This is a genomic window from Paenibacillus sp. Soil766, from assembly GCF_001428105.1.
In the GTDB taxonomy this organism is placed as follows: Bacteria; Bacillota; Bacilli; order Paenibacillales; family NBRC-103111; genus Paenibacillus_E.
This window is the reverse complement of sequence record NZ_LMSJ01000003.1, coordinates 57,672-115,342: the sequence shown is the minus strand read 5'-3', so window position 1 is coordinate 115,342 and position 57,671 is coordinate 57,672. Positions and strand designations below refer to the sequence as shown.

Here is a 57,671-nt window from a genome sequence, read left to right as displayed (position 1 = left end):
ACTAACGACAAGGCTGACCGCCAGATCCAATCTGCGGCGCATACCGCCGGAGTAAGATTTCACGCGCTTACCAGCCGCGGCTTCCAGCTCGAACTGCTTCAGCAGCTCCGCTGCTCGTAGGCGGGACTCGTCTGCAGTTAAACCAGCAAGCCGGCACATCATGATAATATTCTCGTGTCCCGTCAGCACTTCATCCACCGCTGCAAATTGTCCTGTGAGCGTAATCAAGCCACGGACCACTTTACGGTCAACGATCACGTCATACCCTTCGATTCGCGCAATCCCGCCGTCTGGCTCGGATAAGGTGGACAAAATGTTAATCAGTGTCGTTTTCCCAGCGCCGTTGGGCCCAAGCAGTGCAAATATCGTGCCTTTCCCCACCCTTAAATCAATGCCATCCAATACGGTTTGTTGGCCAAAGCTTTTGCGCAAGCCGCTTACTTCAATAGAATTCGTCATCATTCGTTATCTCCCCGTTCTTTGAATTGTGTTTCCTATAAACAGTGTATTGCATACTCAGTTATTTATGATCGTTCTCAAGACCGATATTGCACTCCGTCGCGCGTATTATTCATTGCGCCTCTACGCCGTAACACGCTGCTATTACATGGATTGTCTACCGTAGTGGGGATGTCCTGCGCTTTAGTCATTGGATTAATGCTGGCAGAGTTGGAGGTCCTCCAGTTAATCCGTCTAACGATTTGTTTTTGAGAGTTTAAGATAGTATGGTACTGTTGAAAAGATATACGATACTCTTCAGTACTAAGGAGATAAAAGCATGCTTCTGTCAAAAGGACAAAAGATAGATGTAACCAAGGGAAAAGGGTTATTAAACTTAAAATTGCAATTTGGATGGTCTGCAGACTCAAAATTGAGTATAGATTGTTCCTGCTTTGTATTATCAGCAAATAATCGGTGTGAGAAAGATGAAGACTTTATCTTTTACGGGAATCCAACTGCGTTAAACGGGGCAGTGACGCATGGTCAAGCTAGTGGGCAAGACAAAGAAGTCATCTCCTTATGTTTGTCGAAGATCCCAGAAAGTACAGCTAAGATTGCTTTCTCACTAACTATTCACGAAGGTGAAAAAAATGGATACAGCATGAAAGATGTCTCCAATCGGTATGTAAGACTCATGGATGCTGATCGTAATGAAGAACTATTTCGTTATGAATATGGATCGGACTTGTCGAAAGAAACAGCAATAGTCGTTGGGGAGTTATATAGGCACAATGGTGAGTGGAAGTTTACTGCGATTGGCAGCGGTTTTTTTGGCGGATTAGCGGCGTTATGTACGAACTTTGGCTTAGTGATCGAGGAGGAAGAGGTCGTGCAGGAAACTGCAGAGCCGATTAAGCAACCTGTCCTCTCATCAATTGATCTGCGGAAGAAGATTGTTCAAATCACATTAGAAAAGAAGAAAATGAACAATGTTGCTGCAAGAGTTGGTTTAGTGCTCGACATCTCAGGATCTATGCAACTCTTGTATAAGAACGGGACAGTTCAGGAGGTTGTTGAACGGATACTGGCGGTAGCATGTAAATTTGATGATAATGCGACGCTGGATATTTGGGTGTATGATAACGAATTTAGTCGATTGTCAGGGGCAACGGAGCGAGATTTTGACCAATATGTGGTGAAAAATATTTTGAATAATAAAGATATCCATAAGTTTGGTCGTAATAACGAACCTCCTGTCATGAATGATGTTATTCGTAAATATACAGTCGAAGAGGATTCACCGCTTCCAGCGTTTGTTATTTTTATAAACGATGGCGGAGTTGTAAAATCAATTAAAAAAGTAATCGTGGAATCCTCACTCAAACCACTTTTTTGGCAATTCGTCGGAATCGGAGATTCCGATTTTGAAGTGTTGAAGAAGTTGGATACGATGGAAGGCAGAATTGTAGACAATGCTAATTTCATTCACATCAAGGATATTGCTAAGATATCGGATGAAGATTTATATAATCAACTGCTGAATGAATTTCCGTTATGGCTTAAGGCAGCGAAGGATAAAAGGGTTATTCGGAGTTAAAGGAACTGGACGCTACCAAATACAATCTCAAGGGCTGCCCCAACGAGGGTAGTCCTTGTTGCATTTCCAACAAATGTATAAATAACAGAATCACTGTAATGCTAATACATTATTAATGATTTTCTATATAGATATTAAACATTTATGAGGTATGATAGGTTTTAGTTCAGTAACCGTAGAGTAGACAGGAGTTGACTTTCCTTTTGATACAACTATTTTCCAGGCTAGCTAGGCAATGGAGGCATAATGTTAACTTGTTTCGCAAGGCCCCGGGCGTACAGTCGGTGGGTCTGAAGCTGTTAGTCTGGGCAGTTGGAGGTACAGCCATTCTCTTGGTTGGATTCAGTTTTTTTTCGTACTCACATTCGCAGCAAATTGTCATAGACAAGGTGACTTCAGCTACCAAGCAAACGGTTGTGCAATCCAGAGACACGTTAAATATTATTTTTCGGAATTACGAGGATTTAACCTTTAGTATTTTGACCGATGATGAAATGTTGAATCAACTCCACGTATACGGGAGCGCGTTATCTAGTCAGAACGATAAATTCGTGGCTAGGAATAAAATAGTAGAGAGTTTCGCCATTCGTTTCTTTAGCAAAAGTGATATTACGAATATTCACGTGATCCCAGTGGATCCGAAGCTGAAAGAAATTACAACGGATACGCTTCATGCGGAATTAATCGAGTATAGTAAGGAAGAGTGGTTCCAGAGGGCGGTTATTGCAAATGGCGAAATTGGATGGCTCCCTACGAAAAGATATGGCTACTCCGATTTAGGACAACCCTCGTTCGCCATTAATCGGCTTATTAAATTGAGTTCAGGTATGAAATATGTGCTTCTTATTGAGATCAGCTCTGAGGTGTTGAAGCGTTCCATAGGTGAGATACCAAGTGGAGAAATGGTCGTTCTGAATCCGGATAATCAATTGTTAACTAGGACGAATTCAGAAATCGAAGGAGACTTCTATCGAATTCCTAACGTGCTCGCAGCGAATCCCATTCATGCGGGACATCCTTCCGATAGTAAAACGGTCAAGGTAAATGACGAGATGCAACTGGTTGTCGCGGAGAAATTAGCGGCCAGTGATTGGACCGTACAAGCGGTGATCCCAGGCTCAGAATTGTTCAAAGATGCCAACACCATTGGCAATAGTATGTTGATTAGTATGGTTGGAATTGCGATCATTACCTACTTGTTTAATTACTACTTGCAGAGACGGAGGAATGCGAAGAAAATCCGATATATGGCTTACCATGATCACTTGACGGACATAGCAAACCGGAAGTTGTTTATGGAGGTGATAGAGAAGGAAATTCAGTTAGCGCGACAACATAAGCTGGAATTTACCGTTCTATTTCTGGATTTGGACAGGTTCAAAATAATTAATGATACATTTGGCCATGAAGCTGGCGACAAATTGCTCATCGAAACGGCGCGCCGATTAGAAGATATATTGGATAAATCATGTACCATCGCTCGATTTGGCGGGGACGAATTTCTAGTGCTGATACCGAACTCAGGGGATCAAGATGCGATATTGACCATCATTCAAGAGATCACCAATCAGATTCAGAAGCCCGTGTTTTATGAAGAGAACGAGCTTTATGTCTCTGTTAGTATAGGTGTTAGCATGTACCCGCGGGATGGGAATGATATCCAGAGTCTAACCAAGCATGCGGATACTGCAATGTACAGTGCGAAGGAAAGCGGTAGAAATAATCATAAGTTTTATAACTCCACGATGGAAAAAGATACATATGAAAAGCTTTCTTTAGAAAGAGATTTACGCCATGCGATAGAGCGTGATGAATTGTTTCTCTACTATCAGCCTCAAATTGAACTGGACTCGGGATGTATCATCGGTATTGAAACGCTAGTCAGATGGAAGCATCCGAAGCATGGTTTCATTCCGCCATCTGAGTTTATTCCAATTGCTGAGTACTCAAGGTTGATCGTACCTATCGGCAAATGGATTTTATACACAGCATGTAAGCAGAACAAAGCATGGCAGGATGCAGGGCTTCCCAAGGTGCATGTAGCTGTCAATTTATCGATTCACCAGTTTCAGAATTCGGAGATCATTCAAAACGTTGCACAGATCCTGGAGGAAACAGGCTTGGAGCCGCAGTACTTGGAATTGGAAATTACAGAATCCATTGCGATGCAGGATGTGGAAAAAGTTATTTTAACCTTGCAAGGCTTGTATGCCTTAGGGGTGAAAATTTCAATAGATGATTTCGGTACAGGTTATTCTTCCTTAAATTATTTGAAAAACTTCCCGATACAACGGTTAAAAATTGATAAATCGTTTCTGGATGACATTGTAAGCAATGAGAAAGAGCGTGCCATCGTCGGAGCCATTATTATCATGGCACACAGTTTGAAACTGCGAGTGACGGCCGAAGGCGTTGAGTCAATGGAACAAGTGGCTTTATTGCAAGCCTGCAATTGCGATGAGATTCAGGGTTACATCTACAGCCGTCCCATTCCGACAAGCGAATGTGCGGAATTGCTGGCAAAGAGAAGGGTGTACGATACAACTGGGGAACTTTTACAAGATGGCTAACCATTTGAGCACGAGGGGGGAGACCATGATGAGTAGTAAACCACGAGAAAGGAAGAATTGGTTGATCGTTCTGAATTGGATTGTGCTTGCGAGCTTCGTAATGGGGTGTTCCGGTGAGGAGCATCCCTTGCCAACTTCATCGCCATCGGGCGAAACGAAAGTAACGCTGCGTATGATTGAGAGCTTGACGAATTCGAATCGCACGGTGATTTTGAAAAGTTTGCTAGCACAATTCGAAAGCCAGAACCCCAATATCCATGTCGAATTGATATCACCTCCTTTTACGCAGGCGGATATTACGATAAAGACGATGCTGAATGTGAAACAAGAGCTCGACGTGATGGAAGTCAGAGATATTAATGTCGCAGATCTGGCGAGTCAGGGCTATATTGATCCATTAAACACGTATATGTCTTCTTGGGACGAAATCAATACGCTGTCCAATGCTGCCAAATCGATCTCCGTCATCGGCCGTAAGAATTACTTTATCGCTAACGGTTTGTATCAACGCCAAATGTTTTACAGAAAGGATTGGTTGGAGGCTGCAGGTCTTAAACCACCTTCTTCTTGGGAAGAGATTTATGAAACGAGTAAAAAACTAACAGACCCTGCCAAGAATCGGTATGGCTTTTCCTTTCGTGGAGCTAAAGGTTTTATTGCTACCTCGGATACGTTGATTCGGGCTTATAATGGTGATCGCGTAAATCTGGATGATGGTCAATTTCTGAATGACGGGTCAACGATTTACACTTCACCTGAAGCGGTGAAAGCGATGGAATTATATTTGAACCTGTATAAGGATGCATCACCACCCGATTCTCTGTACTGGGGATTCCAAGAGCAGGTGGAGGCGTTCACCTCAGGTGTGACAGGAATATTGCTGCAGGATCCAGATGTCATTCAAACGATCCAGGATAAGATGCATCCAGGAACTTGGGCGACAGCGCCACTACCAACAGGGCCCAAAGGGAATGCGCTTGTAAGTGTAGGTGGGGCTGGCTGGGGGATTGCCTCTTATTCCAAACATAAAGCTGAAGCATGGAAGCTGATCGCTTTTCTTTCAGGTGCCAAGCAAAACACGGAATTATCCAAAAAATACGGCCTGATTCCGATTCATACTTCTGCCGTCAAGGATGTATTTTTCCAAACAGGTCCCTATAAAACCTTGCTCGATATGACGCTCAAGCCAGATACCTACCTGCTCTTCAAACCGCCGTTCCAATATCCGGGCAACAGCAGCTGGGACAAGGTAGCGATGGAAACAGGCCAGGTGATGCTGTCAGGGAATGCGACAATTGAGGAAACGTTAAGCAAGTGGGATGCTTTTTGGAAGGAACAGAAACGTACTACGGGGCTTGAATTGAACAAGAATTGAAACGTGATAGAATAGAAGAAAGTAGATTCGTTTTTGAAAAAGGAGAGCTCTAAGTGAATCCAGATATACGGAGCCTAGTTGCTGTAACTCGAAGCTTAGAACAAGCTGGTATTCGTTACTCGTTAGGTGGCAGTGGGTTAATGCTGAGCCTTGGTTTAACCGATACGGTTGGTGATTGGGATGTTATGGTTGAAGCCCCCCTTGAGCAGGTCAAGCATGCGTTGCAGCACGAGCAAATCGAAGAAATAACGAGTGGGGACTATCCATTTGGCACAGATTATAAGCTTGTCGTACATTGTGATGCACCACAGGTGGAAATCATCGGAGGGCTTTCCATCTATTCGAGTGGAGGTTTATGCAAACTGCCTTCTATTCCGAGCTCTTCATGGAACGGTATTCAAGTTGGCAGCCCTGAAGTCTGGTATGTGGCCTATGCGCTTATGAATAGGAGCGCGAAGGCGGCGATATTGCTGTCCTATTTGAAAGAAGTTGGTGCTAATAAAGACATTCTTATCCGATTGATGAAGGAACCACTCCCTGATACGATCATGGAGGAAATTAGATTGCAGATTGAAACATAAAAGGACGAAACAATGGCAAATCAAATCACAATTCAGGCATTCAAATATGGCAATCGTCTACATTACGAATGGAACACAACCTTGTTAGAACAGACGGATTCACATATTGTTGTTCTAGGTGAGTACGGAAGACAGCTGCATCATTACACGAAGCAAAGTGTATTTACGATCGATAATTGGTCTATTGAATTTTTCCCATTCGATTCTTGGTTTACAGTGAGTGCTGAAGTCGTTGACGGTAGGTTAGAACAGTTTTATTGTAATATCAATCAGCCGGCAGTAATGAAGGGGAACACCGTTTCTTTTGTAGATTTGGATCTAGATTATGTGAGAAGAAATGGTGTCTGGCAGGTTGTTGATGAAGATGAATTCGCAGCTCATGCGATTCAATTCGGGTATCCCGTTGATCTGATTGGGCAAGCTGAGCAAGAGCTAGTGGCTTTAAAGGAAAAGGTTGTTAAGAAGGAATTTCCGTTTGATGGTTATCTCGAAAAGTTCATGAATTGTATTCCTAGGTCATGCAGGTAATGATTACAAACCTATGGGGAGGTTTCACTTATCATGATTACGGTGCAAATGGTGCTAGATCGCCTTATTGATCCCGTTGGACAACTAGAGAAGACAGTAGATACGCTGAAAAGCGGACGGCCCGATGCAGAAGTTCGGAAAGTGGCTGTTGTCTTTATGACGACGTATGCGGCCATTAAGCAAGCTGTTGAATCAGGTGTCGATCTCATCATCACGCACGAACCGACGTATTACAACCATATGGATGAAGGCGAGTGGCTTAGCGGAAATCCTGTGTATGAAAAGAAGCGAGCACTCATCGAGGAATCGGGTATTGCGATTTTTCGCTTGCACGATTACGTACACAGCTATCAACCAGATGGTATTCTGATAGGCATGTTGAAGCAGCTAGAATGGGAATCTTATGCTAGTTCTGAGGAGATGAAGCTGCTGACGCTGCCTCCTAGTGAAGTACATACCGTACGCACCATTGTTGCTCATCTGAAAAGTAAACTGGGCATAGAAAGTATGCTTGTGGCCGGGGACTTGGATCTTTCTGTGAAGCGTATGGGCTTACTGCCTGGAGCGTCTGGTGGTCGTTCTCATATCCAATTCCTCGGAAGTCAGGATATCGACGTGCTGATTGTCGGTGAGACCAATGAATGGGAAACGAACGAATATGTGAGAGACGCCGCGGATATGGGACTAGCGAAGGCACTGATCGTAACGGGGCACCAGAAGAGTGAAGAAGCAGGGATGCAAACCGTCGTGGAGATGGTGCGCGAGGCGTTTCCTGAGGTGCAGGTGGAGTTGATCGAGTGCCCGCTTGCGGTGCAGCGGATTTAATAAGGACGAAATACAAGCAGTAATACAAGCAGTAATACAAGCAGTCTAGGGCACTTGGGTGTCTTGGGCTGCTTTTTGCTTTGTGAAGTCCTCCTTCTTCCTCGCGTCCCGCACTCCTCGCCCCGCTCACCCTCGCGTCCCCTTTGTCCTTATGCCTTCCCTCTATTCCCCTCCCTTTGGCGGCAATTTTGGTAAATAAATGGAAAATATAGAGTTAATTTTGCTGAATGCCCTGAAATTTCGTGAATAGATGGAGAATGTACAGTTATTATAAGCAGAATTAGCGGTATATGGGCTTTTGGCTGAAATTAACTGTATGAAATCCATCATTTGCTTCGAAATGAGTAGAAACATCAATAATAGCTACATAAAATCCATTTAATTTGATTCGGCCGAGGTGGAGCGAGGTAAAGGAAAGGTTGCGGTAGCTCAGTTTCTAGTTGCAGTAGGGGGGCGGTTGCGCTGGGAGGAGAAGTAGGAGAAGTAGCGGCAGTAGAAGTAGAAGTAGAAGTAGAAGTAGAAGTAGAAGTAGAAGTAGAAGTAGAAGTAGTTCTAGCAGAGTAGCAGATTCTAGTAATAGTTGTAGCTATCCAACATAAAGTAATGGCATAATTAGGAAAACAGAGAATGCTTAGTAAGGTGTATCCCATGTGAGGAAGGTGATTGGCGAATATGCAGAGGTTTAAGTTCATGTATAAGCAATTTTTGAAAGAACCACTATGGTTCAAAGTACTAGTCTTAACCACCTTGGTTATTTCAATTGTCTTTAGTGGCTCTGTTTTTTCGTCGAGTGTTCAAAGCATAGCTAAATTCGCTGCGGCGGTCTTTTTTTGCACATATGCGATAAAATTTCGAAGGATAGTGAAGGTTTCCGTTGCGTTTTATGTACTCGCAGGGTTATGTTTGTTTGTGGCCTGGGGGCGGTTATAGACTATAGAAAGATCTGAGGTATAGCTATGGGCTTGAAACGTCAACGGGTTACAATCATTACTAGCTTAATCCTTATAGCCTCATGTCTAGTTGTTTCTCTCCATGCGGTCAACGATAAGCCTTCATCTCATCCAACAACGAATTCTCAAACCAAGTACTGGCCAGGGGATGAATGGCGTACCTCGACACCAGAAGAGCAGGGCATGGATTCTGATTATTTGTATCAAACGATGAATAAGACCATGACCTATAAACAGGATGTGTTTAGTCGGTTCGATAGCATGCTTATTATCAAAAATGGCTACCTAATCTCTGAATTGTATGCGCCGAATAAGCGGAAAGATGAATACTATGATTTATATTCAGCGACGAAAAGTGTCATCTCCGCGTTGGTCGGAATTGCTATCTACGAAGGGTATATAGCAGGATTAGATGCCAAAGTTATGGATTTCTTTCCAGAGTACAGGACCCAACCGCTCGATCGTAAGAAAGAATCGATTACTGTAGGGGACTTACTCACAATGTCAGGCGGGTTCAAATGGGATGAATGGAATAATCCCGCCACAGATCTAGACCCCGCAGGCGAAATGTTCCGCAGTCTAGAACCAGTAAAGTTCTTGCTAGAAAAGCAGATAGTAAATGAACCGGGAACCGTATTTAATTACAGCACAGGAGAGTCGCTCCTGCTTTCAGAAATTATTAACAAATCAACAGGCATGGGTACAGCTAATTATGCAGCCAAGAAGCTTTTTGAACCATTGGGGATCCGCAACTATAAATGGGATACATTACGTGACGGCGTCCCTGGGAATTTGCGGCTAACAGCTAGAGATATGGCGAAATTCGGGTACCTATTTTTAAATCACGGTGTATGGAACGAGCAACAGATTGTCCCATCGGACTGGGTGGATAGATCCACCTCCAAACAAATCGATACGAATGTTGGCCAAGAGACAGACGGTTATGGGTATCAATGGTGGAGGAATACGTTTGGTGGGTACGCTGCGAAAGGGATGTTTGGGCAATATATATGCGTTCTGCCAGAGCAGGATATCGTCGTCGTGTTTCAAAGTCATTTGTCAATTAGAAATATCGACTACTTATTACCCTTGTTCATGGTGAAAAATGCAGTGATAAACGCGATCAAATCACATAACCCTTTGCCTCCGAACAATCAATTAAAAGAATTTGAAAAAGGTTTGCTAGCGGAACAAAGCTCGGAGTTTGGTACTTGTGGGAATACATTTGGATGCAAGAATTAAGTTACAGTGAGATAAGACAATTTCGGACTAATAGGTGCAGTGGATGCTAAAAATAAAGGAGCTAAGCGCTTAAATCGCTTAGCTCCTTTTAGATGCTACTTCTTCCTACGCTTGCTAGCTAGAGTGTTGGAAGCCTTCCCGTTTCCGCCGACGGCATGCTGCTGCTTCGTGCCCGGACTTTCGATGGCGGAGTTGGTCCCACTTGTGCTGTACTTGCCAGCGCCGCTTGCCACTTGGGTGGCCGAAGCATTCGCCGCATGTTTGGGGAGCTTAACGATTTGATCGTTAATGACAACGATGATTTCTTTGTCTTTACGACGAATTTCGGTGAGGCTTTTGCTGCCAGATAACTTGCCTTTGGCGCCTTTCCCTAACCGGTTCCTCGCCTTGCCGCCTGCCCCAACGCTTTGTTGCTGCTGGCTATGCGGTGATTTAATAGCAGCGTTACTGCCAGCTGCACTGCTGCGGCCTGCACCACTGGCAAGCTGCGTCGTGTTAGGAGCATTCGTAAATTGATGGTTGATAACGAAAACCAACCTATGAATACCATGAATTGGCGATTGTGCAATAATGCGTTTCTTCCCTTTTTCTATGATAATCGTGACGCGGTCTGATTTCATTGCACACAGATCCTCCCTATTGGGTTCTTCCTTAAGTATATGCCCGTAGGACAAATTGGTAAGGGATAGGGGCTGAGTGGGTGAGAAAAGAGATGCGATCTATGTGCCTATGTAACCTGCGAAGTACCGAGATCTTTACGTCGATACACACTAAGGATGAGTCCGATAGCTACAAATTGGAAAATGACAAGTAACCCGGTATAGCTAATGAATGGAAGCTGAAACGAGCTATAGGGAGCTAGGCCGATCGACATGAGCATACTCCACGTAAATTGCGTTGCAAAGACAGCCAAAAGGGCAGATACGATGGCTTTTCCATAGGGATCTTTCACTTTCCGTGAAACACTAACGGTTTGTTGAATGAATAGGGCTACCATCATTACCAGGATAATCCCAGCCCCCCAACCGAAACAATAGATGAGGAAAGGGAACATCATCTCGGATTGAAGTACAGGCAATCTACTAAGTGGAGCACCAAAGCCATATCCCCGCCAACCAGCGGATTGTATAGCCATTTTGGATTGAGTCAGTACGTAATTCATACCTAGTTGATCTTGATTTTGGTGTATAAAAGCGTAAAGGCGATCGACCGGATAGCTTAATTTGAGAACGAACATGCCAAATGCAGCTACAAGCAGACCGAAATGCACAGCGAGAATGGCTCGCCTTTTCTGCAAAACCAGCAGCAAAGCCAAGCACCCAATAAAGAGCAGTACGAAATTATTAATCGAGTGTGTAAGTAAAATGAGTAAACATGGGAGCCAGACAGATCCTACGTTGATCCAGCTACTTCGAATGAATGCTCGCAGGGAGGATGCGTTCGCAACGATTCTGTGTGGTTTGCTCCAAATTCCAGCTAAAGCGATGAGTAGCAAGTAAGGGGAGAGCGCAGTGATATTCAGCTGGATAAGTCCAATCCTCACATAACCTCTGATGCCATTCATCATATCTCCAGATAGTAGGACATAGCTAAGCAGCATAATTGTGCCGATATAGAGAACCCAAGAGTATCCAGCTAATTTACGATAGTTGCTGAAGCCGATCAACAGCATTAAGCATGAGCCTATGCCAAAAAAAACAACTTGTTTCATAGCAAGTGAACTGAGATTTTGACGATAGGAGGCAGTTTGAGCAGAAAATATGGCAACTAACCCGATCGTTATAAAAAGTACAATGACAGCCAGCAATCCCCAATTAAAACGAGGTCGATACGCCAGATGAAACTGCTGCCCGATCACATCAGGCGTTCCCATTTGAGCAATGGATTCTTTAACTGCCGCATCCAAATCACCCCCGCTACTTAGCTTCTCCTCAATTAACTCCTGCAAATGACTTTCAAGCTCCATGCGGACTTCCTTGTGGACCTCTTTTGCTTTAATTTCGCGACAAACTTGCTTTAGAAAAGTTGTAATCTCCTCATGCTGACGAAAACTGCTCATACGCCGCCCTCCCCAAGTACACGATCTACCGTATTGCGAAAAAGCGACCATTCCTGCTTCTTGACCTTGAGCTCGCCTTTACCTTGCTTCGTTAGGCGGTAATATTTGCGCTTGCGTCCGTCTTTCTCATCCCAGTAGGCTTCAACAAAGCCTTCAGATTCCAACGTGTGCAGAATGGGATAGAGCGTTCCTTCCTTTAGGGTGAACACGCCATCGGAATGTTTCTCCATCTCTTTGGTCATCTCGTAGCCGTACATGTCCTTCTGATCCAATAGAGTCAGAATCAGAATAACGGTGCTTCCTTTCATAAGTTCTTTACTGATTTTCATGGTTAGCTCCTTCTTACTATAGGATTACGATGCATCGGATATCTATGTATAGTGTAAAACAAAAGGAAGGTATTAGCAATGTTTGGCTATTAGTTGTAATCCGATACTTTATCCCCTCCGAACGTCTCGCAGAAGATAAATTCAGTACACGAATCGGATAAAATCGGATATGTACAATGGTTTTTAACCCCTTTATAATTGAGACTGAGAATTATTATCAATTAAAAAATAGGGAGTCAGCATTAGCATTCTAAATAGATGGCTTGTTCATCACCAGTGTGTGCTCTGCTGTACAAGGAGGAAGAAACCGAATGAAATCTTTAAAAATGATGATCGTGCTGTTGCTAGCACTAGCCGTGACGGCGTGTGGCAGCGGGGCAACAGGCGGAAATGCAAGTAGTACGACGGCGTCACCAGAAGCGGCTAAGGCGACTGCTGCAGCGGCGGCGGTAGAAAAAACAATCAAGCATGCGATGGGTACAGTTACTTTGAAGAAAAAACCAGAGCGGGTAGTCGTTCTGTTCAATGGTATGACGGATATCGTTACACACTTAGGCGTCAAGCCTGTCGGTTCTGTTGAGTCATGGGAAGAGAAACCTTGGTACAACTATTTGAGATCCAATATGGAAGGGGTTAAGAATCTGGGCGAAGAAACGCAGCCGAACGTTGAGGCTATCGTAGCTTTGAAACCAGACTTGATCATTGGGACGAAAGCTCGCCACGAGAAAATTTATCCGCAATTAGAGAGCATTGCACCCACGCTCATTACGGAAGAAATTTTCGATTGGAAAGCGAATTTGAAGTATGCTTCGGATGCTCTTTATAAGGAGCAAGAAGGTGCGAAAATTATAGCGGAATGGGATAAAGGGGTAGCCGAGTTTAAACAAAAAGCTGGCAACAAACTAGCCAATGCCGAAGTTTCCATTATCCGCTTTGAGAGAGACGGCAGTGCACGTTTTTATGCAACAGGCTTTGCTGGAACGATCTTCAAGGAACTCGGCTTACCGCGTCCGAAAGCTCAAATTGTAGAAGGTAAGGCTGTAGTGAATATCACCACGAAAGAGCAAATGTCGCAGTTGGATGGCGAGTATATCTTTGATATTACACGTTTGAGTTCGGAAGAACCTGCGGTAGAGAAATCGCAGAACGATTGGACAGCGCACCCGCTCTGGAAAAATCTCAAAGGTGTGAAGAACGGTAAATACTTTAAAGTAGACACGATTACATGGAACTTAGCGGGAGGCTCCATGGCAGCGAAAGCGATGTTAGCGGATCTCTACAAATATTTTGATATTAAATAGTTAAAACACTCAGGGATGAACGTCATGTTCATTCCTTTGTTGAAATATAAGCATTAATTTGTTCCAAGGAGATTGTCATCATGAACCTTATGAATACGAGCTTATGGAAAACCGCCGGTCTGTTAGCACTGGTACTTATCCTGCTTGGAAGTTTTGCTTCCAGCATTCTGTTCGGTGCGACGCAGTTTGATTGGCATACGGCATGGGCCTCCATCTTTCATTACGACGAGAATATCAACGATCAAATCATTCTTCGCACAACGCGTGTGCCTAGGGCCTGCATTGCCGCTGCCATTGGCGCAAGCTTAGCGATCGCAGGTACGTTGATGCAGACGCTAACACGTAATCCGCTGGCTTCGCCGAGTGTGCTCGGGGTCAATGCAGGAGCAACGTTATTCGTTGTTCTTGCAGCGGTTGCGTTATCGATTTCATCGATGCAAGCCTTGATGTGGATCTCTTTTATCGGAGCGGCGGTCGGTGCCTTATCCGTGTATATTTTGGGCTCTTTTGGCCGAGATGGACTGACCCCACTCAAAATTGTGCTCGCAGGCGCAGCTATGACAGCTCTGTTCTCTTCATTCACACAAGGCATCTTGGTGCTGAACCAACAGGGGCTAAGCACGGTGCTGTTCTGGTTGACAGGTACCATTGCGGGAAGATCTCCGGATATGCTAATTACAGTAATTCCTTTCATGGCCATATGCTGGGTAGCTGCTTGGTTCATCGCGCGAGATATGAATTTACTTCTCATGGGTGAGGATACGGCCAAAGGGTTGGGTCAAAAGACGATTTGGGTCAAATCAGTCGCAGGTTTGCTCATTGTCGTGCTTGCGGGCTGCTCCGTGTCGGTCGCGGGTCCAATCGGATTCATTGGCATTGTTATTCCGCATGTCTCTCGGTTTTTCATCGGTGGCGATCATCGCTGGGTCATTCCTTATTGTGCCGTTCTGGGAGCAATTCTGCTCATACTGGCGGATTTAGCTGCAAGATTTATTATGATTCCTGAGGAAATGCCAGTCGGCGTGATGACGGCCATAATTGGTGCCCCGTTCTTTATTTATATTGCACGAAGGGGGCTTATCAAATCATGAAGGGTCATGTTCCGGTTCGATGGCGGCGCGGTGAGATTTCTTTTTTAGTCGAAAAAAAAGCGTTAAAGATATCCCTGTTGTTACTTGTGGTTTGCGTAGCCATTGCGATTGTAAGCACGGGCATGGGGGAAATGTACATATCTCCGATTGATGTTGTCAAAAGCATAATAGGCATTGGTGCGGACGATCACGCAATGGTAGTACAAAAGCTGCGCCTTCCGCGAATTATCATTTCCATGTTAGTTGGCGCTGCGCTGGCTGCGGCAGGTGCGATCATGGAGGGGATCATTCGAAATCCGTTGGCTTCCCCCGATATGATGGGTGTAACCGGTGGAGCTTCGGTGGCTGCGGTGACATTTCTCACGTACTTCAATGGCATGATCAGCATTCGGTGGCTGCCGGTATCGGCTATGCTCGGTGCTGCTGTTGTTTCTGTCATTCTGTATATGTTGGCTTGGAAAAAAGGGGTCACACCCATCCGCCTCATTCTGGTCGGCATTGGGATGTCCTCGCTCATGTCCGCTGGGACGACGATGATGATTGTTTTTAGTCCGAAGAACGATCCCGGTACAGCCTACCTATGGCTGACAGGATCGGTTTATGCGGCAAATTGGGAAAATGTGATGACGGTACTGCCATGGACGGTCATCTTGATTCCACTTGCATTTCTATTAGCACGCCATGTCAATATTGGACAGCTCGGGGATGATGTGGCCGCAAGCGCGGGAAGCGCAGTGGAGATCAACCGCTTGTTATTGCTGCTCATCAGCGTGGCGTTAGCGGGTTCAGCTGTTTCCGTAGCTGGCGCGATCGGATTCATTGGCTTAATCGCACCTCATATGGCACGCAAATGGGTAGGCTCAAGCTTTGATAGCCTTTTACCCGTCTCGGCACTGCTTGGAGGCGCAGTCGTGATGTTGGCTGATCTAGCGGGAAGAACGTTCTTCCTACCGCTCGATGTGCCAGTTGGTGTATTTACGGCAGCCGTAGGGGCACCCTTTTTCATCTATTTGCTATACACCAAGCGAAATTCAAGATAGGAGTGAAGAGTGTGCCAACCTTAGAGACCAGAAATCTCAATTTGACCTATGGCAACGAAAATATCATCGAGGGGCTAAATCTATCTATTCCCAAAGGGAAGATTACGGTACTGATCGGTTCTAATGGCTGTGGGAAATCAACACTCCTGCGTGCGATGGCTCGCTTATTGAAGCCTGCCCATGGCGAAATCATTCTGGATGGTAAGCATATCGCAGAAATTCCAACCAAGGAAATCGCGAAGCGCTTATCCATCTTACCGCAAGGCCCGATTGCCCCGGAAGGGTTAACGGTCTTTCAGTTGGTGAAACAAGGCCGGTACCCATACCAGAATTGGTTGAAGTCGTGGTCAGAAGAAGATGAGCGATGTGTGAATGAGGCTTTAGCGGTTACCAAAACAACCGAATTGGCTGAAACCGCGGTGGATTCCTTATCCGGCGGACAGCGTCAGCGGGCGTGGATCGCGATGACTCTTGCGCAAGGGACCCAAACCATCTTATTAGATGAACCTACAACGTATTTGGATATGGCTCACCAAGTGGATATTTTGGATCTGTTGTTTGAACTGAATGAACGTGAACAACGCACGATTGTGATGGTTCTCCATGATCTCAATCTCGCATGTCGATATGCCCATCATCTTGTGGCGATCAAAAATAAGTCCGTCTTTGCCCAAGGGAAGCCAGAGGATGTCATTAATTCAGAGCTTGTTCGGCATGTATTCGGAATGGAATGTGAAATTATCGGGGATCCGTTCTTCGGTACACCGATGTGTATTCCGAAAGGGAAAGGCCGGAAATCCGACAAGACCATACCTAAGAAAATAGAGGAGGAAGTGGAATATGAGCTTATCCGAAGTTAAACCAATGGGAACGGTAGCTGCACTAATTAAAGAAAGAAGAACCATTCGCGATTTCAAACAGGATCCCGTCTCGGACGCATTGCTGCTTGAGTTACTGAATGTAGCGGTTTGGGCACCTAATCATGGGAACAGACAGCCTTGGCGTTTCATTTTGTATAAAGGAGAGGGACGCGAGACATTAGCAGATGCGATGCTTCAATCCTATGATGATGAGGAGATGAGAGAAAAACACGGGAAGCCTAAGTGGAACGATTTCATGGGGATCCCCGCGCATCTCGTTGTGATTCTGAAAGAAGACTCACGTCAAAAGCAATGGGATGAAGACTATGGCGCGGTCTGCGCCCTCATCCAAAATTTCCAACTGGCTGCCTGGGAGCAAGGGCTCGGCGTCGTGTGGAAAACGAATAACTATAACTATGAAGAGGGATTCCAGCAAGTCGTTGGTTTAGCGGCAGATGAGAAAATTGTTGGCCTCCTACATGTCGGGTATCCAGCCTCCATTCCCAAAGTACAGCCGCGGCAGTCCGCAGAGGACATGCTGACGATTATTGATTCTAAATAGCACCGAATAGCCCGTGAATCGTGAAAGTGGATTCGTGGGCTTGATGTACTGGTGAACAATGCAGGAGTTATGCCAAGCTCCAGGATGAACGAATTACGAGTAGACGAATGGGATCACATGATTGATGTGAACATCAAGGGCGTTTTACACGGTATCGCCGCGGTATTGCCTACTATGCGAGAGCAGCAGTCCGGTCATATCATCAACCTATCCTCAACTTCCGGGTACCAAGTGTCCCCGACATCTGCTGTATACGCTGCTACAAAGTTTGCTGTTAGAGCCATTTCGGAGGGACTTCGTCTAGAAGAGTCAGTGACTTCGGGGATTAGATCCACCTTGATTGCTCCAGGTCTGACGAAGACAGAGCTATTTGACAGCATTACGAGCCCGGAAGTGCAAGCGATAGCCAATCAAATAAGCGGCTTAGGGATTTCTCCCAACAGTATTGCTAGAGCCATCGCGTTTGCGATTAATGAACCCGATGACACGCTCATCAGCGAAATTATGGTTAGACCGACTGCGTTAGCTTGATCATAAGTAAATTGTAATATAATTGAAATATTATATTCATCTGACATTAATGTAAGAGGACTATAATAGAACTCGACCCCCTTTTTAAATATATAACTTAGACCCTCAGCCCGTTGCTGTGGGTCACTTTTTTGTTAGATGGATTTTATGTAGTTGTTTCCCACTTTTTCACCCAAAAGAGCCAAAACCTACATTTTTTCCAGTTATTTCGAAATGTCCTCCCAAAATCACGAAGATAACTGTAGTTTCTACAGCTAATCCCAAACACATGCCTAGCTAAGGCTCTTTTAACCCCTTTTCAAATAAATGGAAACCATTTATACTGAACCTATTGATAATCATTATCAATGATAACCATGAAAGGGGTTAAAGTTGCATATGCTGCCGGTTCAAGGACAGGAATATTCCCTTCTAATGCTCTCATCCATACGCAAACGTCGTTTCCACAAACGGAACACGCTGCATAAAAAAAATATCCCAGGCGATATGCTCTTTGTTGTAACACAAGGCAGAGGCATCCTTTGCATCGATAATCAGGCTATACCGATCAAGCCGAATCAGAGCTTTTATATAGCTGGAAGTAATCCTATTGAAGTAATGCTGGAATCGGACTTTATCGAGTTCTACCTCCTAGTCATAAGACGTGTAACATTTTCCAAAAAGAAAGGCAGCTGGCATTGTGCCAATGCCGCGTCCGATCCATCCCTTTTTCAGACGGGCAAGCTGCAGTTGAAACAAGGAAAGCAGCATCTCGAAAGCATAGAGCAGCTTTATGAAGAATGCCGATCCAGGTCAGTGAAAGAGCTGAGTATACAGCTCAAATTTCAAACTCTTATCCAGGAGATGCCGGGGGAAGTATTAGAACCGATTGAGCTTGAGGATGCCTCCAAAGGCATTGATCAAAGCATCACGTATATGTACAAGCATTTTTCTCATAAAATCAAACTAGAAACCTTGTCGGACATCGCAGGATTGACGCCAACTTCCTACTCAAGAAGCTTCAAAAAAGCGAAGAACATGTCACCCGTCGAATATTTAAATCACATTCGTATAGACGCTTCGAAGGAACTATTACAACAAGATGATCCCTCGATCAAGGATATTTCATCAGCTGTTGGTTTCGGGAATGAGTTTTATTTTAGCCGAATGTTTAAGAATAGCTTTGGTATTTCACCAACGATGTATATCAAAAGGAAACAATTGAAGGTAGCTGTCGCGTCTTGTTTTCGGTTTCAGGATTGTTTGCGAGACCTTGGGGTGGAAGATACCTATGAATTGAATGGCTATCAGCATTTGGAGTTAGGCATCGAGGAGAATAAGCGGCGAATAGAAGTTCAATTAGCGGAGCTGCGTGACTGTCGACCAGAGTTAATCATTGCAGATTACAGGCATCTTCCGATTTATAATCAGTTAAAGCTCATTGCACCAACGGTCATGGTAGATTTTTCAATGGATTGGCGTGCGTACTTTATGAGGATTGCTGAGTTGGTTGGTCGGGAAAAAGAAGCGCAACAAACGTTCAGCCAACTGGATTTACGAGTGAAATTCACGAAAGACGCGTTAATGGATAAGGTTGGTCTCCAAAGTGTATCCGTCATCCGGTTGTATAGTCAGAAAATTCGCGTGCAAGGCTTGGTCGACCACCCGTTAAGTCACTTATTATATACAGAGCTTGGGTTGAAGCCAGGTAGTTGTGTTCCTTTGAACGTGAGGACCAGGGAGTTTGCGGTAGAAGTCATGCCGACATTTGATACGGATTTTCTGTTGATTGATAAACGACTTACTTCGCTAGAGGAGGCTAATCTGTACACGAATATGTTCAAAGGGACCTCTTGGGATGCGATGAAGGCTGTGCAGAACAATCAGGTTCGCGTGATTCCGAATTGGATAAGTATGAGCTGGGCACCTAGCGGTCAAAACCAAATCCTGGATGACTTGCTGCAATGGCATGCCTGAAGGCATATGCACTAGGTAATTTCGCACCATTGTTGTCCTAATTGAAGTGACGTAGCATATGTATGACATCTGCTCATTATACTTGGGATAGGAGAACATCATGGTGAGGAGAGTGCCTGCATTGTCAAATGAGTTCGTGATGCGTTCATTGGATGAGGTCCGGTTCTGGTCGCGTATTATGAAGGAGCATTCCTTGTTTCTCAAACTGGGTTTTCGATGTGAGGATACGACGTTGATCCAAGAAGCGAATCATTATTACCATATTTTTGAGGGGATCGAGGGTCGATCTCACGCGTATAACGAGTTGACAGACCCCGAACAAATTCGACGATTCAATACGGAAGTTTCTTCGGCTGCTGCACATATTTGGGCGTTCAAAAGAAAAGTTCTCGGACTCATCATCCAATGCAAGCTGCCTGGCGGTAACAACTTTCCGTTATTAGTCGACCATACGAGCCGTGAAGCTAACTATTTTCGAAATCGATTACACGAATTAAACACGGGACGATTAGAACCGTTACCCGACGCGATTATTGATGAAAATATATTTTTCTTGCGCATCATGGCGGATCACGCTAAGTTTATTGGTCATCTGCTAGACCCATCCGAACGTCAGTTAGTGGAACAAGCAAGGAATTTTAGCCATGATTTTGATACGCTGCTCTTCCAAGCTATTGATTTAAGCGGGATGAGGCCGCAATCCCAAACCGAGCCGCTGTTGGATCAGTTCCTTGACCAGAATCGTGTTTCGGTCGTAGCCCTGCGTGATTTCAAAAAGACAGCCCGCGATTTAATTGAAGCTTGCAAAATCAAGAGCATTATCCATCCTTTGTTGGCGGATCATGTGTTCCGTGAGGCCGAACGCTTCCTAGCGATTATTGATATGTTCGAGCAATGCTTAACGGGCAAGCCAGTCATGGGGATGCGGGAGGAGCATGCGGGACATTAAATAGGAGGAAAAAACTAAATCCGATAAAACTTATAGGAATATAATAAATTATGATTGACGAAGTTTCATCCAGAGTGGTACTCTAGAAATGTGACCACCGTTTGAACGGAGACGCTATTCTCTTTTGGGAGAGGAGTGTCTTTTTTTATTTTAAAAGAGGAGTTGAATGGGATGAGCCAACCGTTGTTGAAACTCGAGCATGTGAACAAAACTTTTCAGTCTAGCAAAGGGTCTGTTCAAGCCTTGCACAATATTCAGCTGCAAGTGAAAGAGGGGGAATTTATTACAGTCATAGGTCCCAGCGGCTGCGGCAAAAGCACGCTGCTCAAGATCATCGCTGGACTGGATCTTGTGCATACCGGCGAAGTTCAACTTGGCGGTCAGGTGATACAAGGACCAGGCATTGACAAGGGCTTTATTTTCCAAGAGCCAAGGCTGTTTCCGTGGTTGAATGTCGAGAAGAATATTGCCGCTGACCTTTCGCTGAGAGACCCTGAAGTGCGCAAAAAAGTAGACGAACTGATTAAGCTCGTTCGCCTGGAAGGCTTTCAGAAGTCGTTCCCGAAAGAGCTTTCAGGTGGAATGGCTCAGCGTGTCGCCATAGCAAGAGCCTTACTCCGTAATCCGAAGGTGCTGCTGCTTGACGAGCCGTTCGGTGCTCTGGATGCTTTTACGCGAACGCACTTGCAGGAAGTGTTGATTGATATTTGGCAAAAGAATAAAACAACGATGATTTTCGTCACGCATGATATTGATGAAGCGATCTACTTAGCAAATCGTGTCGTGATCCTCAAACCGCGGCCTGGTGCCATAAGGAACATTGTGCCCATCGATCTGCCGATTCCGAGAAAGAAGACGACGACGTCTTTTCAGGAGCTGCGGCTTAAGGTGCTAAGTGAATTCGAGAAAATCGAAGAGCTAGAATTAATAGATAGTTCAGGCATTTAAGGAGAAAGGAGGGGAATCTCAATGAGCCAACAAGGACAATTGGCAGGTGTTGATCAACAGAGATATAAGCAACGGTTAAATCGCGTGCTTCTTGGCGCTTTGGTACCTGTACTTGTACTGCTGACTTGGCAGCTTCTAGGCTATTTGGGTGTGATTTCATCCTTGCTATTTCCAACGCCGCTTCGCATTATGAACGCGGGCATTCGACTCATTCAAACGGGTGAGCTCTATGACAATATTAAAATTAGTGTCGTCCGAGCACTTTCAGGTTTCTTGCTAGGCGGTTCTTTGGGCCTTGCCTTCGGCATTCTCGTTGGTTTATTCCGTAGAACGGAGAAAGCGTTAGATCCCACGGTCCAAATGCTGCGCATGGTGCCTCACTTGGCGATCGCGCCATTATTTATTTTGTGGTTTGGTATTGGCGAAACGGCCAAGGTTCTCCTCATTGCCAAAGGGGCCTTTTTCCCACTTTATATCAATGCCTTCCTAGGGATTCGGGGTGTAGATAACAAACTTTTCGATGTGACACGTGTGTTAGGGTTTAGTAAATGGAAGCAAATCATCCGTTTAACGATCCCCGGAGCGCTGCCTCATATTTTACTAGGCGTTCGGATCTCATTAGGTGTGTCCTGGCTTGGGCTTGTTGTGGCTGAGCTAATGGGATCGACCGCAGGGATCGGGTATATGATGTCGGATGCGCGGCAATTTTCCAAAACACCTGTTGTGTTCGTTGGTATTCTCATATTTGCCGTTTTCGGTATCGTTGCGGACACCGCTGTGAGGCTGCTTGAACGCAAATGGCTGAGCTGGCAAGACAGCTACAAAGGACACTGATCACTAAAGGGATATCACACTAAGCTAAGGAGGAGATGGGATGAGCAATCGTGTCGAGGCACTAAGCCAAGCTACGCAAGGCATGGAGAAAGCGAGTATGCATAAGCTAGAGTTTGTTCGGATCAAATGGTTGTGGGAGAGAGTGAACGATTTCGTCATCGGCGCGATCGTGCCCTTATTACTCCTTGTTATTTGGCAAGTATCCGGGGATTTAGGGTTGTATTCACCGTCCTTTCTACCCACACCGTTACAAATTGCCGCGGAATTTCGTTCACTAATCGCTTCTGGCGAGCTGACCCAGCATCTATCGATTTCTTTGCAGCGAGCTGTCATAGGTTTTCTAATTGGAGGATCCATCGGACTGATTCTCGGCTTTCTCGTTGGTTTTGTTCAAAAACTGGAGTTCATGCTGGATCCTTCCTTTCAAATGCTGCGCATGATTCCGCATCTCGCGATTGCGCCATTAATCATACTTTGGTTCGGCTTTGGCGAGGTTTCGAAAATCGTGATCATTGCGAATGGCGCCTTTTTCCCCATGTATATTTATACCTTTCTCGGCATTCGAAATGTGGACCACAAATTATTCGAGGTCGCTCAAGTGCTGAATTTTAGCAAGTCGAAGCAAATTTTTCGATTGATTCTTCCTGCCGCCTTACCTGGTATTCTGTTAGGTTTACGCTTATCCGTGGCTATTTCTTGGCTGGGTCTCGTCGTAGCGGAGCTGATCGGTTCGCAAGAAGGGATTGGCTTTCTGATTAACTATGGCAAACAAAATTCAAGCGCAGAGCTTATTTTCGTGGGGGTCATCATTTTTGCGGTGATCGGGAAACTTGTAGATTCACTTGTGCGTTGGCTAGAAAGAAGATGGCTGAGCTGGCGAGACAGTTTTCAGGGCTAGTCGATTACTTAAAATAGTGTTGACGGCATTGAAATACGGTGCTACTATGTGTTTAATCAAAGTAAACAACTTGGTTTTATCGGTATAAAATTAAATACCTGTCCAACCGTACACACGGAGGCGTTCCTAAATAAGGAATGCCTCTTTTTTATTTTCATTCTAGAGGAGGTCATGAAGATGGCAAAGGTTTTGGAAGATAATGATTTAGGTCTCATTGCGGATGTGTTGGTAATTGGTGGAGGTCCTGCGGGAACGTGGGCGGCTCTAACGGCTGCAACGAATGGCTCCAAGGTGATCTTGGTGGATAAAGGATACTGTGGAACGAGCGGGGCAACGGCGCCATCGGGTACGGGGGTTTGGTACGTCAAGCCGGACGAGAAGTTGCGTGAGGAAGCCAGAGCGAGTCGCTATTTGTTGGGAGGCAAGCTGGCAGAGATTCCTTGGATGAATCGGGTGCTCGATCGTACCTATGCAAATATGAATAAGCTAGGCTCCATGGGGTATCCGTTTCCGAAGGATGATTTCGGCGATCCTTATAAGCGCGGCTTGCAAGGGCCTGAATATATGAAGCTCATGCGCAAATTGGTTCAAAAAGCAGGCGTACGCATCCTCGATCACAGTCCCGTGCTCGAATTGCTTGCCGATGAGCATGGCGTTGGCGGTGCAACTGGCGTGAGAACGCAGAGCGGGCAGACCTGGACAGTACGTGCGGGAGCGGTAGTGATTGCGACGGGTGGCTGTGCCTTTTTGAGCAAAGCATTAGGTACGAACGTGTTGACTGGGGATGGCTATCTATTGGCTGCTGAGGCTGGCGCTGATTTCTCCGGGATGGAATTCTCGAATGCGTATGCGATCTGCCCCACATTCTCTTCCGTAACTAAAACGGCCTACTACAAATACGCTTCCTTCTACTACGAAGATGGCTCCATCGTAGAAGGCGCAGGGTCGCAACGTGGCCGCTCGATCATTGCGCGGAATTTGCTGCAAGGCCGGCAGGTGTATGCCAGCTTGGATCAAGCGCCGGAAGAGATTCGTCCCTTACTGCGTGTGAATCAAACGAATTTCTTCCTGCCTTTCGACCGACTTGGCATCGATCCGTTCAAAGATAAATTCCCAGTCACCCTTCGCTTAGAAGGCACGGTGCGCGGAACTGGTGGTATTCGCATCGTGGATGAGCAATGTTCAACCATTGTTCCAGGTTTATATGCGGCTGGCGATGCTGCAACGCGTGAGCTGATCTGTGGAGGTTTCACAGGAGGCGGCAGCCATAATGCTGCTTGGGCGATGTCTTCGGGTTCATTTGCAGGGGAAGGTGCAGCGAAATTTGCGAAAGATCTGGGAGATAAAGCGGATAATCGTACGCTGAAAAGCGTCTCAACGACAACCTTCACGAAGTCGGGATCGGGTCAGATTTTAAGCAAAACAGGCGAAGCCATTCAAGCGGTACAAGAGGAAGTCATGCCATATGACCGCAATTTGTTTCGTACCCAGAAAGGATTGGAAGGGGCGATCAATCGTCTGGATGGGCTTTGGAATGATTTGCGTGAACGTGTGACGACGCTAGATATAGCAGGTGTTCGCCATCGTGAAGCGGCGGCTATGACAGCTACGGCCCGTCTTATGTATAACACGGCCCGCGAGCGTACCGAAACGAGAGGCATGCATAAGCGGGAGGATTTCCCAGAAATTGATGCTGACCAAGGGTACCGTTTAATTAGCGGTGGGCTGGATCAGGTATGGACGAAAAAGGCTGAAGTAAACAAGGAGGCTGTTACCCCATGATTGAGTTAGTCAGTGAGTCCAAATGTGTAGAATGCAACCTCTGCGTGTCCGTATGCCCGACGAATGTATTTGATCGTGTGGAAAATGGCATACCTGTCATTGCTCGTCAGAGTGATTGCCAGACCTGCTTTATGTGTGAGTTGTATTGCCCAGCGGATGCGCTATATGTGGCGCCGGATGCGGAAGGACCGATGCATGTGAGCGAGGAGAGCTTAGATGAACAAGGATTCTTTGGTGGTTATCGGGAGAAAGTAGGCTGGGGGAAAGGTCGTAAACCAGTTGCCGAGCACCCTTATATGTATGAATTATCGAAACTAACTACTTTTGCGTAAGACGGTGGGGACCCTTTGGTGGTCAATTTGAAAGGAGAATGCAAGATGATAGAGAGACAGAAGATGAATAAAAGGGGATTCGGACTCTTCCGTACCACACAATTGGTAATGATTCTAGCAGCCATGGTCGCTTTCTTAGCGGCCTGTGGCAATTCCGATGGAGGCGCCAAGACAGCTGGTGCTAGTGCAGCAGCGACAAGTGGAGGAGCGGCCAAGGTACAACCACCAGCAGTGATCAATTACGGATACATTGGCACGAACAAGCTGAATTTTCCAGGTGGTGCAGAGGGTTGGGGCTTATACAAAGGAATTATCCAGGAGGAGCTCAAAAAGTACGGCATCACGGAGGTCAAGCTCGTAGCTTTCCCGAATGGACCTGACCAAAGCGAGTCGTTAATTAGCGGCAGATTGGATTTCGGCAGTCTAGGCGATACGCCAGCGATGCTTGCTCGTTCGACAGGCGCGAAGACAAGAGCGATTACCCAGAACACCACAGACAATATCGGTTACTTAATTGGTAAAAAAGGTGGACCAACTACGATCGCTGATTTAAAGGGTAAAACGATCGCGATTCAAAAAGGCTCCTTCATGCACCGTTATATTGCTGGCCTCGTGAAAGAACAAAATGTGCCCGACGTGAAGTTCATCCATATGCTGCGCCCTGATGGTGAAGCAGCTTTGTCTCGTGGCGAAGTGGACGCAATGACGAACAGCGCGATTTTTGCTCTAAAACAAATTGAGAATGGATTCCCACTGATTGATGATGCCACCAAGCATCCGAATTTGATCGGAGGCAGCGTTACAGTTGTCTCTGAGGAATATCTGAAGAAGTTCCCTGATTTCCCGAAGGTTTGGAATGAAGCGAGGGAAAAAGCGCTCAAAGATTTGCAATCCAAACCAGATGAATATTACCAATACTTATCGCAATTAAATGGGTTCACACAGGAACTGAACAAGAAGGTTACACCAATCGAAACGATCAAGACGGTTAATTTTACCGATGAAGGCGTAAAGCTGCTCGAAGGTACGAAGAATTTTCTGGTTGATGAAAAGCTGGCGGAGAAGAATTTTGAACTGAATCAGTGGCTAGTTAAATAAAGGCTGCATGCTATTCGGAAAGGGAATGATGACATGACTGTATCGGCACAAGTAGCTATTCAAGCTGTATTAACCCCCGAGGTGGAGGCCAATCGTAAGGCGGATTATCCTGTGCATTCGCTGTTTCTGAATCGTTGGTCGTCGCGTGCTTTTGAAGATAAAGAGGTAACGAAAGAGACATTATATACGGTGCTTGAGGCTGCTCGCTGGGCACCTTCCAGCTCGAACTTGCAGCCATGGCGTTTCATAGTTGCCCACACAGAGGAGCAGAAACAGAAGTTTCAATCGTTTATTAAGCCGAACAATCGTTTGTGGACGGATCATGCTCCTGTTCTGTTGCTGATCTTGTCTGACAAGTTCCGCCAGGATGGTGAGCCAAGTGGTGCACATGCGTTTGATGCAGGTGCAGCTTGGGCGTCCATCGCTTTTCAAGCACACTTGTTAGGTCTGGCGACACGCGCTGTTGGCGGCTATGACAGAGAAATAGCACGTGAAGTGCTTCAAGTCCCGGCGGAGTATGAGCTTCATGCCGTGATTGCTTTGGGTTACCGTGGAGCACGTGAAACATTGGCTGAGGAATTCCAGCAGCGTGAGCTGCCGAATGGGCGACGCGCATTGAGCGAGAGTATCATCGAAGGCTCGTTCTAGTTCGATGGACCCGTGGAACCGGCAGTTTGCAGCGTTGCTCTCTGTACAATTGCTTGTATCGACTGCGCATGGCATGTTCGTTCCCCTCTTGCCCAGCTTTCTTCAGGATGTTGGGCATGTGAGTGGGGATTCGCTTTACATATGGTCAGGTGCCATATTCTCGGCCAATTTCATGATCATGATGCTGCTCATGCCTTTTCTGGGCCGCATCGGAGATCGCTACGGGCGTAAGCCTGTGATGCTCTGGTCGGGCTTGGGGATGACCCTTGTTACGGCTTGCATGTCACTAGCCACCGAGCCTTGGCAGCTGGCGCTGCTGCGATTGGCACAGGGGTGCTTCACCGGCATCCTGCCATTCACGATGGTGCTGATATTGATCGGCGCTGCCAAGAATAAGGTTGGCGTTTCGGCTGGCACCATGCAAATGATGGGCGAGACCGGTTCGCTAATCGGACCCCTGATTGCGTCCTCGTTGCTTACATTTTACTCGGTACGAGGCGCGTATCCGGCTATGAGTGTGTGCATTTTGCTTGCGACCGTCAGCGTATTCTTCTTTGTCAAAGAAGGTCCCCGTGCACCTATCGTTTCTAAAATGGAAAGGAGCACATTGGTATCGGACTGGAAGCACATTTGGCGGATGAAGCCGCTCCCTTCGCTGCTCCTCAGCGCCTTATGCATTAATTTCGCGCTAGTTGGGACGAATCCAATCATCCCTTACTACGTGCGGCAATCCACGCATACACTCACCTTTCTCAACGATCAATGGCTGCTCGGCATCACCTTATCGGCGACGTCTCTCGCCGTTATTGTTTTCTCCCCGTTGCTGGGCATGCTCTCCGATCGCGTAGGACCTATATTGTTGCTCAAAATAGCGACCAGCACCGCGTTTCTTCTCTGTATCGTGCAAGCTGTGACGCACTTTTATCCGCTCATTCTTGCGTGTCGGTTTACGCTCGGCCTGTGCGTAGCGGGCATGATGCCCAACATTCAAGCCCAGGTGCGGGGCTTAGTCCGCAAGGGGATGGAGGGACAGACCTTCGCCATGGTGAACTCATGGATGTTTCTTGGCTGCCTAACCGGGCCACTTCTCGGTGGCGTTATCGTCGCTCATTTTGGCATTCGTGGCTGGTTTATTACGGCTATGCTCGTCTTTGGCGTTAGTTGTTGGCAAGCTTTTCACATTGGAAGATTTCGGTCGCAGAAGGCGGAGATGGAGGTTGTTCAAGCTGTGCCGCGCGTGTCGACAACTACAAATTAGAGCGATTAAAACGAAGCGAGCCCTTTTGGGGCTCGTTTTTTGCGTGATGGGATGTGGTTAGATGAGATTTGATGAGATGAAATGGAATGAGCGTCGGGGGACGGTTGTAGATACAACAGAATGGATAGCCTATCAGAGTTGCATGCTTTGGCGAAATAGGAACGAGGTTCCGCTGTTTTCACGAAAATGGCAAATTTACCTTAATATCCCATCATTGCGTCCCCCCCCTTTTTACTTTCACCTCAAGGCATGATAATTTTATAAGTTAGAAGCAGAGCATTTTGAATTTAATGTTTCGTCCCCTTTGATAAGATGATGACAAGAACAACAATAGAGTAATGAGAGGGGCAACAATCGTATGAAAAAACTTAGTCAAACAGTCGTAAGCGCTATCGTAGTTGGTGGATTGCTGGCGGGATGTTCTTCCCAAAGTGAGAGTGGAAGCACATCAAGCACATCTTCGTCATCAGTACCAAGCCAAACAGACACAGCCGTGAAGAAAGAAGAAAAAGTAAAACTCACGTTCTGGAGAAACTCGGGGAATGATACGGAGAATGCAGCTTACGACAAGTTAGTAGCCTCTTTTATGCAGAAGTATCCGAATATTTCCGTGGAAATGACACCGATTCCATACTCGGATTATGACACGAAATTACGCGTATCCATCGCTTCCGGAAGTCCACCTGACATCATGGCTCTTGATGCGCCAACCGTTGGTTCGTATGCGAACGCGGGAGCTCTTAAGCCGTTGACGACGTACTTCAAGACAGACGGCAATATGGATGATGTTCCGAAATCAACACTAGCTACCTACACGTATCAAAATGAAATCTACATGGCACCGCTGACCGAGTCTTCCATTGCGATGTTCTATAACAAAAAGCTTTTCCAAGCGAAAGGCATTCCGCTTCCTTCCAAAAACCCTGATGAACCATGGACATGGGATCAAGTATTGGATGCTGCGAAGAAAGTGAATGATCCTGCGAACGGAATCTTCGGTATCGATCCTGCGCAAGGCTTTGGTAACGCAGGGGGGACAGCCTACTTCAAATATCCGATCATTTGGCAGCTGGGCGGCGAGATTATGAGCCCAGACGGTAAGACGTCCAAAGGCTACTTAGATTCACCACAAACGAAAAAAGCCGTACAGTTCTTCTCCGATTTGTACAACAAAGATAAAGTATCTGCATTGGAGTATCCACCAGATCCGTTCCCGAACGGCAAGCTGGCCATTACAATTGACGGCTCGTGGTCCTTGGCTAATTTGAAGGAGAAATTCCCTAATTTCAAATTGGGNTAGATTCACCACAAACGAAAAAAGCCGTACAGTTCTTCTCCGATTTGTACAACAAAGATAAAGTATCTGCATTGGAGTATCCACCAGATCCGTTCCCGAACGGCAAGCTAGCCATTACAATTGACGGCTCGTGGTCCTTGGCTAATTTGAAGGAGAAATTCCCTAATTTCAAATTGGGTGAAGACTATGATATTGCCCCATTGCCAAAAGGAACAGCGNATTGACGGCTCGTGGTCCTTGGCTAATTTGAAGGAGAAATTCCCTAATTTCAAATTGGGTGAAGACTATGATATTGCCCCATTGCCAAAAGGAACAGCGCAAGCAGTAGCCAACGGCAGCTGGGCCCTCGGTATTTCAGGGAAAAGTAAGCATCCAGATGAAGCCTGGAAGTTCATTAATTGGGTTACTGGGGAAGAAGGACAGAAAACGTATGCAGGAATGACGAAGGATATCCCATCCCGTTATTCTTCTGCAAAGGCGTTCCCTGAGCTGAATGAGTATCCGAAGAACATCTTCGTTATTCAGAATCAGAAGTACGGAAGACCGCGCCCAATCACGCCGATCTTCCCGCAAATGTCAGATGCTGTGAACAAAATGTTTGAGGATGTCACGATCGGCAAAAGAAACATTGATGCTTCCATCGCAGATGCCATTACGACAATTGATAAAGCGTACGCAGATGTTCTAGCACAGAAGAAGTAAGCAGCTCCAGATAAGTGAGACGAATCATTTTAATGATCGTCTCTTTGTCGTTGTTACGACAGACGGCCCGGGGTATGATATAAAGGATCAGACAGAACGGGGGAATAACATGTTTTTCTCATTGAGGAGCCGTTTGATGGCGGTTTTCTCGGTTCTATTGCTTCTCCCTTTTGCCACTTTGGCCTATATCCTTAGTGAAGAAGCGACCAAGTCAATCAAGTCGTCGATCGAAGCTTCAACATCGCAAACGATCGAGCAGTTCGCCTCGCATGTCGGGACGTTGCTTACGCAGGTCGAGGATACGGGCAATCAGGTGGTGAGCGCCAGAACGACGCAGGATTGGTTGACCGTACATTTGAACCCAGATAGTACGATTCAGGAACGCGTTCTCACGAAGCAACGTTTGCGAGAGTATTTCTCCTCCTATGGGGTGAACAATTCCAGTGGCATTTCGATCAGTGCGTTCGCCGAGGATGCTGGCGGTGTGTGGACGCAGGATAGAACCTACAAGAACAGCGCGTGGTTTCAGGATTTTATGAATGAAAACAAGCGTTGGACGACCGCACACAAGGATGTCGATCAGTCGGATGATTTTATGAGAGCTCGATTGATTAATAGCTTCCTTTTCCCACTCGTACAATTGCAATCGCTAAAAAATATGGGCTTCATCAAAGTGAATTATCCAACAACCCTGCTTCGCAATGCCATTGAAAAGATTCATGTGGGGAAGACGGGGAAGGTCGTTTTGCTGACGCATGACGGCAACAGTGTGCTGGATCAGAATCTATCTGAAGACAAGGACATGCTGGGGAAGGGGCTTCAGCAGATCGATGCACGTTTTGACGGGGAAGCTAGTGGAATTTTTCCAATGGAGGCGAAAGGAGGGACGAATCTGCTCTTTTTCCGCAAGCTGCCTGCTCAGAATTGGACGATTATCGGAAGTGTGCCTGAGGCTGAATTGTATGAAAAAATCACACACATTCGCCAAACGATGCTTGTTGTTAGCTTTTTGTTGCTGATCGTTGCGATACTAACAGCCTTTTGGCTGTCCGCAGGCATTACCAAGCCGCTGAGCGTGATGGGGAGAGCAATGAGGCATGTAGAGCGCGGGGAGTTTCATCAGGCGCTGCACGTGATGCCGAAGGTTGGGCAGGGCCATAGTGAAGTGAACTATGTGACAAGGGTGTTCGAGCAGATGACCCATCGGCTGCGCTATTTAATCGAGACAGAGTTCGAGACGAACTTGCGGAGGAAAAATGCCGAGTACAAAGCACTGCTGCTGCAAATCAATCCGCATTTTTATAATAATACGCTTGAAATCATTAGCGGTCTTGCCGCGATGAAGAGGGAAGACCTTGTAATGGATGCGACGGAAGCTTTGGGCAAAATGATGAGATATTCCCTCAACCTGGGTAGTGATTTGGTCCGAGTAGTGGAAGAAATGGCATATATTCGGGATTATTTGTTCATCCTTCATTTGAGGCATGAGGAAAGATTACAGATTGTGATTGAAGAAGATCCCGCGGCAAACCAGTTCTTAATCGCGAAATTCATCATTCAACCACTGGTAGAAAATGCGGTGAAGTATAGCTTAGAAAAGGACGGCGTCGCGCAGGTTACCCTAAGGACGAAGTTGCAGGAGGATAAATTGCTGATCTCCGTGAAGGATAATGGCATTGGTATGTCTGCTGAATTGGTCCGAAGTCTACTAGAAGAGATCAAAACAGGTGATTCTGTTGCGATTCTCAGTACCGAGGGGCAAAGTATCGGGCTTCGCAATGTGTTATCCCGATGTCGGCTGAATTATGGCGAACAATTTCAGTTAGAGCTGCATGCCAAGCTGGGTGAGGGGACGGAATTGAACTTAATTCTGCCGTTGATAAGGAGCTGACAACCGAGATGTACAGAATCATGCTGATTGATGATGAGGTCGGCGTTCGTAATAGCATTAAAGCCAAAATTGATTGGATATCCGCCGGGTTCGAAATTGCGCAGGAAGCGGCTAATGGCCTGGAAGCCTTGCAGTTTCTGGAAGCACATCCGCTGCCGGATGTTGTTATTACAGACGTTCGCATGCCGCAAATGGACGGGATTGCCTTAGTTAGCGCATGCAAGGAAAAGTACCCTGCGCTTCGTATCATTGTGCTCTCGGGCTACTCGGATTTTGAATATATGAAGGCTGCTATTCAGCTCGGGGTGAAGGATTATCTGCTCAAACCTGTGGTTCGCAGTGAGCTAACGGCACTTCTCGGCAAGCTAGCCGCGGAGTTGGAAGAGGATCGCAATCGCTTGCGGGAGCAAGATCAAGAGGAAATCAAAAACCATCAGCAACTGGGGCTGATGCAAGAGCAGCTTCTTTGGCAGCTGGTGAAGGATGAATGGTTCAGCGTGTCTACCATGAAGGAACGGATGGAGCAGCTGCAATTATCAGCGTTAGCAGTTGATGATGTTCATGTTCAATTTGTAACTGTAGAGATGCGAATCCCACCAGGGCGCTTGGACGATTGGAGTGAGCGGAAAGACTTGCTGTATTTAGCTTTTCAGATGTTGTGTCGGGAGTCCGCGCAGAAATGGGAGCATATCTATCCGTTCTACGCGATGAGTCACCCTGGAATGATACATTTTCTCATACGAGTTCAAATTGCCGAGTATGATCGCTTCTTGGCTGAATTCGTGCGTAAGCTGAAACGGGACATCCAAAGCTACCTCAAAGTAGACTGTGTTCTTGGTATTGGCGAGCCTATCAACGGTTTGAGGCAGCTCAAAAATGGCTACGCATCTAGCATGCTTGCCTGGAGCCAGGGCACGATTCATTCCGATAAAGCGGGCCCGGATCGGAATATGCTCGCCATGACGCATAGCTTTTCACCTGAGGTGGAGAAAAAGCTGATGCAAACCATCGAAAATCTCGATATGCCAGCTTTTACGAAGCAGTTACAAGCCATTTTCTCCGCGGATCGAGATACGCCAATGTTTGTGTTCACCTTTTTGGCGCTGCGCATGATTCTCCTGTTTAACGCCGTTGCCAAGAAATTTGAGCTAGGGGATGCGTCCCTGCAGAGCTATCTCTGGAACTGCCAGATGAGTGTGAGAGATTACTCCTCTCGGGAGCAAGTGCTCGACCAGCTGCACGACATGGCCCGACTAGTCATGGAAGAAGTGAGGAAAACTAGGTTCTCCAGTGGTCAGCAAATGATGGAAGCCATTCGCAATTACGTGGATGAGAACTTTTCTTATGAGCTCACGCTGGCCTCGTTGGCCAACATGTTTCATCTGAATGAAACGTATTTATCTGGACTGTTCAAGCAAAGTGTGGGTGTAACTTTTAGTGACTATATCACGAGGCTGCGTCTGAATAGGGCAGCGGATTTGCTCAAAGAAAGTGAACTCAAGCTAACGGATATTGCTACGTTGGTGGGATATTCTAGCTCGAGCTATTTCAGTACGGCTTTCAAGAAGTTCTACGGGAAGGGACCGAAGGAGTATCGGGAGGAGGGTCAAAGTAAATCTTTATAGTTTTGTGCACCATACATGATACGCATAATTACAACATGTTTTTCTAACTCATTGACAAGATAAAATACAAGATAATTATCAACGATTAACTTACGATATCCTCTGGATTTTAGAGACTCTTCTAACAAAAAGCTTCCTGAGTACGGGAATCCTGCGAGGCTCATAATACTGGATTCAATTTTTGCTAGAAGGTTGTCTGCCGCAGCTTGAGCAAATAAGTTATGTGATACATAACTGTAAATCTGCTCAAGATCATCACTTGCTAATGGTGTGAATTTCAAACCATAATCATTTGTTTGCATATTTGTCTCGCAGCCTTTTAAAAACTGCCTCACCTTCTAATAAAGGTTGACCCTCAGCAATTTGCTTTTCAGCTTCAGCTAACTTTTTATAAACGTCAACTAGCGCAAGTTGACGTTCATAGGTTTCAATACTCATTACGACTAAGTCACCATATCCGTTCTTAGTGATAAAAATGGGTTCGTCTTGTTTATGACAAAGCTCCGAGATTTCAGTTGTATTTCTTAAATCCGTTATCGGTCTAATATGCGGCATAATCTAATCCACCTTTCCATTTTTAATAATGACATTATTATAGCATTATTATGTACAACGTTCAATTCCGATAACCATGAACGGGCTTACATACTCTCATCTAACGGATGAGAGTATTTTTTGTTTTTTGTCTGTTGACGAGTGCAATCGCGTCACTCCCTGCAAATCATTTTAAAACACAACTCCCAAGGATATTGAAATCTTTCTATTCGCTGACTCGGTACAATAACGATACATCATAATAGACAGTGGATTAGAGGGAGGAACCATGCGGAAGAAAATAGGGTTATGGGTGGCAGGTAGTGCCGCGATCGTACTTCTGGGTTGGGGGGTGACGGCTCTGGTAGCAGGTAATGACAAATCGACGGACGCATCGGAGGAAACAGCTTTCTCTTATGCGAAGGATCCGACTTATTATACGGAAAAGTTTCGCCCGCAGTATCACTTATCACCAGAGTCAGGAAATCTAAGTGACCCGAATGGGATGGTGTATTTTGAAGGGGAGTATCATCAGTTCTATCAAAACAGCGGCCAATGGGGTCACGCGGTTAGTCGGGATTTGATTCATTGGGAACATCTGGCGGTCGCGCTAGCTAGGGATTCGCTCGGTGAAATTTGGTCAGGCAGCGCGGTTGTGGACGCGAAGGATACGAGTGGATTCTTTGGCGGCAAGGCGGGACTAGTCGCGGTTTTTACGCATTTCAAAGGCGGCCTGCAATCTCAAAGCCTTGCCTATAGCACTGACAAGGGGCGTACATGGACCAAATATGAAGGGAATCCAGTTATTCCGAATCCGGGCTTGAAAGATTTCCGAGACCCCAAAGTGATCTGGCACGAGCCGACGAAATCCTGGGTGATGGTAGTGTCTGTGGATAACCGAGTTCAATTCTACACATCGCCTGACCTGAAAGCATGGAAGCTCGCAAGTGAGTTTGGACGCGATCAAGGCTCCCATGCAGCGGTTTGGGAATGTCCGGACTTGTTTGAGTTGTCTGTAGAGGGCAGCAAAACGAAGAAATGGGTATTAGCCGTAAGCATCGGCAGCAACAGCACAACCAAAGGCTCAACGGCTCAATACTTCGTCGGTACGTTCGACGGCCGTACGTTCAAGAACGATAACCCAGCTTCCGATGTCTTGTGGACGGATTATGGGAAGGATTTCTATGCGGCTGTGTCTTATTCGGATATTCCGGCAAAAGATGGACGTCGCATCTGGCTGGGCTGGATGTCCAACTGGCGTTATCCATTCGCAATGCCAACGGGAGCTTGGAAGGGCAATATGTCGATCCCCCGTGAGCTGCGGTTGAGGAATATCCCTGATCAAGGCATACGCTTGATTCAGGAGCCGATCCAAGAATTGCAGACGCTGCGCGGCAAAGAAGTGATCGTGACGAAACAGGAGTTAATGTCAGGAGTGAATCCTTTTGATCGTGTAAAAGGAACTTCATATGAACTAGTCTCGGAGCTCACTGTTCAGCCAAATAGTAAAGTAGAATTCCAACTTCGTAAAGGAACCGATCAGGCAACGAACGTCACCTATGACGCTCACGCTGAAAAGCTAACGATTGATCGAACTCACTCTGGGATCAGCTCATTCGAGAAAGGCTTCGCCGAACAAGTGTCGGCACCGCTGAGGCTGAAGAACGGAAACCTCAAACTTCAATTTTTCGTGGATGAGGCTAGTTTAGAGGTATTTGCCAATGATGGCGAGGCTGTTGTCTCTAGCCTGATCTTCCCTGATCCTACGAGCAATCGACTGGAGCTGAGTGCAACTGAAGGGAATGTCACGTTGGAAAAAGCGAAGTTTTATCCAATGGGGACGGTTTGGCGTAAGGAAGATGTGAACGGTACATCGCCAAGGAGAGTAGTGTTGAACAATACTACGCTTGATGTAGAGGTGAACAGGAGCCAACACATCGCAGCCTCCGTAATTCCACTGAGCGCACCACAAGAGCTGAAGTGGACATCTAGCGATGATGGAATCGCGTCCGTTTCAGTGGATGACGGAGGGGCAACGGTGAAAGGTGTCAAGACTGGGCAGGCTGAAATCAAGGCGACTAGCCAAGATGGGACAGTCATGTCGAGTCTCCAAGTGTATGTTTTTGATGGTAAATGACAGATGTGAATGGAGAGGTGAGTTATGGCTACTGCAGAAACGATGGAAACAGTAAAAACTGTTAGTTCAAGCAAAAAAAAATCGCAAAGCTTTCGCAAGCACGAGCAAGCTACTGCATTCTGGTTTATATTCCCAGCAATAGCCTTGCTGTTAGTCTTCGTGTTTTATCCTATGCTGCAAGCTTTTCTGATCAGTTTCAAAAACTACTCCTTAGTCGGCGCAGGCGATGTGTTCGTCGGCATGGACAATTATGTGCATTTGATGAAGGATCGCGCCTTTTTTAATAGCTTGAAGCACTCCTTTTATTTTGCTCTAATTGTCATTCCGATTCAAACGAGCATCGCGCTAGGACTAGCCCTATTGATTCAGAAGAAAACTGCAACATCCGGGCTGTTTCGAACGCTTTATTTTATCCCGGTTATTATTTCAACTGCGGTGGCGGCAACGGTTTTCAAACTCATTTATAACAAAGAATTTGGCATCCTGAACAGTGTGCTCAAAGCGCTGCACATGCCGGTAACAAGCTTCCTATCTGATCCGAAAACAGCGATGAACGGTATTATTGTGCTCGGCATTTGGAAGGGCGCTGGTTTTTTCATGATTATTTTCCTTGCAGGCTTGAACAATATCTCGCCCGATCTCTATGAAGCAGCCAGAGTGGATGGCGCATCACGGATACAGCAGTTTGTCAAAATCACGCTTCCTTTATTGAATCGGACAATGGCCTTCGTGGTCATCATGACCACAATCGATGCAATCAAGCTTTCGGGCTTAGTCTTCGTACTGACAAATGGTGGACCCAATAGCTCAACAGAGACGGTAGTTTTCTATATCTACAAGCAGGCTTTTACGCAAATGAGGATGGGGTACGCGACGGCGGCGGCTTTTGTGTTGTTCGCGATTGTATTGACGATTTCGCTGATCCAAATGAAGCTTTTTAACAAAGACACAGACTAACAACGAGGAGGGATTCGCTGTGAAGAGGCTAACAAACGTCGTAACGATGATCGTCATGATCGTAATTGCTCTGATTTCTGTCGCTCCTATCCTATGGATGGTTACTGGCGCTTTTCGACCATACCAGGAGCTTTTCAAATATACATCCTTGAATATTCACTTACTAGTTCCTGTAGAATGGACGTGGAAGAACTTTCATAATGTCATTTTCAATACGCGAAATCCGTTCTTACGCTATATCTGGAATACCATGCTCGTGGCTTCCATCGTAACGATGCTGGTGCTGATCATTAATTCGATGGCGGCATTTGCGTTTGCGAAGCTCAGATTTCCATTTAAAACGATTGCATTTGCTCTATTTATGTCAGCGATGATCATCCCAGGCGAAGTAACACTCGTACCTAACTATTTGCTGATGCATGATTTAGGTTGGCTCAATTCTTATAAAGCACTGATTATTCCTTCGATGTTGTCCGTGTTCGGCATCTTTATGCTGAGGCAATTTTTCGCAGAGGTTCCAAACGAAATGATGGAAGCTGCCCGCATTGACGGAGCGAGCTTGCCGCGTACTTTTGTAGCAATCGTACTGCCAGCCGCCGTGCCTGCGCTAATTACGCTCGGACTGATGACTTTCCTAGGAAACTGGGACTCCTATTTGTGGCCGCTCATTGTGATCAATGATCAGAAAATGCAGATGATCCAAGTCGGGATCTCCACGTTTTCCTCGAATGAGGGGACGGATTGGTCCAAGGTTTTGGCAGCAAATACGTTGTCTACCGTACCGATTCTTGTGCTGTTTCTATTTCTACAGCGTTACTATATTCAAGGGATTACGATGTCGGGTATCAAGGGGTAGATGGTTAAGGGTAAAAAGAAAGGAGCTGAGGGCATGAACTATGATGTAGTTGCGCTTGGGGAGTACTTAATTGATTTCACACCGTATGGTCGATCCGAAGCAAGACAGCCGTTGTTTGAGCGCAATCCGGGGGAGCGCCCGTGAATGTGGTCGCTGCATTGGCGAAGCTCGGCAAGAAAACGGGGTTCATCGGGAAGGTAGGCAGTGACCCGTTCGGTGCGTATTTGCGTGAAGCTTTACTTGAGGTCGGCGTGTCAGCTCGCGGCTTGGTTGAGACGGACGAGGCTCATACGACGATGGCTTTCGTTCAGCTGGATGCAGATGGAGATAGGTCGTTTCATTTCGCAAGGAATCCTGGTGCTGATCAGCTTTTGAGAACGGATGAGTTGAATCTTGCCATGCTGAAGGAGACACGGATTTTCCATTTTGGCTCGATTTCAATGACGGAGGAACCTGCATATACGGCAACTCTAAAGGCAGCGATTCCATCGCTGGGTACATTGGAGGAGATTCACGCGTTGATGCGAGATGGAGACAGGGAGGGTGTTCTAGGATGAGTCAGCGGACAGAAAGTGAAAAGAATCTGCTTCACATGGAACGCGTGGAACTAGCGAATCAAGCGTTGGGGCAAGGCGTCAAGTCAGTCACGGAGGATAGATATAGACTTGGTTATCATCTCATGCCACCAGCGGGATGGATGAATGATCCGAACGGTCTCATTTATTGGAACGGAGAGTATCATGTGTTTTATCAGCATTATCCATTTGAGTCCAAATGGGGGCCGATGCATTGGGGGCATGCCAAGAGCAAGGATTTGATTCACTGGGAGCACCTGCCTATCGCGCTAGCGCCTTCCGAAGATTATGATAGCGGAGAAACAGGTGGTTATGGCTGTTGGTCCGGCAGTGCAGTCGATGATAACGGCGTTCTGACATTAGTCTATACGGGACATGTAGATGGACGTACGCCGACGGAGGTTCAGTGTCTCGCGACTAGCACGGACGGGATTATTTTTAGCAAATCAGGGGCTAATCCTGTTCTTGGTGGCGCACCGGAGGAAGGTGGGTTCGGCTTCCGCGATCCGAAGGTTTGGCAGCATGATGGTCAGTGGTACATGGTTGTTGGTTATGGAAAAGATGGCTTGGGCAAAGCGTTGATGTACACATCATCCGATTTGCTCACATGGCGCCATCTCGGGATTGCAGCAGAGAGTAACGGTATGATGGGCGATATGTGGGAGTGTCCTGATTTATTTCCGCTAGGTGATGGGGATGATCATGTGCTTATTATTTCCCCGATGAACATGGGAACTACCAAGACGATGTACCTAACAGGCCAATTGAGCTATGAGACAGGAAAATTCGACTACCGTTATGCGGAACGGTTGGATTATGGGTTCGATTTCTATGCACCGCAAACATTGGTAGACGGACAGGGCCGGCGCATCCTGCTGAGCTGGATGAACATTTGGGGCGCTCAAATGCCAGAGCAAGTAGATGGCTGGCTGGGGGCCTTTACCTTGCCGCGCGAGTTGACACTGGCAGAGGATGGCACGTTGCGGATGCAGCCTGTGGCGGAGCTGGCGGCGCTGCGGAAGGGTAGGGAATGTGTCAATCGACAGGTGATTTCTGCGGATACGATGGTACCTTTAATCAACCTTGGAGGCGACCAGCTAGAACTAATCGCCGTGTTTAACACGAAGGAATCTGATGAGGAGGCCGTGTTTGGGGTTCACGTTCGTTGCTCAGAGGATGGATCTGAGTACACGGAAGTTTCCTACTCGGTTGCGGAGCAAACACTCCGCGTTGATCGCACTCACGCCGGTTCAGGTGAGGTTGGTGTGAGCGAAGTACAGGTGGAACCGATGGAGGATGGAAGCATCAAGCTGCATCTGTTTGTGGATCGCTCCTCGTTGGAGCTGTTCGCGAATAACGGGGTGAAAACGATAACGAATCGGATTTATCCCAATGGTGGCAGTCTGGGGGTTAAGCTTTTTGCAAGGCATGGTGAAGCCTGCTTAGAAAGTTTGGACGCATGGAAGTTGTCATTGTAGATACAACAGAATAACCAATTTTAAACAGACGAGCATTCCGCGAAGCCAGGTGGTATAATAGGTTAAACGTTTCAACAAACCTGGTGAGGAGTGTTACATATGACGACAATTCAGAAGGGTTGGGCTCAAGAAGCATGGGCACAAACCGTTGCGAAAGTAGACAAAACAAGTAAACGTATTGGTGATGGATTCCCACATGCAAGTGTAGGCGGAGAGTATAAACTAGAGCCGGCTTATTGGTGGACAGCGGGCTTCTGGCCTGGGTTGTTGTGGTTATTATATCGTGATACGAAGGATGAAGGACTTAAGGGGTTGGCTGAATCTTGTGAGCAGCAGCTCGATCAAGTTGTAACGGACTACTATCGTCTGGATCATGATATCGGATTCATGTGGACTCTGACGAGTGTTGCACGCTACAAGCTAACTGGTGCAGATGATTCCAAGCGCCGCGCGTTGCTCGCGGCGAACCTGCTTGCAGCTCGATTCAACGTGAAGGGCAGCTACATTCGCGCTTGGAATCCTTGGCGCGAAGGCGAGGACAATGCAGGCTGGGCCATTATCGACTGCATGATGAACTTGCCGTTGCTACACTTTGCTACGCTGACTACAGGCGACCCGCGATTCAAAGAAATCGCTGTAAGGCATGCCGATATGGCGGTGGATCACTTTATTCGTCCCGATGGATCGGTGAATCATATCGTGATTTTTGATCCTGCCACCGGTGAGAAGCTTTCCGTGAACGGTGGGCAAGGTTTTGCGCCGGAATCGGCCTGGTCGCGTGGAACCGCGTGGGCGATTTACGGGATGAGCCTCAGCTACAAGTACACGGGAGATGAGAAGTATTTGCATGCGGCCAAGCGTGCTGCGCATTTCTTCCTGGCGAACCTGCCGGAAGATCATGTGCCACATTGGGATTTCCGCTTGCCAGATGGCATTCCGGCGTACCGCGACTCTTCAGCTGGCGCGTGTGCGGCTTGCGGTTTGCTCCTGATCGCGGAGCAAGTGAGCGGCCAAGAAGCATCCCTCTACCGCGAAGCGGGGGAGCGCATCTTGCACTCGCTTTACACGAACTACGGTGCGTGGGATTCGGAAACCGAAGAAGGGTTAGTCACCCACGGTACTAGCCATTACCCAGAGGGGAAAAACATCGACGTGCCGCTCATCTACGGCGACTACTACTTCGTAGAGGGTCTTTCCCGATTGCTCGGGCATGGCGAGCTGTTCTGGTAGGTTAGGTTAATTTGGTAAAAGAGTTGTCTTTCAGTAGCTATTGCTACTTGAGGGCAGCTCTTTTTTGCGTTTATACGTTGCAACAGCACCAGCGCTCCAATCGCTCCAGCCCTCTAGCGTTCCTAGCAGGCCAGCCCTTTCGCGCTCCAAGCACGCCAACACTCTAGTGTACCAAGCACGCCACCATGCCTGCCGTCAAGAATAACTGGATTTCCTACATCTAATTTCACGCTAAACTTACCTTTGGAGCGAATAGCTGGATTTCCTCCAGTTAAATCACGCTATTCCTGCTGAATCCGTGCAATTGGTCGAAATTAGCTACATAATTTCCATCTATATTCGTAAAACTGACGAGATCTGCCAGAAATAGCTGTATAATTTCCATTTATTTACCACTTAAGGAATAAGGGAAATCAACGTGATGTGATTTTGCTACTTGATGCAGGTTGGAGATACAGGAAGCAAGAGCTAGCTAGTTAGAGAATAAGGAGATCAACGTGGCGGGATGGCAAAATTGTAGATACCTCAGAAACTGTTATATACGGCACCTCCACCCCCACCCCAACCACCGCATCCGTCGCACCACCCCCTCGTCACTTCCACTTCCCCATAAAGAGACTTTTACTACAGTAAATCGACATCCGCCCTCATTGTTGGTCCCACGCCTTGAAACCTATAATTAACACAGAAGACAAATAGATAGTGTAGGTGAGAGCAGATGAAATCCGCTACTGTAAATGAGGTTGTCCAGCGGTCAACCAGTGCAACGAAGAAGAAAGGTTGGTGGAAATACGTCCTGCAGCATCGTGCATTCTATATCATGCTGATTCCTGGACTGCTGTATTTCCTCGTGTTCAAGTATGTCCCACTTCTGGCAAGTTTCATCGCCTTTCAGGACTACAACATTTTCAAAGGCTTCACAGGAAGTGAATGGGTTGGGTTCAAATGGTTCCATCAACTATTCACGTACGACAAGTTCGGACGACTGCTCCGAAATACGCTGTTAATCAGTTTATATCAAATTGTGTTCGCCTTCCCGTTGCCGATCCTCCTGGCAATCATGCTCAATGAAGTGCGATCGATGGCCTTCAAGCGAATCACCCAAACCGTGCTATATTTACCGCACTTTTTATCTTGGACGATCGTGTTCGGTCTCACATACATGTTGCTGTCGCCGACACAAGGACTCATCAATCACGTCATTTCCTCCTTCGGCGGTGAAACCGTTGCCTATCTTCAGAAACCGGAATACTTCCGTTCTATCATTATTTTTTCGGGCATTTGGAAGGAAATGGGCTGGAACGCAATTATTTTCATCGCAGCGCTTGCGGGTATTAACCCGTCCTTATATGAAGCAGCGAGGATGGATGGCGCGAATCGTTGGAAGCAGTTCTTACATATCTCGATACCAGGCTTGCTGCCGGCCATCATGATCCTGCTCATGCTGAAAATGGGACACATCATGGATTCAGGCTTCGAGCAAATCTATCAATTTCTAAATCCCGCCACGTTTGAGACAGGGGATGTATTGGATACTTACACCTATCGAGCGGGCATTCTGCAAGGTCAGTACAGCATAACGACAGCCATCGGATTGTTCAAATCGGTTATTGGTTTTATCTTACTCGTCATTGCGAACCGTGTGAGTAAATGGACAACCGGTGAAGGGCTATATTAAAGGGGCGATACGACGATGAAAATTAGACGAACACCAGGTGAAATCGTTTTTGATACAGCGAATGCACTTCTCTTACTGCTCTTTTGCGCTGCGGTTGCCATTCCATTGATGAATGTCATTGCCGGCTCACTCAGCTCCAATGAAGCGATTATCCATTCCGAAGTGTCACTTTGGCCTGTAGGATTTAATCTCCTCAATTATGACTTTGTTATCCGCAATGCGGTGTTTTGGAAGTCGTTTGGGGTCACAATTCAGATCGTTTTGATTGGAACAGCAATCAACATGGCACTTACGATCCTTACCTCTTATCCGCTATCCAAAGGTTGGCTAGGCGGCCGCAAGGCGATTCTACTTTTCATCATATTCACGATGATCTTTCAGGCACCGATGGTGCCGATGTACATTTTGATCAAAAGCCTAGGCCTGCTCAATAGTATCTGGTCACTCATTATCCCAGGTGCGCTGAGCGCGTTCAATATGATGCTTTGCATCACCTTCATGAGGTCGATTCCGGAGGAGCTTTTTGAAGCGGCACGGGTAGATGGCATGTCCGAATACAATATTGTATGGCGCATCGTGGCGCCATTATCCATGCCAATCAACGTGACGCTGATTTTATTCTACGCTGTGGGGCATTGGAACAACTATTTAGGACCGCTATTGTACATTACCGATCGCGAACTGCAGCCCCTACAATTGTATCTGTATAAGCTCATTTCACAATTTGATATGGATTCTGCCGGAGGCCAATCGATCTTGGAGCTTTCCACGGCAGTAACCCCTCAAGGGTTGCAGATGGCGACGATTGTCATTGCCACGCTTCCGATTATTATCGTGTACCCATTTTTGCAAAAGCATTTCATCAAAGGTGCACTGTTAGGTTCGGTTAAGGAATAAGGTTAGGCGTGAATTAGCCTCGATTTGACGCGATGAAGGAGGTGGTGAGACACATTCCACGCATTCCAGAAATGTCCAGATGAACATGTGAAACGAACTAAACTATAATTAAGAAAATAGGGAGGGTCTATTCGATGAAAGTGAATATGAAACAAATGGTTACACTTGTATGTATGGTATGTCTTGCAGGTGCAACAGTTGCCTGCTCCTCAGATAAGGGCTCCACGACAGCAACGACACAGACGCCAGTGACACCTGCTGCAAGTCAAAGCACGACGCCGGCTGCACCAGAGAAAATCAGCTTATTCGTCTCCAATAACGCTCAACAGATTCCGGCTGGCAAGTCGATGGATCTGGCTACAGTTAAGTATCTCGCTCAAAAAACAAATACAGATCTAAACATCACCTTCCTCCCGCATGAAAACTACATGGATCAGCTCAAATTGAAGTTCGCTTCCGGCGATATTCCTAACGTTCACATGGTTTGGGGTATTGAGACCTCCGATCTTGTTATCAACGGTTTGGCGATGGATTTGAAGCCATTAATCGATAAATATGGGCCGAATTTGAAGAAAAATATCCCGCAATCCGCTTGGGATGCTGTTACACTCAATGGCAAAATCCTCGCTATTCCACAATTAGCGCAAGGGAATGCACCTGCAGAACGAGTTATTTACGTGCGTAAAGACTGGATGGATAAGCTGGGAATTAAGGAGCCAAAAACATCTACAGAGTTCCTTGATATGCTGCGTGCGTTCCGTGATAAGGATCCGAATGGCAACGGTAAGAAGGATGAAATTCCGTTCGCTTCCCGTGAGAAATTCGAGTGGGCTGATAACATTTTCGGGATGTATGGGGTGAATCTAGACTCTAACAGTCTCTACAATAACGAGGTTATGCCTGGTTATGTGAACCCGAATATGAAAAAAGCGTTGGGAATGCTTAACACGATGTATAAAGAGAAGTTGATTGATGCGGAATTCCTAACGAACACTCGGGCGATTTGGGATCAAAAAATCAAGTCCGATCTCGTTGGTTCTTGGAACCACGTCGTATTCGGTGCATGGGATCCTTGGCAGAAGGAGCTTAGCAAATTGCTTCCTGATAAAAAGCCTAACGTACTCGGCATTCCAACACCAAGAGGTGAAGGCTACGATGGGAAATTGGGACGCGTTGAGAAACCAGTATTGAAAACGTTTGTCGTACATAAAGATACGAAAAACCCTGAAGCTGTTGTGAAAATGTTCGATTGGCTCGTTTCGGAAGAAGGACAACTATTCACGGAGCTTGGTATTGAAGGGCAATCCTTTACCAAAGAAGGAACTGCACTTAAGTACAATGCAGATAAGGATCCTGATTTGAAATGGCGTTCCGCTGTGTTCCAAATGCACGGTTTCCATGAGCAAGCTCAGAAGGTATTGATCAATAACGATGAAGCTTACAACAAGCTTATTCAAACGATCGAAACGTCCCGCAAAGAAGGTATTCCGAATCCAACTGCAGGTATGCCGCCTTCCGAAACGTTGACGAAGAACGCAGATCTTGGTTATAAAGGTTCCTTCCAAGAGGTTGCTGCCAAAATTATTCTCGGCGAGAAGCCGCTGGACTACTTTGATGAGTACGTAGCGAACTGGAAGAAGCAAGGTGGGGACAAAGCGATTAAGGAATTGACGGACTGGTATAACGCAAACCGTAAGAAGTAAGTAGTCGTAGGACTATGACACATGCCCATCTGAAGCTGGTAAGACACTCGCTCAGGTGGGTCCTCTTTTATGAATGATGGATGTGAATGAAGGAAGGATGAGATAGGTGATGATGAGAAAGGGGAAAATGGGGAGACTGCTTTCTCTCCTGTTAATCAGCGCGATGCTGGTTGTACCGTTCCAACCCAAGGTTTCCCTAGCACAGGTGCTGACGGAAGAGGAATTGGGTCAACTGCCTGGCAGTGAGGTTCTTATTTCTGATATTAACATGCAAGGAGCGGCGCTCAACCCCGAGGCTGCGTTGTATGGAACTGTTGCAAACTCAACTGTTGAAGGGCAGGCGTTTACAGAAGCATTACGCTTTGCGACGAACGTGCAGCCAGCAAGCACGTATCTTTTGCAATATGTACTCCCAATTGAAGCAAGTATTGAGAAAGACGATGTTATTTTGGCAACATTCTATGCAAGAACCCTGAGATCCACGGTTGAAACGGCTGAAGGTACAGTCGCATTGGTCATGGAGAAAAGAGGGAATTTTGAAAAGTCGATTACCGAGACGATAACGGTTCCTACACAGTGGAAGAAATTCATTGTGCCGATTAAAGCTGCCTTGTTGATGGAAGTGAACACACCGCAGATTGCGTTCCGACTTGGCTATAAGCCACAGGAGATCGAAATCGGCAATCTTAAAGTCGTGAATTACAAGAAAGCGGTTACATTTGATAACTTGCCGAGCACGCCAGTCATTTACGATGGAATGGAAGAAGACGCCCCATGGCGCGCAGAAGCCAATCATCGTATTGAGCAGATTCGCAAAGGGGATATGCAGGTCGAAGTGAAAGACGCTGATGGCGATCCTGTTCAGGGCGCAAGCATTCAAGTGAAAATGACGAAGCATGACTTCAAGTTTGGTACAGCTGTCAATAGCACGATGATTAATGGTACGGATGCGAATGCAGAAACGTATCGAACTAAGCTCAAAGAGAATTTCAATTCGGTCGTTATGGAAAATGAGATGAAGTGGCAATGGTGGGAACAAGATCGAAGCCGCACTGTAAATCTCTACAACTGGTTGGGTTCCAACGGATTTGATATCCGAGGACATGCTCTGCTATGGGATGGTTCTACGCGAGTACCGGCAGATATTCCAGGTATGGTGAGCAATAAGACAGCGCTGGAGAAGCGTATTCGAGATCATTTCCATGAACTTGCGGGTCTCTTCAGGGGGAGATTGTATAACTGGGATGTGCTGAATGAACCTGTTCTGAACAGCATGATCCGTAGTACGTATACAGACCAAGGTGCACTGATGGCGAATTGGTTCAAAATGGCCAAAGAAGCTGACCCAGCGGCAAAGCTGTATGTCAATGAAACGCAAATTCTTGGTGTAGATGCGCCGGTGATCCAGAATTTTTCGAACATTTTGCAATCGATGAAAGATAATGGAGCTCCTATAGATGGGGTCGGCATTCAGGCACATTTCGGCAGTACGCCGGTAAGTCCGATGGCATTCTACAATCAGCTTACGCATTTCACGCAGTACGCACCTGAAATTGCCATTACGGAATTTGACGTAAATTCACCGAAAGAAGATATTCAAGGGAAATTTACACGGGATATTCTGCTTGCTTCGTTTAGCCATCCGAATGTGACATCGTTTACGATGTGGGGATTCTGGGATGGCGCCCATTGGCAGAATAATGCCCCGTTGTTCCGAAGCAACTGGACGTTGAAGCCATCAGGCGAACAATGGCGCAATCTGATCTACGGAACATGGTGGACGAACGAGATGGGTACAACGGATAGCAATGGTCAGTTTCAAACACGTGGATTCTATGGAGACTATGACATCATCGTCACGAAGGGTGGCGTAAGTCAGACAGTAAAATCCTCTTTATTGCAGGGGCAGGAAAACAAAGTTGAAGTTGTATGGGGAGCGCCATCACAAGGTGGAACAACAGACACCTTCGTACCTTTATCCGTACCTGCTCAAAATGCAGAAATCACAGCGCCGGTATGGCCGTATGGCAGCACATTTGCTGTATCGGAGGCAACACCGACTTCGGTGACATTCCGTTGGCCAGCAGCTCATGACAATCTGAATGTGGCGGGGTATCGGATCTATAAAAACGGCAGCCTCGTGACACAAACGACAGCGAATGTGACCAGCTATGATGTGACAGGACTAACACCGGGGCAAACTTATGTGCTGCGTGTCCAAGCAGTAGATGCGAATGGCAATCTTTCGCTTCCTAGCCCAGATATTCAAACTGCAACAGGATTGGCAGCGGATGCGACAAGACCTGGCTGGAACAAGGGCTCGTTTATCACCATAGACAATTCCAACATAACGGAGACAGAAGCTGCGCTTTCTTGGCCAGCAGCTTTTGATGATGATGTGACAGGCTATCGCATTTACGTTAACGGTCAAATCGTAGGAGACTCGGTTGTGCCTTCTTATACGTTGAGTCATCTAACTGAGAACAGTCTCTATACGGTTCGTATTGAAGCGAAGGACGCTGAGGGGAATTTGTCCGCGGGTGGACCTATCGTTACATTCCAAACACTAGGTGTGACAGATGTTACAGCTCCCGCGTGGGTATCTTCAGATCAACTTAATGCCGTGGAAACCACAGCGACTAGTGTGAAATTAAACTGGAACACTGCACAAGATGCTCGCGGAGTGACGGCTTATCGTGTATATCAAGGGAATCAAGAGCTGGTGACATTGCCAGCCACAATGCAACAATTCCAAGTGAACGGCTTAGTACCTAACACTAGCTATTCCTTCAAAGTAGAAGCTGGAGATGGCAGTAACAACTGGTCTGTAACGGGGCCGGTAAGTACTGTTAAAACGAGTATAGGAGCGGATAGCTCAGCACCAAAGTGGCCGACTAACCGTATGCTGACGTACAGTGCCCTAACTGATCACGCGGTGACGTTAAACTGGACGCCAGCTGTGGACAACATTGATGTATCCGGTTATCGAGTGTATCAAAACAACAGCGTCATTGCGAATGTCTATGGGTCTGAACAGACCTATGCAGTAACCAATCTGACTGCAGGTGGGAACTATACATTCCGTATTGAGGCACGTGATGCGACGGGGAATTGGAGTGCGAACGGACCGTCGGTTACGGTAACGACCGTCCCAGGAGTGACAAGAACACAGCAAATTCTGTACCCGAGCGATGATACCTTCATCCAAGCGCCAGCAACAGTTGGAGGTGCAGGTACGAACAATAATATTGCCTATCTTCGTTATAAGAATGCGGCAGGTGCTACGCCGAGTGATACGAACAAAAATACAGGAAATAACAGACGAGCTTATCTAAAGTTCCCTTTAACATCGGTTACTGGAAACGTGTATGACGCCACACTGAATCTCTATGTGTTTGCTGTTCAAACACCGAATATGGACATTAATATGGATCTTTATCAGACAGGTGATAGCTGGTCAGAAGCAGGCGCAGCACCAGTAAACTGGTTGAATAAGCCTGTTGACGGGGCCAAGATAGCTTCTACACTTGTACGGAACGCTAATTTTTGGAAAACTTTCTCAGTGACGAGTCAGGTTGCAACAGAGCTCAGTGGAGATGGGACGATCTCTTTCAAACTTCAGGACGATGCTTGGCTAGATCAGAATGTTGATATTCATTCCAAAGAAGCTACGGGCGCAAATGCAGTTTATAAGCCTTACTTATCTGTTGGCACAGAGCAAATGCCCGTGGATACTACGCCGCCTACTTGGAGCAGCGGTACATTAAGCGCCACACAAGTACAACCTCTTGGAGCAACGCTGACTTGGTCAAGTGCACAAGATCAGAGGGGCATTAATGGCTATACCATCTATCGTAATGGTACTGCGATTGCCACGGTTGGCTCTGATGTATACAGCTATGCAGTAACGGGGTTAACACCTTCGACAGCTTACACATTCAAGGTTGAAGCCCGGGATGCAAGCTTGGTATCAGCGACAGGTCCTACAACTAACCTTACAACACCAAGCGCAGATAACTTTGCGCCAACTTGGTCAGGAGCGGCTGTCTTATCTACGCAAGATGTATCACGTTTTGGCGTTACCTTACAGTGGCCTGCAGCAACTGACCAGTATGGAATAGCAGCATATGATATTTATAACGGAAATTCGGTTGTAGGCTCTGTCTATAGTGATGTGCAAACCTATCACGTAACAGGACTTACAGCAAGGACAGATTATGACTTCCATGTAAGTGCGCGAGATGCATCAGGCAATCGTGCTGCGGGACCTGGGATTCGTGTAACGACACTTGCACCAGATACGGCTCCGCCTACATGGAGCCAGATTAGCACTCTAGTCGTTTCGTATAAAACTTCATCGGGGTTACAACTGAATTGGCCTACGGCTTCAGATGATACGGAAGTTCATGCTTACCGCATGGAGCAGAATGGTGTGGAAATTGCGTATGTTGCCAATGATGTACGAAGTTATTACGTTAATGGCCTAGATGCCAACACACAGTATCCTTTCTCCGTTGTCGCTATGGACCAGGCAGGAAATGCGTCACAACCGCTGCAACTGACAACTAGTGTCTATAAGCTAGATACCATTACACCGCAATGGCCGACAGGTTCGAGAATCCATTCTACGAAGTTGTCAGATCGTGAAAACTTGGAATGGGATAGGGCTACAGATAACGCTGGCATTGAATGGTATGTCGTGTACCGTAATGGTGTTCAAGTTGCACAAGTAGACGCTACTTATACAAGTTACTCAATCATGGGTACACCAGACAGTGCAGCCGTGTATAAAGTTGAAGCGAAGGATTATGTCGGCAACTCGACTGTATTCGGGCCGAGCACGAATGATCCAGAAATCCCAGTTCCAAGTGACACAACAGCGCCTGGTTGGCCTGCGGAAAGCGCTTTGACACAAGGAAACGTGACATCGAATGCCATTCAACTCTCATGGAGCCAAGCGATTGACCGCATAGGTGTAACCCAGTATAAGCTCTTGATGAATGGCAACATAGTGACAACTACGCCAAACATAACGTGGCAGGTAACAGGATTGACCGCTGATACAGCGTATGACTTTAAGGTTGAAGCGGCGGATGCGGCGAACAACTGGTCAAGCAATGGTCCGACGCTTCAGGTTAGAACGCAAGCTGTTCCTGCCACAACTGGGCCATCTACAGGAACGGGGACGCAACCAGAGATTGGTAAACCGTCGATTACTCTTAACAATGGGGAGGCTAAGATTACTTTCCCAGCATCAAGCGTAACAACTCTGAATGGGAAAGCCACAGCAACCATTGATAAAACAACTATTGATGAAGCTTTTAAGAAGTTGGATGCACAAGCGGGTGGAACGACTCCGAAAATTACTCTGCAAGTTCCGCAAGTCGCAGGAGCTAACAGCTATGCACTTGAACTGCCAACGGAGTATCTTACCCAGCAAGAATCCACACACGGTCTGATCATTTCCACACAACTTGGCACGATTGTTTTACCTAGCAATATGTTTGCCAATAACACGCAGGCAGCCAAGCAATCGAGCATAACGATCAACATTTCGAGCGATAAACTGCCAACGCATACCGACCTGAAGGGCAAAGCAGGCATCGTCGTGGATCTTCAGTTCACAGCATCAGGCCAACCGATGAATTTCGAGAACAAAGATGCTTCCGTTTCTGTAAGTATTCCTTATGCGCTGTCTCAGGAAGAGAAAGCTCATCCTGAACTGTTAAATGTCTGGTATGTGAACGCACAAGGCCAAGCTCAACTCGTACCGACAGGCAGCTACAACGCTGCTACTGGCAACATTGAATTCAGCACGAATCATTTCAGCATGTATGCAGTTTCCTACAACAAGCCAGCTTTCCAGGATCTCGCTTCCACAAAGTGGGCGCAGAAAGCCATTGAGACGCTTGCTGCCAAAGGGATTATTCAAGGGATTACGGCTCAAGCGTTCAATCCGACGGCTGCCATCACACGAGCAGACTTCACGAAACTACTTGTTGAAACTTTTGGGCTGCAAGCGACATCGGATACGCATTTCACGGACATTCAGAAAGGTGCGTATTACGAGAAAGCCGTTGGCATCGCGAGTAAACTCGGCATTGTCAATGGTGTAGACGATCAACACTTTAACCCGCAAGCTAGTATCACCCGTCAAGATATGTTCGTTATGATTACGAGAGCATTGACGGGAGTGAACAAAATATTACCAACAGCAAATAATGCAAGTAAATTCACGGACGGAGCCGATATCGCTTCTTATGCGGTGCAGGCCGTAAATGCCCTCGTTCAGCAAGGGTTAGTCGAAGGAAACGCCGGTAAAGTGAATCCGCTTGGTCATACAACCAGAGCCGAAACTGCCGTCATGTTGTACAGATTATTCCAATTTATCTACCAATAAGTTGCAATGCTCAAACCGTGCCTATCGTAGGCGCGGTTTTTGTCGTATTTTAAACAAAAAAGTACGATCCCTACAGTAAATAAAACGCTTACCTCATTGCTCAGGACTGAATTTGGGCATATTATTTAACTACGAGACGCTAGGCACATCATCGTCTGTTCACAGGGGGAGATCAACTTGTATAACTATATGCTCAAGAGCCTGAAGCGCTCCCTGAAATGGAGGCTCATCTCCATCATTGTCACCATTCTGATTTTTACCGTTTCGACGATCGGTATTTCTAGCTATATGCAGACGAGGAGTTCTGTTCGTAAAGATATTGATCACCTCAGTATGCAAATTCTTAAACAAGCAAATATGAACTTGAATCGCTACTATACGGAGTACGAACTGGCCTTTCTTATGCTGAGCAACAGTCTCGAAGTCCGAGATTGGATGCGTGTTTCTTCCCCAAATGTATCTTCTGAGCTCATACGTACCTACGAGAGAATCAAAGATAACTATTTGAATCGTTTATTTTTACAATATCCAGAGGTATTATCCGTTTCTTTGTACAATCCGAGCGGGTTTGAGCAGCATTTCGTTAATACGTACGCCCTTCCCTTAAAATATACGATTAAAAATGAACCTTACTTCGCTCAAAGCGGCAATTATGAGAAGGTCAAGTTTATTACCGGTATTTCAGAGAATTACATCGATGCGACGAATCAGAAAATGAAGATCCCTGTGTTGACCCTTTTTAAGCAGCTGAGTAATGGTTATTTGAAAATTGATATTTCACTGAAGCCGTCTCAGAGTGTCATGTCCCAAATTAATATTGCGAACACGGGCTCTGCCCTCGTTATGGATCAAGCGGGTACGATTATTCATCATTCCCACTCTGCAGAGGTGATGGGGCATATGGATGATCATATTGTGCAAGCGGTGAAAGGGCAGCAGGAGGGTTCTGTGTTCGACAAGTCGGGAAAAGAGCTCATTATTTTTCAAACCATTCAGATGACAGGTTGGAAAATTATTGCGATTCTTCCGTATCAAGAAATTGCCCAAAGCATTAACTACACGAGAAACGTCACGATTGTTATTGCGATCTCGGCTTTGATTATTTCGGTTTTGCTCACCTATTTTGCAGCTTCTTCCATTACAAGGCGGATTCTAGGTTTGCGTAAAATGATGAAAGCGATGCAACTGACGAGCTCCTTTCATTTGCGGGCTGAGGTGGAGGGTGTGGATGAGGTTGCTGATTTGAGCATCTCTTTTAATAATTTGCTCGGTCATCTGGAGCAGTCCATACATGATCATGCGGAGACGCGCGTTTTGCAGCACCGGGCCGTGATTTCGGCGCTTCAGTCGCAAATTAATTCCCATTTTTTATATAACACGCTCGAAACAATCAATTCCATGACTGTCATTGCGAAGCAGTCGCATATTGGTCATGTAGCGGTCAATCTCTCCAATATGCTGCGCTACACGTCGGATTTCAAGAATATGAAAGTCGTTCTCAAAGAAGAGATCAAGCACTTAGAAAATTATTTGACGATCATGAAAGTCCGATTCAAAGATGAAGTCACGTATAGCATTGAGGTACCTGAGGAGCATTTGCAAGCGATATGTACCAAAGCACTTCTGCAGCCTCTGGTAGAAAACAGTATTAAGCATGGGAGAGAAACGACAGGGGAATCCGTACATATTCATATTCGTGGGGAAGTCGTGCAGGGGGACAAAGGGGACAAGCTGCTACTCACGGTTGCTGATAATGGACCTGGATTCTCGGCGGAGACGTTAGTTCGATTAAAGCAGGAACAAGCGGATTCCCACGCGCACCAGTATAGGCACAATCAAGTCGGGCTTTCGAATCTGATTTACCGTTTGCATATGTTTTATGCGGGTGAAGCTAAAATTACGTTCTTTAATGACCCCGTTACTGGGGGGGCGGTTGTTGAAGTCATTTTGCCATTACAAGATAGCTTGGATACATAGAAAGGGGACCGCGATCAGATGAACAGACTTATTATTGTAGACGATGAAGATCTCATTCGTGAAAGCCTGTCGATACAAGTGTCAGAAATGGAAGGAGTTACGGTATCTAGCACGCTCCCGAACGGCCGCAAAGCACTGGACTGGCTCAAAGATCACTATGCCGATATTTGCATGACGGATGTTCGGATGCCGCTCGTTGATGGGCTGCAATTGATGAAAGAGATTAATCAACTGTATCCTTGGATGATATGTATCGTGATTTCAAGCTATGATGACTTCCAATATGCCAAAAAGAGTATCGAGCTTGGCGCCGTTGATTATGTGCTGAAGCCGACAGATAGCTCCCTCTTGCAAGAGGCTGTTCAGAAGGCAAACGCCCGCATTCGCAGTGGTCGGCGTAATGAAGCGAATCAGCTTCTGCTGCATAAGCTGCCCGTCTATAAGCCAATGCTGGACAGCTGGCTGGAGATGGTATTGTCTGTTTATTTACACGGGCAGCCGCTAATTATCGTAGACACGCTGGCGATGTTGGAGTCGTGGGTCGAAGGACGTTATGAAATTCTTAATGAGCTGTCCATGGCGTGGACGTCACTTGTTATCGAAGAGTTGAAGAAGCAGGACATTCACGTGAAGTACGAGGAAGGTGAGGATGTCGAGCTTGGCGAGCATAGCCTGAAGCACTCCGATGTGAGGCAGTATTTCCGTTTATGTGCGGTGAGACGGTTGGAGCAAGCGGCGAATATTCTGATGGATCGTGCACGCAAGGCGAAGAACCTGCAGAAGGAGAGCGTTGTTGACCAAGTCAAACGGTATATCGAAGAGCATTATGCGGAGAACTGGGGTCTACAAGAACTAGCGGATCATGTAGCGATGAGTCGTTCGTACTTAGCGAAGCTTTTTAAAGAGCAGGCGGGGATGACGATCTGGACGTATTGCGTTAACGTTAGAATGCGCAAAGCGCGGGATTTGCTGCTCACTTCGTCCTTGAAAAGTTATGAAATTGCTCTGCAAGTAGGCTATGAGAACAGCATCCATTTCTCCCGTATCTTCAAACAATATCATGGCTTGAACCCGATGGAGTATAAGGACCGATTTGGAGGTGAATAAGGCAAAGTGCAAGTAAATTGTAGCTATTTGCATCGCATTCATGCAGTAAAAAGCCTTTTTACCTCAGTGTTTTGAAAGCGATTTCAGTTTAAATTTAGGGAGGTTGAACTTAGGCCAAATTTGAGTGAAGAGGTGCATGCAGAATGATTTCACACAGAAAGAAGGTTTATGGTGTAATTGGGTTAGCGATTTCGATGTTGGTGAGCATGGCTCCCCCGGCATTGGCAGCAAGTACGGTGACGCTGTACAAAGACACGACGTACCAAACGATATGGGGATTTGGTGCGGCAGCCAATCACCCGGTGAATGAGTTGAAAACGAATTACAATGCAACAACGCAAGGTCTAATTTTAGATAAATTGTTCCGGACAGATGCCTCTAATGCTGGATTGTCAATTGTGAGGATGGAGATCAATCCGTATACGGCTGCGCAGGATGCTGTGCAAACAACGTTCATGCCTTCTTCAGGTGTGACGGACTGGAACACGGATCTGCATCAAAGATGGTTCGCCTAACAATGGCGGGCATCTGAGCACCTCGCAATACGATAATTTCGCTAATTACATGAAGACGTATGTGAATCAATATCGGAATGTGTTTGGATTTAATATTAAATGGGTCAGTGTGCAAAATGAACCCGATTTAGCGACGCCTTATGCGTCGGCGCAGTATACGACCAGTGAATTAGACCAAGTATCCGCGAAGGTGGCTGATGTGGTTCACAGCTTGAATCAAGGCGTACTGGTTGGCGCGCCAGAGGGCTCTAATCGAACCGCTTCGAACAACTACATGAACAGTTTCAGCGCAACGACGCGGGCGAAGTTGGATTTTGTTTCGGTGCACGATTACAGTACGTATGTCGAAGTGAACCATTACGGTAAACCGCTGATCGCGACAGAGGTCAGTAATTTCCAAACCGCCAACGATCCGAGTATCACGGATGGATTGAAGTGGGCCAACATGATTGCTGCTGACTTGAAGCGAGGCGAGCGAGGCTGGCTTTACTGGTGGGCGGTGAATCCAGCTTCAAGTGCCTCAGGTGAAGGGCTCATCAATCTAGGGGCCAATAATGCGTACACCGTGAATAAAAGGCTCTATGTAATGGGCCAATTCAGCCGTTACTTGCGTCCGGACGATACCCGCATTCTGGCAGCTTCGAGCGACAGCAATCTCGTTGCTATCGGTGGCAAGAATGGCACGGGTAGAGCATCCGTGGTGTTAATTAATAACAGCACGTCGGCTATCACGACGACGATTAGCGGTCTGACGATGGCTAATGTTTCAGGAAGACGTACCAGCGCAACTGAAGATCTGGCCAAATTAACAGACGTAGCAGTGGCGGGTGGTGCAATGACGGTTACGCTGCCAGGCAAATCCGTGACCAGTTATGTGGAGTATTAAGCGCTAAGCGACGTTTAACCGCTGCTAGATGTGGGTATCCTTTTACTAGAATGATAGATTCAAGTGAAAGGTGGCGTGTATGGCGATGACAACGGAGGCGACAACTTTATTCAAACCTGTCATTCCTAGCAAAATTGCAGCATCCATTGAGAGTCTTCGTGGCGAAGGTTGGACGGCGGACGATTTTCTTAACTTTCCGCGATATGACGAAGAGTGTGCAGAGGCGCGTATGTTGTATCACTTTTTTCGGAATAACCGGGTTACATTTGCGGCGGCAATTATTAATAGTTACCGTGTGCAGGAGATAAGCGACGTTCAGCGCGATGCGATGCTTTAGATGGAATTATGAAGGGGATACCTAGCACCCTGCATGCAACACCGAACGCCGAACACTAACACTGAGCACTGAACACCTAGTACCCATCAAACCCATCAAACCCATCTTCCTCCTGTCAGACCCAGTCCTACCTCCGCCGATTCTGGCTCAACTTGTCCCCAACAGCTACTATGGTGAAATAACTGTATTTTCTACAGGTAATCACAGCCGATTTTTGTATTTATGAAGAATAACTGGATTTCCTACAGCTAATTGAGCTCAATATGCTCGAAAGTAAAGGATTTGACAAAATTAGCTGTACATT

47 protein-coding genes and 2 pseudogenes (1 of these 49 only partly in view) are annotated in these 57,671 nt (G+C 46.5%); 43 read left to right on the top strand and 6 right to left on the bottom strand.

Going from position 1 to position 57,671, the window contains the following annotated elements; translation table 11 throughout:
- Positions 1 to 462: the 5' portion of an ATP-binding cassette domain-containing protein gene (locus ASG89_RS03370; protein WP_057308894.1), read on the bottom strand. 429 nt of this gene lie to the left of the window's left edge; only the first 462 of its 891 coding nucleotides appear in the window; its start codon is at positions 460 to 462; its stop codon lies beyond the left edge, outside the window.
- Positions 463 to 778: 316 nt separating this feature from the next.
- Between ASG89_RS03370 and ASG89_RS37425 the strand changes: the two are divergent.
- From ASG89_RS37425 to ASG89_RS03330, 8 genes and pseudogenes are all read left to right on the top strand, one after another.
- Positions 779 to 1,291 (top strand): annotated as a pseudogene (locus ASG89_RS37425) (TerD family protein); the annotation flags it as partial.
- 132 nt (positions 1,292 to 1,423) lie between these two features.
- Positions 1,424 to 2,038, top strand: coding sequence for a vWA domain-containing protein (locus ASG89_RS37420; RefSeq protein WP_057308981.1), 615 nt, complete (start codon positions 1,424 to 1,426; stop codon positions 2,036 to 2,038).
- Between the two features lie 254 nt (positions 2,039 to 2,292).
- Positions 2,293 to 4,608 carry an EAL domain-containing protein gene (locus ASG89_RS03360; RefSeq protein ID WP_057308893.1) on the top strand — a complete coding sequence of 772 codons (2,316 nt, stop codon included), beginning with the start codon at positions 2,293 to 2,295 and terminating at the stop codon, positions 4,606 to 4,608.
- 25 nt (positions 4,609 to 4,633) lie between these two features.
- A complete protein-coding gene (locus tag ASG89_RS03355; protein ID WP_235549579.1) occupies positions 4,634 to 5,983 on the top strand; it encodes an ABC transporter substrate-binding protein in 1,350 nt (449 codons plus the stop codon).
- A 53-nt stretch (positions 5,984 to 6,036) separates the two neighbouring features.
- A complete protein-coding gene (locus ASG89_RS03350) occupies positions 6,037 to 6,564 on the top strand; it encodes a hypothetical protein (protein WP_057308891.1) in 528 nt (175 codons plus the stop codon).
- A gap of 12 nt (positions 6,565 to 6,576) precedes the next feature.
- Positions 6,577 to 7,092 (top strand): DUF402 domain-containing protein, encoded by a 516-nt coding sequence (locus ASG89_RS03345; RefSeq protein WP_057308890.1) that lies wholly within the window; start codon positions 6,577 to 6,579, stop codon positions 7,090 to 7,092.
- A gap of 33 nt (positions 7,093 to 7,125) precedes the next feature.
- Positions 7,126 to 7,917 (top strand): Nif3-like dinuclear metal center hexameric protein, encoded by a 792-nt coding sequence (locus ASG89_RS03340; protein ID WP_057308889.1) that lies wholly within the window; start codon positions 7,126 to 7,128, stop codon positions 7,915 to 7,917.
- 956 nt (positions 7,918 to 8,873) lie between these two features.
- Positions 8,874 to 10,109: a serine hydrolase domain-containing protein gene (locus tag ASG89_RS03330; RefSeq protein ID WP_057308887.1), complete on the top strand. Its 1,236-nt coding sequence runs from the start codon at positions 8,874 to 8,876 to the stop codon at positions 10,107 to 10,109.
- A 95-nt stretch (positions 10,110 to 10,204) separates the two neighbouring features.
- On the opposite strand, the gene ASG89_RS03325 is transcribed toward ASG89_RS03330, so the two are convergent.
- The 3 genes from ASG89_RS03325 to ASG89_RS03315 form a co-directional block, all read right to left on the bottom strand.
- On the bottom strand, positions 10,205 to 10,729 hold the full coding sequence (locus tag ASG89_RS03325; RefSeq protein ID WP_057308886.1) for a hypothetical protein: 525 nt from the start codon (positions 10,727 to 10,729) through the stop codon (positions 10,205 to 10,207).
- Positions 10,730 to 10,836: 107 nt separating this feature from the next.
- Entirely contained in the window at positions 10,837 to 12,168 is a 1,332-nt protein-coding gene (locus ASG89_RS03320; RefSeq protein ID WP_057308885.1) for an FtsW/RodA/SpoVE family cell cycle protein, read from the bottom strand.
- The gene (locus tag ASG89_RS03315; protein WP_057308884.1) at positions 12,165 to 12,497 is read right to left on the bottom strand and encodes a PadR family transcriptional regulator; all 333 of its coding nucleotides are present in this window, start codon (positions 12,495 to 12,497) and stop codon (positions 12,165 to 12,167) included. The genes ASG89_RS03320 and ASG89_RS03315 overlap by 4 nt, the downstream gene beginning before the upstream one ends.
- A 311-nt stretch (positions 12,498 to 12,808) precedes the next feature.
- Between ASG89_RS03315 and ASG89_RS03310 the strand changes: the two genes are divergently transcribed.
- From ASG89_RS03310 to ASG89_RS03215, 20 genes and pseudogenes are all read left to right on the top strand, one after another.
- Entirely contained in the window at positions 12,809 to 13,798 is a 990-nt protein-coding gene (locus ASG89_RS03310) for an ABC transporter substrate-binding protein (RefSeq protein WP_057308883.1), read from the top strand.
- Between the two features lie 80 nt (positions 13,799 to 13,878).
- On the top strand, positions 13,879 to 14,889 hold the full coding sequence (locus tag ASG89_RS03305) for a FecCD family ABC transporter permease (RefSeq protein WP_057308882.1): 1,011 nt from the start codon (positions 13,879 to 13,881) through the stop codon (positions 14,887 to 14,889).
- Complete coding sequence (locus ASG89_RS03300) at positions 14,886 to 15,929, top strand: FecCD family ABC transporter permease (RefSeq protein ID WP_057308881.1); 1,044 nt, start codon at positions 14,886 to 14,888, stop codon at positions 15,927 to 15,929. The genes ASG89_RS03305 and ASG89_RS03300 overlap by 4 nt, the downstream gene beginning before the upstream one ends.
- 11 nt (positions 15,930 to 15,940) lie before the next feature.
- Positions 15,941 to 16,789: an ABC transporter ATP-binding protein gene (locus ASG89_RS03295; protein ID WP_057308880.1), complete on the top strand. Its 849-nt coding sequence runs from the start codon at positions 15,941 to 15,943 to the stop codon at positions 16,787 to 16,789.
- Entirely contained in the window at positions 16,770 to 17,351 is a 582-nt protein-coding gene (locus ASG89_RS03290; protein ID WP_057308879.1) for a nitroreductase, read from the top strand. The genes ASG89_RS03295 and ASG89_RS03290 overlap by 20 nt, the downstream gene beginning before the upstream one ends.
- A gap of 30 nt (positions 17,352 to 17,381) precedes the next feature.
- Positions 17,382 to 17,882 (top strand): SDR family oxidoreductase, encoded by a 501-nt coding sequence (locus ASG89_RS03285; protein WP_268795578.1) that lies wholly within the window; start codon positions 17,382 to 17,384, stop codon positions 17,880 to 17,882.
- Between the two features lie 378 nt (positions 17,883 to 18,260).
- Positions 18,261 to 19,838 (top strand): helix-turn-helix domain-containing protein, encoded by a 1,578-nt coding sequence (locus ASG89_RS03280; RefSeq protein ID WP_057308877.1) that lies wholly within the window; start codon positions 18,261 to 18,263, stop codon positions 19,836 to 19,838.
- A gap of 100 nt (positions 19,839 to 19,938) precedes the next feature.
- Positions 19,939 to 20,787, top strand: coding sequence for a DUF2935 domain-containing protein (locus tag ASG89_RS03275; RefSeq protein ID WP_057308876.1), 849 nt, complete (start codon positions 19,939 to 19,941; stop codon positions 20,785 to 20,787).
- 171 nt (positions 20,788 to 20,958) lie between these two features.
- Entirely contained in the window at positions 20,959 to 21,735 is a 777-nt protein-coding gene (locus tag ASG89_RS03270) for an ABC transporter ATP-binding protein (RefSeq protein ID WP_057308875.1), read from the top strand.
- 21 nt (positions 21,736 to 21,756) lie between these two features.
- Positions 21,757 to 22,569 (top strand): ABC transporter permease, encoded by an 813-nt coding sequence (locus ASG89_RS03265; RefSeq protein ID WP_057308874.1) that lies wholly within the window; start codon positions 21,757 to 21,759, stop codon positions 22,567 to 22,569.
- Positions 22,570 to 22,609: 40 nt separating this feature from the next.
- Positions 22,610 to 23,467: an ABC transporter permease gene (locus ASG89_RS03260; RefSeq protein ID WP_057308873.1), complete on the top strand. Its 858-nt coding sequence runs from the start codon at positions 22,610 to 22,612 to the stop codon at positions 23,465 to 23,467.
- A 177-nt stretch (positions 23,468 to 23,644) separates the two neighbouring features.
- Complete coding sequence (locus ASG89_RS03255; RefSeq protein WP_057308872.1) at positions 23,645 to 25,249, top strand: FAD-dependent oxidoreductase; 1,605 nt, start codon at positions 23,645 to 23,647, stop codon at positions 25,247 to 25,249.
- Positions 25,246 to 25,581 carry a ferredoxin family protein gene (locus ASG89_RS03250; RefSeq protein WP_057308871.1) on the top strand — a complete coding sequence of 112 codons (336 nt, stop codon included), beginning with the start codon at positions 25,246 to 25,248 and terminating at the stop codon, positions 25,579 to 25,581. Before ASG89_RS03255 ends, ASG89_RS03250 begins: the two co-directional genes overlap by 4 nt.
- A 45-nt stretch (positions 25,582 to 25,626) precedes the next feature.
- Positions 25,627 to 26,679, top strand: a complete 1,053-nt coding sequence (locus ASG89_RS03245) for an ABC transporter substrate-binding protein (RefSeq protein ID WP_082592679.1) — start codon at positions 25,627 to 25,629, stop codon at positions 26,677 to 26,679.
- Between the two features lie 33 nt (positions 26,680 to 26,712).
- Positions 26,713 to 27,327: a nitroreductase family protein gene (locus ASG89_RS03240; protein ID WP_057308870.1), complete on the top strand. Its 615-nt coding sequence runs from the start codon at positions 26,713 to 26,715 to the stop codon at positions 27,325 to 27,327.
- Between the two features lie 4 nt (positions 27,328 to 27,331).
- Entirely contained in the window at positions 27,332 to 28,585 is a 1,254-nt protein-coding gene (locus ASG89_RS03235; protein ID WP_057308869.1) for an MFS transporter, read from the top strand.
- Between the two features lie 358 nt (positions 28,586 to 28,943).
- Positions 28,944 to 29,881: pseudogene (locus tag ASG89_RS03230) on the top strand (ABC transporter substrate-binding protein); the annotation flags it as partial.
- Positions 29,882 to 30,101: 220 nt separating this feature from the next.
- Positions 30,102 to 30,584, top strand: a 483-nt coding sequence (locus ASG89_RS03225; RefSeq protein ID WP_235549578.1) for an extracellular solute-binding protein, incomplete at its 5' end; no start/stop codon positions are given.
- 136 nt (positions 30,585 to 30,720) lie between these two features.
- Complete coding sequence (locus ASG89_RS03220; RefSeq protein WP_235549577.1) at positions 30,721 to 32,475, top strand: sensor histidine kinase; 1,755 nt, start codon at positions 30,721 to 30,723, stop codon at positions 32,473 to 32,475.
- A gap of 8 nt (positions 32,476 to 32,483) precedes the next feature.
- A complete protein-coding gene (locus tag ASG89_RS03215; RefSeq protein WP_057308866.1) occupies positions 32,484 to 34,100 on the top strand; it encodes a response regulator transcription factor in 1,617 nt (538 codons plus the stop codon).
- Here the strand turns inward: ASG89_RS03215 and ASG89_RS03210 are convergent.
- Both ASG89_RS03210 and ASG89_RS03205 read right to left on the bottom strand, forming a co-directional pair.
- Entirely contained in the window at positions 34,082 to 34,402 is a 321-nt protein-coding gene (locus ASG89_RS03210) for a type II toxin-antitoxin system RelE/ParE family toxin (protein ID WP_057308865.1), read from the bottom strand. The genes ASG89_RS03215 and ASG89_RS03210 overlap by 19 nt on opposite strands.
- Entirely contained in the window at positions 34,389 to 34,655 is a 267-nt protein-coding gene (locus ASG89_RS03205) for a type II toxin-antitoxin system Phd/YefM family antitoxin (protein WP_057308864.1), read from the bottom strand. The genes ASG89_RS03210 and ASG89_RS03205 overlap by 14 nt, the downstream gene beginning before the upstream one ends.
- 268 nt (positions 34,656 to 34,923) lie before the next feature.
- Between ASG89_RS03205 and ASG89_RS03200 the strand changes: the two genes are divergently transcribed.
- From ASG89_RS03200 to ASG89_RS03130, 15 genes are all read left to right on the top strand, one after another.
- Positions 34,924 to 36,771 (top strand): GH32 C-terminal domain-containing protein, encoded by a 1,848-nt coding sequence (locus ASG89_RS03200; RefSeq protein ID WP_057308863.1) that lies wholly within the window; start codon positions 34,924 to 34,926, stop codon positions 36,769 to 36,771.
- Between the two features lie 24 nt (positions 36,772 to 36,795).
- Positions 36,796 to 37,728: a carbohydrate ABC transporter permease gene (locus ASG89_RS03195; protein ID WP_235549576.1), complete on the top strand. Its 933-nt coding sequence runs from the start codon at positions 36,796 to 36,798 to the stop codon at positions 37,726 to 37,728.
- A 19-nt stretch (positions 37,729 to 37,747) separates the two neighbouring features.
- Positions 37,748 to 38,584 carry a carbohydrate ABC transporter permease gene (locus ASG89_RS03190; RefSeq protein ID WP_235549575.1) on the top strand — a complete coding sequence of 279 codons (837 nt, stop codon included), beginning with the start codon at positions 37,748 to 37,750 and terminating at the stop codon, positions 38,582 to 38,584.
- Positions 38,585 to 38,724: 140 nt separating this feature from the next.
- A complete protein-coding gene (locus ASG89_RS03185) occupies positions 38,725 to 39,141 on the top strand; it encodes a PfkB family carbohydrate kinase (RefSeq protein WP_057308862.1) in 417 nt (138 codons plus the stop codon).
- Positions 39,138 to 40,637, top strand: a complete 1,500-nt coding sequence (locus ASG89_RS03180; protein WP_057308861.1) for a glycoside hydrolase family 32 protein — start codon at positions 39,138 to 39,140, stop codon at positions 40,635 to 40,637. The genes ASG89_RS03185 and ASG89_RS03180 overlap by 4 nt, the downstream gene beginning before the upstream one ends.
- Positions 40,638 to 40,736: 99 nt before the next feature.
- On the top strand, positions 40,737 to 41,867 hold the full coding sequence (locus tag ASG89_RS03175; protein WP_057308860.1) for a glycoside hydrolase family 88 protein: 1,131 nt from the start codon (positions 40,737 to 40,739) through the stop codon (positions 41,865 to 41,867).
- Positions 41,868 to 42,585: 718 nt separating this feature from the next.
- Entirely contained in the window at positions 42,586 to 43,545 is a 960-nt protein-coding gene (locus ASG89_RS03170) for an ABC transporter permease (protein WP_057308859.1), read from the top strand.
- 15 nt (positions 43,546 to 43,560) lie between these two features.
- Positions 43,561 to 44,442 (top strand): carbohydrate ABC transporter permease, encoded by an 882-nt coding sequence (locus ASG89_RS03165; protein ID WP_057308858.1) that lies wholly within the window; start codon positions 43,561 to 43,563, stop codon positions 44,440 to 44,442.
- A 134-nt stretch (positions 44,443 to 44,576) separates the two neighbouring features.
- Complete coding sequence (locus tag ASG89_RS03160) at positions 44,577 to 46,145, top strand: extracellular solute-binding protein (RefSeq protein ID WP_057308857.1); 1,569 nt, start codon at positions 44,577 to 44,579, stop codon at positions 46,143 to 46,145.
- 109 nt (positions 46,146 to 46,254) lie between these two features.
- Entirely contained in the window at positions 46,255 to 52,545 is a 6,291-nt protein-coding gene (locus ASG89_RS03155; RefSeq protein ID WP_057308856.1) for a fibronectin type III domain-containing protein, read from the top strand.
- A 177-nt stretch (positions 52,546 to 52,722) separates the two neighbouring features.
- The gene (locus tag ASG89_RS03150) at positions 52,723 to 54,522 is read left to right on the top strand and encodes a sensor histidine kinase (RefSeq protein WP_057308855.1); all 1,800 of its coding nucleotides are present in this window, start codon (positions 52,723 to 52,725) and stop codon (positions 54,520 to 54,522) included.
- Between the two features lie 18 nt (positions 54,523 to 54,540).
- Positions 54,541 to 55,629 carry a response regulator transcription factor gene (locus ASG89_RS03145; protein ID WP_057308854.1) on the top strand — a complete coding sequence of 363 codons (1,089 nt, stop codon included), beginning with the start codon at positions 54,541 to 54,543 and terminating at the stop codon, positions 55,627 to 55,629.
- A gap of 143 nt (positions 55,630 to 55,772) precedes the next feature.
- Positions 55,773 to 56,144: a hypothetical protein gene (locus ASG89_RS03140; protein WP_057308853.1), complete on the top strand. Its 372-nt coding sequence runs from the start codon at positions 55,773 to 55,775 to the stop codon at positions 56,142 to 56,144.
- 49 nt (positions 56,145 to 56,193) lie between these two features.
- Positions 56,194 to 57,030, top strand: a complete 837-nt coding sequence (locus ASG89_RS03135; protein WP_157276500.1) for a glycosyl hydrolase — start codon at positions 56,194 to 56,196, stop codon at positions 57,028 to 57,030.
- Positions 57,031 to 57,109: 79 nt separating this feature from the next.
- Positions 57,110 to 57,367, top strand: a complete 258-nt coding sequence (locus tag ASG89_RS03130) for a hypothetical protein (protein ID WP_057308851.1) — start codon at positions 57,110 to 57,112, stop codon at positions 57,365 to 57,367.
- The last annotated feature ends 304 nt before the right edge of the window (positions 57,368 to 57,671 follow it).

Excerpts from the sequence above, each read along its gene's own strand:
- ASG89_RS37420 (WP_057308981.1), top strand. The coding sequence starts at position 1,424 with ATGAACAATGTTGCTGCAAGAGTTGGTTTAGTGCTCGACATCTCAGGA.
- ASG89_RS03355 (WP_235549579.1), top strand. The coding sequence starts at position 4,634 with ATGATGAGTAGTAAACCACGAGAAAGGAAGAATTGGTTGATCGTTCTG.
- ASG89_RS03345 (WP_057308890.1), top strand. The coding sequence starts at position 6,577 with ATGGCAAATCAAATCACAATTCAGGCATTCAAATATGGCAATCGTCTA.
- ASG89_RS03340 (WP_057308889.1), top strand. The coding sequence starts at position 7,126 with ATGATTACGGTGCAAATGGTGCTAGATCGCCTTATTGATCCCGTTGGA.
- ASG89_RS03330 (WP_057308887.1), top strand. The coding sequence starts at position 8,874 with ATGGGCTTGAAACGTCAACGGGTTACAATCATTACTAGCTTAATCCTT.
- ASG89_RS03325 (WP_057308886.1), bottom strand. The coding sequence starts at position 10,729 with ATGAAATCAGACCGCGTCACGATTATCATAGAAAAAGGGAAGAAACGC.
- ASG89_RS03320 (WP_057308885.1), bottom strand. The coding sequence starts at position 12,168 with ATGAGCAGTTTTCGTCAGCATGAGGAGATTACAACTTTTCTAAAGCAA.
- ASG89_RS03315 (WP_057308884.1), bottom strand. The coding sequence starts at position 12,497 with ATGAAAATCAGTAAAGAACTTATGAAAGGAAGCACCGTTATTCTGATT.
- ASG89_RS03310 (WP_057308883.1), top strand. The coding sequence starts at position 12,809 with ATGAAATCTTTAAAAATGATGATCGTGCTGTTGCTAGCACTAGCCGTG.
- ASG89_RS03305 (WP_057308882.1), top strand. The coding sequence starts at position 13,879 with ATGAACCTTATGAATACGAGCTTATGGAAAACCGCCGGTCTGTTAGCA.
- ASG89_RS03300 (WP_057308881.1), top strand. The coding sequence starts at position 14,886 with ATGAAGGGTCATGTTCCGGTTCGATGGCGGCGCGGTGAGATTTCTTTT.
- ASG89_RS03290 (WP_057308879.1), top strand. The coding sequence starts at position 16,770 with ATGAGCTTATCCGAAGTTAAACCAATGGGAACGGTAGCTGCACTAATT.
- ASG89_RS03280 (WP_057308877.1), top strand. The coding sequence starts at position 18,261 with ATGCTGCCGGTTCAAGGACAGGAATATTCCCTTCTAATGCTCTCATCC.
- ASG89_RS03275 (WP_057308876.1), top strand. The coding sequence starts at position 19,939 with ATGGTGAGGAGAGTGCCTGCATTGTCAAATGAGTTCGTGATGCGTTCA.
- ASG89_RS03270 (WP_057308875.1), top strand. The coding sequence starts at position 20,959 with ATGAGCCAACCGTTGTTGAAACTCGAGCATGTGAACAAAACTTTTCAG.
- ASG89_RS03265 (WP_057308874.1), top strand. The coding sequence starts at position 21,757 with ATGAGCCAACAAGGACAATTGGCAGGTGTTGATCAACAGAGATATAAG.
- ASG89_RS03260 (WP_057308873.1), top strand. The coding sequence starts at position 22,610 with ATGAGCAATCGTGTCGAGGCACTAAGCCAAGCTACGCAAGGCATGGAG.
- ASG89_RS03255 (WP_057308872.1), top strand. The coding sequence starts at position 23,645 with ATGGCAAAGGTTTTGGAAGATAATGATTTAGGTCTCATTGCGGATGTG.
- ASG89_RS03250 (WP_057308871.1), top strand. The coding sequence starts at position 25,246 with ATGATTGAGTTAGTCAGTGAGTCCAAATGTGTAGAATGCAACCTCTGC.
- ASG89_RS03245 (WP_082592679.1), top strand. The coding sequence starts at position 25,627 with ATGATAGAGAGACAGAAGATGAATAAAAGGGGATTCGGACTCTTCCGT.
- ASG89_RS03240 (WP_057308870.1), top strand. The coding sequence starts at position 26,713 with ATGACTGTATCGGCACAAGTAGCTATTCAAGCTGTATTAACCCCCGAG.
- ASG89_RS03235 (WP_057308869.1), top strand. The coding sequence starts at position 27,332 with ATGGACCCGTGGAACCGGCAGTTTGCAGCGTTGCTCTCTGTACAATTG.
- ASG89_RS03220 (WP_235549577.1), top strand. The coding sequence starts at position 30,721 with ATGGCGGTTTTCTCGGTTCTATTGCTTCTCCCTTTTGCCACTTTGGCC.
- ASG89_RS03215 (WP_057308866.1), top strand. The coding sequence starts at position 32,484 with ATGTACAGAATCATGCTGATTGATGATGAGGTCGGCGTTCGTAATAGC.
- ASG89_RS03210 (WP_057308865.1), bottom strand. The coding sequence starts at position 34,402 with ATGCAAACAAATGATTATGGTTTGAAATTCACACCATTAGCAAGTGAT.
- ASG89_RS03205 (WP_057308864.1), bottom strand. The coding sequence starts at position 34,655 with ATGCCGCATATTAGACCGATAACGGATTTAAGAAATACAACTGAAATC.
- ASG89_RS03200 (WP_057308863.1), top strand. The coding sequence starts at position 34,924 with ATGCGGAAGAAAATAGGGTTATGGGTGGCAGGTAGTGCCGCGATCGTA.
- ASG89_RS03195 (WP_235549576.1), top strand. The coding sequence starts at position 36,796 with ATGGCTACTGCAGAAACGATGGAAACAGTAAAAACTGTTAGTTCAAGC.
- ASG89_RS03180 (WP_057308861.1), top strand. The coding sequence starts at position 39,138 with ATGAGTCAGCGGACAGAAAGTGAAAAGAATCTGCTTCACATGGAACGC.
- ASG89_RS03175 (WP_057308860.1), top strand. The coding sequence starts at position 40,737 with ATGACGACAATTCAGAAGGGTTGGGCTCAAGAAGCATGGGCACAAACC.
- ASG89_RS03170 (WP_057308859.1), top strand. The coding sequence starts at position 42,586 with ATGAAATCCGCTACTGTAAATGAGGTTGTCCAGCGGTCAACCAGTGCA.
- ASG89_RS03165 (WP_057308858.1), top strand. The coding sequence starts at position 43,561 with ATGAAAATTAGACGAACACCAGGTGAAATCGTTTTTGATACAGCGAAT.
- ASG89_RS03160 (WP_057308857.1), top strand. The coding sequence starts at position 44,577 with ATGAAAGTGAATATGAAACAAATGGTTACACTTGTATGTATGGTATGT.
- ASG89_RS03155 (WP_057308856.1), top strand. The coding sequence starts at position 46,255 with ATGATGAGAAAGGGGAAAATGGGGAGACTGCTTTCTCTCCTGTTAATC.
- ASG89_RS03145 (WP_057308854.1), top strand. The coding sequence starts at position 54,541 with ATGAACAGACTTATTATTGTAGACGATGAAGATCTCATTCGTGAAAGC.
- ASG89_RS03140 (WP_057308853.1), top strand. The coding sequence starts at position 55,773 with ATGATTTCACACAGAAAGAAGGTTTATGGTGTAATTGGGTTAGCGATT.
- ASG89_RS03135 (WP_157276500.1), top strand. The coding sequence starts at position 56,194 with ATGAAGACGTATGTGAATCAATATCGGAATGTGTTTGGATTTAATATT.
- ASG89_RS03130 (WP_057308851.1), top strand. The coding sequence starts at position 57,110 with ATGGCGATGACAACGGAGGCGACAACTTTATTCAAACCTGTCATTCCT.